This is a genomic window from Rhizobium sp. BT-226 (assembly GCF_025847085.2).
GTDB classification, from domain to species: domain Bacteria; phylum Pseudomonadota; class Alphaproteobacteria; order Rhizobiales; family Rhizobiaceae; genus Rhizobium; species Rhizobium sophorae.
In genome coordinates this window covers 1,960,996-2,008,201 of sequence record NZ_JAOYTI010000001.1, presented here as the reverse complement: position 1 = coordinate 2,008,201, position 47,206 = coordinate 1,960,996, and the positions used below count along the sequence as shown (strand labels likewise).

43 protein-coding genes, 1 tRNA gene and 3 pseudogenes (1 of these 47 cut by a window edge) are annotated in these 47,206 nt (G+C 58.7%); 24 read left to right on the top strand and 23 right to left on the bottom strand.

Translation table 11 applies throughout. The features are described from left to right. Positions 1-55: 55 nt before the first annotated feature. The 3 genes and pseudogenes from OIU37_RS10085 to OIU37_RS10075 all read left to right on the top strand — a co-directional run bounded on the left by OIU37_RS10085 (position 56) and on the right by OIU37_RS10075 (position 1,322). Positions 56-132 (top strand) — tRNA-Met (locus tag OIU37_RS10085). A gap of 261 nt (positions 133-393) precedes the next feature. Further along, positions 394-1,092 (top strand): annotated as a pseudogene (locus OIU37_RS10080) (IS6 family transposase). Positions 1,093-1,190: 98 nt separating this feature from the next. Next, positions 1,191-1,322 (top strand): hypothetical protein, encoded by a 132-nt coding sequence (locus OIU37_RS10075; protein ID WP_264257427.1) that lies wholly within the window; start codon positions 1,191-1,193, stop codon positions 1,320-1,322. A 66-nt stretch (positions 1,323-1,388) separates the two neighbouring features. Here OIU37_RS10075 and OIU37_RS10070 read toward each other — a convergent pair whose 3' ends face one another. Then, positions 1,389-2,279 (bottom strand): LysR family transcriptional regulator, encoded by an 891-nt coding sequence (locus tag OIU37_RS10070; protein ID WP_180694268.1) that lies wholly within the window; start codon positions 2,277-2,279, stop codon positions 1,389-1,391. A 102-nt stretch (positions 2,280-2,381) separates the two neighbouring features. Between OIU37_RS10070 and OIU37_RS10065 the strand changes: the two genes are divergently transcribed. The 3 genes from OIU37_RS10065 to OIU37_RS10055 all read left to right on the top strand — a co-directional run bounded on the left by OIU37_RS10065 (position 2,382) and on the right by OIU37_RS10055 (position 3,790). Then, entirely contained in the window at positions 2,382-2,720 is a 339-nt protein-coding gene (locus OIU37_RS10065; protein WP_264257425.1) for an aldo/keto reductase, read from the top strand. Between the two features lie 98 nt (positions 2,721-2,818). Then, positions 2,819-3,376 carry a nuclear transport factor 2 family protein gene (locus OIU37_RS10060; RefSeq protein WP_264257423.1) on the top strand — a complete coding sequence of 186 codons (558 nt, stop codon included), beginning with the start codon at positions 2,819-2,821 and terminating at the stop codon, positions 3,374-3,376. An 84-nt stretch (positions 3,377-3,460) separates the two neighbouring features. Further along, the gene (locus tag OIU37_RS10055) at positions 3,461-3,790 is read left to right on the top strand and encodes an Atu4866 domain-containing protein (protein WP_092586163.1); all 330 of its coding nucleotides are present in this window, start codon (positions 3,461-3,463) and stop codon (positions 3,788-3,790) included. Between the two features lie 103 nt (positions 3,791-3,893). On the opposite strand, the gene OIU37_RS10050 is transcribed toward OIU37_RS10055, so the two are convergent. Beyond that, a complete protein-coding gene (locus tag OIU37_RS10050; RefSeq protein ID WP_264257420.1) occupies positions 3,894-4,793 on the bottom strand; it encodes a LysR family transcriptional regulator in 900 nt (299 codons plus the stop codon). 93 nt (positions 4,794-4,886) lie between these two features. Here OIU37_RS10050 and OIU37_RS10045 point away from each other — a divergent pair, with 93 nt between their 5' ends. From OIU37_RS10045 to OIU37_RS10035, 3 genes and pseudogenes are all read left to right on the top strand, one after another. Then, positions 4,887-5,720: an SDR family oxidoreductase gene (locus OIU37_RS10045; protein WP_264257419.1), complete on the top strand. Its 834-nt coding sequence runs from the start codon at positions 4,887-4,889 to the stop codon at positions 5,718-5,720. A gap of 49 nt (positions 5,721-5,769) precedes the next feature. Next, a complete protein-coding gene (locus OIU37_RS10040; RefSeq protein WP_264257417.1) occupies positions 5,770-6,264 on the top strand; it encodes a lipocalin-like domain-containing protein in 495 nt (164 codons plus the stop codon). A 100-nt stretch (positions 6,265-6,364) separates the two neighbouring features. Further along, a pseudogene (locus OIU37_RS10035) lies at positions 6,365-6,781 on the top strand (MBL fold metallo-hydrolase); the annotation flags it as partial. 200 nt (positions 6,782-6,981) lie between these two features. On the opposite strand, the gene OIU37_RS10030 reads toward OIU37_RS10035, so the two are convergent. Further along, on the bottom strand, positions 6,982-7,893 hold the full coding sequence (locus OIU37_RS10030; RefSeq protein WP_264257414.1) for an NmrA/HSCARG family protein: 912 nt from the start codon (positions 7,891-7,893) through the stop codon (positions 6,982-6,984). Positions 7,894-8,017: 124 nt separating this feature from the next. On the opposite strand from OIU37_RS10030, the gene OIU37_RS10025 reads away from it, so the two are divergent. Beyond that, the gene (locus OIU37_RS10025) at positions 8,018-8,431 is read left to right on the top strand and encodes a helix-turn-helix domain-containing protein (protein ID WP_264257470.1); all 414 of its coding nucleotides are present in this window, start codon (positions 8,018-8,020) and stop codon (positions 8,429-8,431) included. Positions 8,432-8,450: 19 nt separating this feature from the next. On the opposite strand, the gene OIU37_RS10020 is transcribed toward OIU37_RS10025, so the two are convergent. After that, on the bottom strand, positions 8,451-9,392 hold the full coding sequence (locus tag OIU37_RS10020; RefSeq protein ID WP_264257412.1) for a LysR family transcriptional regulator: 942 nt from the start codon (positions 9,390-9,392) through the stop codon (positions 8,451-8,453). Between the two features lie 173 nt (positions 9,393-9,565). On the opposite strand from OIU37_RS10020, the gene OIU37_RS10015 reads away from it, so the two are divergent. From OIU37_RS10015 to OIU37_RS10005, 3 genes and pseudogenes are all read left to right on the top strand, one after another. Beyond that, a complete protein-coding gene (locus OIU37_RS10015; protein WP_264257409.1) occupies positions 9,566-10,558 on the top strand; it encodes an MBL fold metallo-hydrolase in 993 nt (330 codons plus the stop codon). 24 nt (positions 10,559-10,582) lie between these two features. Continuing rightward, positions 10,583-11,664 (top strand): annotated as a pseudogene (locus OIU37_RS10010) (aldo/keto reductase). 48 nt (positions 11,665-11,712) lie between these two features. Continuing rightward, positions 11,713-12,297: an intradiol ring-cleavage dioxygenase gene (locus tag OIU37_RS10005; RefSeq protein ID WP_264257408.1), complete on the top strand. Its 585-nt coding sequence runs from the start codon at positions 11,713-11,715 to the stop codon at positions 12,295-12,297. 187 nt (positions 12,298-12,484) lie between these two features. Here OIU37_RS10005 and OIU37_RS10000 read toward each other — a convergent pair whose 3' ends face one another. Continuing rightward, complete coding sequence (locus OIU37_RS10000) at positions 12,485-13,225, bottom strand: SDR family NAD(P)-dependent oxidoreductase (protein ID WP_264257406.1); 741 nt, start codon at positions 13,223-13,225, stop codon at positions 12,485-12,487. A 79-nt stretch (positions 13,226-13,304) separates the two neighbouring features. Between OIU37_RS10000 and OIU37_RS09995 the strand changes: the two genes are divergently transcribed. After that, positions 13,305-13,985, top strand: coding sequence for a TetR/AcrR family transcriptional regulator (locus OIU37_RS09995; protein ID WP_233426749.1), 681 nt, complete (start codon positions 13,305-13,307; stop codon positions 13,983-13,985). A 107-nt stretch (positions 13,986-14,092) separates the two neighbouring features. Here the strand turns inward: OIU37_RS09995 and OIU37_RS09990 are convergent, their stop codons facing one another. The 6 genes from OIU37_RS09990 to OIU37_RS09965 all read right to left on the bottom strand — a co-directional run bounded on the left by OIU37_RS09990 (position 14,093) and on the right by OIU37_RS09965 (position 19,835). Next, positions 14,093-14,731 (bottom strand): class I SAM-dependent methyltransferase, encoded by a 639-nt coding sequence (locus OIU37_RS09990; protein WP_264257402.1) that lies wholly within the window; start codon positions 14,729-14,731, stop codon positions 14,093-14,095. Beyond that, positions 14,728-15,366, bottom strand: coding sequence for a DedA family protein (locus OIU37_RS09985; RefSeq protein WP_264257399.1), 639 nt, complete (start codon positions 15,364-15,366; stop codon positions 14,728-14,730). The genes OIU37_RS09990 and OIU37_RS09985 overlap by 4 nt, the downstream gene beginning before the upstream one ends. A 3-nt stretch (positions 15,367-15,369) precedes the next feature. Next, positions 15,370-16,353, bottom strand: coding sequence for an oxidoreductase (locus OIU37_RS09980; RefSeq protein ID WP_264257397.1), 984 nt, complete (start codon positions 16,351-16,353; stop codon positions 15,370-15,372). A 141-nt stretch (positions 16,354-16,494) separates the two neighbouring features. Then, positions 16,495-17,544: an aldo/keto reductase gene (locus OIU37_RS09975; RefSeq protein WP_264257469.1), complete on the bottom strand. Its 1,050-nt coding sequence runs from the start codon at positions 17,542-17,544 to the stop codon at positions 16,495-16,497. Between the two features lie 71 nt (positions 17,545-17,615). Further along, a complete protein-coding gene (locus OIU37_RS09970; RefSeq protein ID WP_171605308.1) occupies positions 17,616-18,467 on the bottom strand; it encodes an SDR family oxidoreductase in 852 nt (283 codons plus the stop codon). A gap of 54 nt (positions 18,468-18,521) precedes the next feature. Next, a complete protein-coding gene (locus OIU37_RS09965; RefSeq protein ID WP_264257395.1) occupies positions 18,522-19,835 on the bottom strand; it encodes an MFS transporter in 1,314 nt (437 codons plus the stop codon). Positions 19,836-19,997: 162 nt separating this feature from the next. On the opposite strand from OIU37_RS09965, the gene OIU37_RS09960 reads away from it, so the two are divergent. Continuing rightward, positions 19,998-20,921 carry an AraC family transcriptional regulator gene (locus tag OIU37_RS09960; RefSeq protein ID WP_264257394.1) on the top strand — a complete coding sequence of 308 codons (924 nt, stop codon included), beginning with the start codon at positions 19,998-20,000 and terminating at the stop codon, positions 20,919-20,921. 776 nt (positions 20,922-21,697) lie between these two features. Here OIU37_RS09960 and OIU37_RS09955 read toward each other — a convergent pair. Both OIU37_RS09955 and OIU37_RS09950 read right to left on the bottom strand, forming a co-directional pair. Next, positions 21,698-22,696, bottom strand: a complete 999-nt coding sequence (locus tag OIU37_RS09955; RefSeq protein ID WP_171605310.1) for an ABC transporter permease — start codon at positions 22,694-22,696, stop codon at positions 21,698-21,700. Between the two features lie 40 nt (positions 22,697-22,736). Further along, a complete protein-coding gene (locus OIU37_RS09950; RefSeq protein ID WP_012758785.1) occupies positions 22,737-23,477 on the bottom strand; it encodes an ATP-binding cassette domain-containing protein in 741 nt (246 codons plus the stop codon). Between the two features lie 257 nt (positions 23,478-23,734). Here OIU37_RS09950 and OIU37_RS09945 point away from each other — a divergent pair, with 257 nt between their 5' ends. The 5 genes from OIU37_RS09945 (at position 23,735) to OIU37_RS09925 (ending at position 27,975) form a co-directional block, all read left to right on the top strand. Further along, on the top strand, positions 23,735-24,715 hold the full coding sequence (locus OIU37_RS09945) for an NAD(P)-dependent oxidoreductase (protein WP_168311747.1): 981 nt from the start codon (positions 23,735-23,737) through the stop codon (positions 24,713-24,715). A 48-nt stretch (positions 24,716-24,763) separates the two neighbouring features. Further along, entirely contained in the window at positions 24,764-25,750 is a 987-nt protein-coding gene (locus OIU37_RS09940; protein ID WP_017961839.1) for a substrate-binding domain-containing protein, read from the top strand. 194 nt (positions 25,751-25,944) lie between these two features. Beyond that, complete coding sequence (locus OIU37_RS09935) at positions 25,945-26,727, top strand: FadR/GntR family transcriptional regulator (protein ID WP_017961838.1); 783 nt, start codon at positions 25,945-25,947, stop codon at positions 26,725-26,727. A 133-nt stretch (positions 26,728-26,860) separates the two neighbouring features. Beyond that, positions 26,861-27,451, top strand: a complete 591-nt coding sequence (locus OIU37_RS09930; RefSeq protein ID WP_264257384.1) for an ankyrin repeat domain-containing protein — start codon at positions 26,861-26,863, stop codon at positions 27,449-27,451. Between the two features lie 17 nt (positions 27,452-27,468). After that, complete coding sequence (locus OIU37_RS09925) at positions 27,469-27,975, top strand: YHS domain-containing (seleno)protein (protein WP_276314928.1); 507 nt, start codon at positions 27,469-27,471, stop codon at positions 27,973-27,975. Positions 27,976-27,991: 16 nt separating this feature from the next. Here the strand turns inward: OIU37_RS09925 and OIU37_RS09920 are convergent, their stop codons facing one another. From OIU37_RS09920 to OIU37_RS09910, 3 genes are all read right to left on the bottom strand, one after another. Further along, positions 27,992-30,169 (bottom strand): adenylate/guanylate cyclase domain-containing protein, encoded by a 2,178-nt coding sequence (locus OIU37_RS09920; RefSeq protein WP_182210321.1) that lies wholly within the window; start codon positions 30,167-30,169, stop codon positions 27,992-27,994. Positions 30,170-30,365: 196 nt separating this feature from the next. Next, entirely contained in the window at positions 30,366-32,153 is a 1,788-nt protein-coding gene (locus tag OIU37_RS09915; protein WP_264257382.1) for an adenylate/guanylate cyclase domain-containing protein, read from the bottom strand. Positions 32,154-32,292: 139 nt separating this feature from the next. Then, entirely contained in the window at positions 32,293-34,611 is a 2,319-nt protein-coding gene (locus OIU37_RS09910) for a membrane-bound PQQ-dependent dehydrogenase, glucose/quinate/shikimate family (protein ID WP_264257380.1), read from the bottom strand. Positions 34,612-34,753: 142 nt separating this feature from the next. On the opposite strand from OIU37_RS09910, the gene OIU37_RS09905 reads away from it, so the two are divergent. Both OIU37_RS09905 and OIU37_RS09900 read left to right on the top strand, forming a co-directional pair. Beyond that, complete coding sequence (locus OIU37_RS09905; RefSeq protein ID WP_264257378.1) at positions 34,754-35,974, top strand: acyltransferase; 1,221 nt, start codon at positions 34,754-34,756, stop codon at positions 35,972-35,974. Between the two features lie 590 nt (positions 35,975-36,564). Beyond that, positions 36,565-36,861, top strand: a complete 297-nt coding sequence (locus OIU37_RS09900) for a hypothetical protein (protein ID WP_168311741.1) — start codon at positions 36,565-36,567, stop codon at positions 36,859-36,861. Between the two features lie 148 nt (positions 36,862-37,009). Here OIU37_RS09900 and OIU37_RS09895 read toward each other — a convergent pair whose 3' ends face one another. Continuing rightward, entirely contained in the window at positions 37,010-37,666 is a 657-nt protein-coding gene (locus OIU37_RS09895; RefSeq protein ID WP_180695412.1) for a sugar transferase, read from the bottom strand. Between the two features lie 452 nt (positions 37,667-38,118). Between OIU37_RS09895 and OIU37_RS09890 the strand changes: the two genes are divergently transcribed. After that, entirely contained in the window at positions 38,119-38,868 is a 750-nt protein-coding gene (locus OIU37_RS09890) for a Crp/Fnr family transcriptional regulator (protein ID WP_264257375.1), read from the top strand. 185 nt (positions 38,869-39,053) lie between these two features. Here the strand turns inward: OIU37_RS09890 and OIU37_RS09885 are convergent, their stop codons facing one another. Continuing rightward, entirely contained in the window at positions 39,054-40,076 is a 1,023-nt protein-coding gene (locus tag OIU37_RS09885; RefSeq protein WP_264257374.1) for a glycosyltransferase family 2 protein, read from the bottom strand. A 133-nt stretch (positions 40,077-40,209) separates the two neighbouring features. Beyond that, complete coding sequence (locus OIU37_RS09880; protein WP_264257372.1) at positions 40,210-41,121, bottom strand: glycosyltransferase; 912 nt, start codon at positions 41,119-41,121, stop codon at positions 40,210-40,212. A 307-nt stretch (positions 41,122-41,428) separates the two neighbouring features. Between OIU37_RS09880 and OIU37_RS09875 the strand changes: the two genes are divergently transcribed. Continuing rightward, entirely contained in the window at positions 41,429-41,728 is a 300-nt protein-coding gene (locus tag OIU37_RS09875) for a hypothetical protein (protein WP_240605274.1), read from the top strand. A 188-nt stretch (positions 41,729-41,916) separates the two neighbouring features. On the opposite strand, the gene OIU37_RS09870 is transcribed toward OIU37_RS09875, so the two are convergent. The 4 genes from OIU37_RS09870 to OIU37_RS09855 form a co-directional block, all read right to left on the bottom strand. After that, on the bottom strand, positions 41,917-43,383 hold the full coding sequence (locus tag OIU37_RS09870) for a hypothetical protein (RefSeq protein WP_264257370.1): 1,467 nt from the start codon (positions 43,381-43,383) through the stop codon (positions 41,917-41,919). A 117-nt stretch (positions 43,384-43,500) separates the two neighbouring features. Further along, a complete protein-coding gene (locus tag OIU37_RS09865) occupies positions 43,501-44,883 on the bottom strand; it encodes a polysaccharide biosynthesis/export family protein (protein ID WP_168311734.1) in 1,383 nt (460 codons plus the stop codon). A 6-nt stretch (positions 44,884-44,889) separates the two neighbouring features. Then, positions 44,890-45,912, bottom strand: coding sequence for a glycosyltransferase family 2 protein (locus OIU37_RS09860; protein ID WP_264257368.1), 1,023 nt, complete (start codon positions 45,910-45,912; stop codon positions 44,890-44,892). Further along, a protein-coding gene (locus OIU37_RS09855; protein ID WP_264257366.1) for a GNVR domain-containing protein crosses the window boundary here: on the bottom strand, positions 45,909-47,206 show its 3' portion. It continues 469 nt past the right edge of the window; only the last 1,298 of its 1,767 coding nucleotides appear in the window; the start codon falls outside the window, past its right edge; it ends in the stop codon at positions 45,909-45,911. Before OIU37_RS09855 ends, OIU37_RS09860 begins: the two co-directional genes overlap by 4 nt.

The window sequence follows — 47,206 nt, the reverse complement described above, 5'->3', positions numbered from 1 at the left end:
AAAGCGGCCTTTCGTGTTATAATACTGCAGCAAATCCCCAACGATTTGCACTTGGCGCGGGGTGGAGCAGCCCGGTAGCTCGTCAGGCTCATAACCTGAAGGCCGCAGGTTCAAATCCTGCCCCCGCAACCAAACAAACAGCCCGCCTCGCGCGGGCTTTTTGTTTGGTAACGGGTCGAGGATTTAACGCCTAATCAGGGGCCCGCAAGGAGGCAAAGCCGACGCAGCGGGACAGAAAACAACAAAGCCTGCCCCCGCAACCAACGATCCCTGCGATCCACAAAAGCCCCGTCCGCGGGGCTTTTTGCGTTTCTGCACGCCATCATTCGCAGAACTACGAAGCGGGTTGTCACATAAGCCAGATGTCAGTGGGTAGGGCATAGAACTGGTGGGATGAAGAATTCGTCCATCAGTTACAGGCGTCACCGTTTCCCGCAACAGATCATCGCCCATGCGGTCTGGCTGTATTTCAGATTTCCTTTGAGCCTGCGGTGGTGGAGGAGCTACAGCTGGAGCGCGGGATCATCGTCTTGTATAAAACGATCCGGCGAAGGGGCCGGAAATTCGGGCCGACTTACGCAAAGCAACTCGGTCGCCGGCAGCCTTCGCGCCAGGACGTCTGGCACCTCGATGGGGTTGTGGTTTCCATCCCGGCCGAAAGCACTGGCGGCGTGCCGTCGATCAAGACGGCTCGTTCTCGATGAAATCGTTCAAAGCCGGCGCGACACCAGGGCTGCAAGGCGATTGCTGCGCAGGCTGCTGAAGAAGCAGGGCATGCCACCCAAGCGGATCATCACCGGCAAACTCCGCTCCTATAGTGCGGCCAAACGTGACCTCATGCCAACGGTTGACCACCGGTCCCATAAGGCTCTCAACAATCGAGCGGAGAATTCTCATCTGCCGCTGCGAAAACGGGAGCACCAGATGCAGGGATTCCGATCAGCCGGAGGTCTGCAACGTTTCATAACGACCTTCTCCGCCATCCGAAATCTCTTCGTCGCAATGCATCGCAGCCGCTCTGCTCTCGCCACTCACATTCATCGTCTCCGCGCCATGGCGCGTTGGAAAATAGTGACGGGTGCCATTGCCTGATCTCAGGCAGCAGCGCGGTCGTTCGTTCTCCGCTCGATAATGTGACAACTCCCCTTACAGCCATACTCGCAAGGGGTTGCCGAAAGAACGAAACAGCCGTGCAACTCGCGACGGACGCGCTGGTGCGGATCGAGGGCGCGACTTTAATGACGGCCGTCTTCGACGAAAGCGACGCGATGGAGCGGGCAATCCAGGCGACCATCGGCGATGCGACCACAGCTTCAAGGTAGCCTCTCCCCTCGGATCCGCGTCGACCCGGCCAGGCGGGCACTGGACGGCTATCTGACGGTCGGATGCTATCGCCGCCGCCTAACATGGTCGACGAGCGCCCGAAGTTTTGGCGCCAGGTTGCGCCGGCTGGGGTAATAGAGAAAAAAGCCGGCAAAGGGAGGGCAGTACTCCTGAAGGAGAGGGATCAACTGACCGGATTCGAGATAGGGCTTGAAGGTGTCCTCCATCCCGAAGGTGATGCCGCCGCCGGCGCAGGCTGTGCGGATCATAAGCCACATGTCATTGGTGGTGATCTGGGGGTCGACAGCCACGTCGAACTCACGTCCATGCTGGCCGAATTCCCAGCGATAGGGCGCGCTGTGTGGCGCTGGACGCCAGCCGATACACCGATGAGCAGAAAGTTCCGAGGGATGCTCGGGCTTGCCGAAACGTTCAATGTAGGACGGCGCAGCGAAGGCGCCCTGACGCTGGTCGCCCGACACCGGAACGGCAATCATATCCTGATCGATGACTTCGCCCAAACGTACCCCCGCGTCATAGCCTTCCGCGACAATGTCGAATTCCTCGTCCGTGACGGTCACATCGATCTGAATGGCGGGAAAGGCGTCCGCGAAACGCGCCAGAAGCGGCCCTGAGATGAACTGTTCGGCGATGGATGACACCGCCAGCCTCAACAGTCCGCTCGGTGCGCTGTCGCGGTCCGCCGTCGCGTCGAGCGCCAGTCCGACTTCGGAAATAGCCGGCGCCACCCGCTGATACAGCCGTTCACCGGCCTCTGTGAGACTGACACTGCGCGTGGTGCGCTGTACGAGCGCTACACCCAGCCGATCCTCGAGACGGCGGATGGTCTGGCTGACGGCTGGCCTTGTGACGCCCAAATTCTCCGCGGCCACGCGAAAGCTCCGCGCTTCGGCGACTGCCAGGAAAACAGAGATGCCATTCAGATCGATCGCCATTGGTTAGAATTAGTTACCATCGTGGTCATCATTGGGCAAGTTGTTCGCTCTCCTTGGCGCGTCTATCTTGGATCTCACAACCAGGAGACAGCGATATGACGCTTGGGTGTCATAGTTTCGTCCGGGCATCTGAACGAACGTGCGATCGAAATTGCGGACGAGGTTCGAGCAGTCGCCGAGGAGACCAACTCCACACCATCGCGGGTGGCGCTTGCCTGGACGCTGACCAATCCGACCGTCGTCTCCCCCATCATCGGCGCCCGCACGCTCGCCCAGGCCGAGGACAATCTCGGAGCTCTGGATCTGGTGCTTACGCCGGAACAACTGGATCGTCTGAACCGGATCAGCGCACCGAGCCCCGTCTTTCCCGCTCTTTTCACACAACGTCCCCTCGTCCAGCAACTGATCTTCGGCGGCGCCGCGACCGAACGCCGCGACTGACCGTTCAAACGAGGTGACGCTTGTCGACGGAGCACGCAGCTTCATTGCCGGTCGGTGGCCCCCCAACAAGCTCTCAGCAACAGGAAAGGACCGATACCATGACCATTCTTCCGACACGCCGGTGGGTTGCCGGCGCAAGCCGAACAGCTCTTGTCACACTGGGATTGCTGTCGCTCGCCCTGCCGGGTGCAGCCTTTGCCACCACTGTGGCAAAGCAGATACAGGCTCCGGACAATGCCGCGATCGAACGGCAGAACCGGGCGATCGTTGAAGCCGCCTTCGAAAAATGGCGTGGGGGCAGCACCTACGTCTTCGCGGAACTTCTCGCTCCCGATGTCGTGTGGACGATCCATGGCTCCGGGCCGGTCGCCGGCACCTATCGCAACCAGAAGGATTTCATCGAACAGGCATCACGTCCTCTGACCAGCCGCCTCGCGACGCCAATCGTGCCGGAGGTTCACGGCATCTTTGCCGACGGAGACACGATCATCATCCGCTTCGACGGAACGGCGACCACGACCTCGGGCGCACCCTATCGCAACCAGTTCGTCTGGATATTCAAGATGAAGGATGGCCTCGTCGTTAATGCGGAAGCCTTCCTGGACCTCATTGCCTATCAGCAGGTCGTCGACAACAACGCCCCCCGTTCCCAATGACCGACGCCTGCGGCTTCGGCAGAACTGAATGTCTGCCGAACCGAGACCGCGCGCAGGAAGAGTAACGCTTAACGGAGCCCGACCATGCGACAGCCATTTGCAGCACTCATCACAGCGGCCACCCTTTCGATCCAACCCGCAGAAGCACAGGAGACCAACTTGCAGCCGAACCATCCCTACGTTGGCATGTGGGTCACCGACGACAACCGTGTTCGCCATGAACTTCTGCCGAGCGGTCGTTATGTCGAGGCCCGCGGTCAGCGTGAGCGAGCCTATGAGGGCCGCTACGAAGTCGATGGGACGCATATCGAGTACTGGGACGACACGGGCTTCACTGCCGACGGCGATTTCGTCGATGCCAACACATTGCACCATGGCGGCATGATCTTGCGTCGCAAGCCAGCGACGCCCTGACATACCAGGCGAGCATCCGCAATGCGAAACGGCTAAAAGCGATGGGTTCCGCAGGTCTACCTCATCCATCTGACGGGGTCGGATGCCATTCACCATCGCCCCGTCATCGTGTTCTGTCCACCTCTCGCAAGAGGTCGATGAAGGCCCGAAGCGGGAATGGGACGTGCCGGCTGCGCGGGTAATAGAGGGCCAGACCAGGTGTCGGCGGGCACCAGTCATCAAGCACGGTCACCAGCTGACCGGACCCCAGAAACGGCTGGGCGAAGTATTCCGGGACATAGGCGATACCGCGCCCGTCCGCCGCCGCCTGCACGAGAAGATCATTGTCATCGAGTGTGAGGTTGCCCGGCACATCGATCGCGACTTCGGCGCCGCGTTTGGAAAACTCCCAGCGATAGCGCTTTCCGCTCGGCAAACGTTGGCGGACGCAGCAATGCGCATAAAGATCGTCGGGCGTGTACGGTATTGCTTTCCCGACCAGATAGGAAGGCGCCACCACGGCGATGAAACGCACGTCGCCACCGAATTTTACCGCGACCATGTCTTTCGGGACGGTTTCCAGCAGGCGTATTCCGGCATCGAAACCCTGTTCCACGATATCGACGAGCCGACCTTCCGAAACCAGATCAAGCTCGACGTCGGGATAGAGATCCAGAAAGCGCGGGACGACCTCTGCGAGGAGGATGCGCGCGCCGCTCTTGTTTGCATTGATCCGCAGTGTGCCGCTCGGGGTGCCGCGCTCCTCCGACAAGGTATCGAGCGCTTGATCGAGTTCCTGGAGGACCGGATCGAGGCGCGCGAGCAGGCGGGCGCCGGCCTGGGTCAGCGATACGCTGCGTGTCGTCCGGTTGAAGAGCCGCACGTCCAGTTTTGTCTCCAGTCCGATGATTGCGTGGCTGAGAGCCGAGCGCGAAACGCCCATGATGTCGGCCGCTCTGCGGAAGCTCTGGTGACTGGCCACCGCCGCAAAGGCCGCGAGATCGTTCAAACTAGGGCGTGCCATTCGTGAAATGTCCTCACCATCTCATCTCAAATTGAAGACCTTATATCACCAATGTTGATGTTTTACATTCGCATGAACAAAACAGGAGTTCCCATGCCAAAGACTTGGTTCATCACCGGCGCTTCCTCGGGGCTTGGTCTCGAGATGACGCAACAGCTGCTCACCCAGGGACACAAGGTGGTCGCAACGATCCGCCGCCTTGGGGCGCTGGCGAAACTTGCGCAGGAATACGGCGATCGCCTCGATATCGTTCAACTCGATCTGGTCAAGCCGAAGAGTATAAGCTCGGCCGTCGAAGGCGCATTCGAGCGGCACGACCGGATCGACGTGATCGTCAGCAATGCCGGCTACGGCCTGTTCGGTGCTACGGAAGAGCTCACGAATGGAGAGATCGACCGGCAAATCGCCACCAACCTTACCGGATCCATCCATCTGATCCGTGCAGCACTGCCCCTTCTTCGAAAGCAAGGCGGGGGACGGATCGTCCAGGTCTCGTCCGAAGGAGGGCAGATCGCCTATCCGGGCTTCAGCCTCTATCACGCAACCAAGTGGGGCATCGAGGGCTTCGTCGAAGCCGTGGCACAGGAAGTGGCGCCTTTCGGTATCGACTTCATTATCGCCGAGCCGGGACCGACCGGCACGAATTTCGGAGCCAATCTCGTCCGTGCGACACCGATGGATGCCTACGATGAAACCCCTGCCGGGGCCGTTCGCCGGGCGATCACCGAGGGCAGCTTCGAGATCAAGGGAGATGCAGCGCGCACCGTAGCCGCAATCATATCAGCCGCCGAGAGCGAGACGCCGCCATTGCGGCTGGCGCTGGGTAGCACGGCCTATTCCTCTATCTCACAGGCACTTTCCGCACGCGTCGCTGCCCTTGAGGCGCAGCGTGGGGTGGCGAATTCCGCCGACCGGCAGGATCCGTGAACCGCAGCAGCGGCGGAAACACAGACCTCATGAACAGGAAGGAAAAAACATGTCCATTCGACCGGTTATATTGGCCCTTGCCCTCAGCATTTCGTCGTCTGCCTTCGCGCAGACTGCCGCAGAAAACCAAGTCGTAGGCACTTGGCGGATGATGTCGGCGACGATCGATCCCGGTGGACAAAATATCGCCGCCTATGGAGAGAAACCCAATGGTCTTCTCGTCTTCACTCCCGACATGCACTTCGTGGAAGTTCTCACCGACGCCGACATCCCGCGGTTTGCTTCTAACGCTCGCGGTGAGGGAACGGATGATGAAAATCGCATGGCCATGTCACGCAGTATCGGGTTTTTTGGAACCTACACCGTGGATGATAAGGGAGAATTCAGCGGAAACCGTGTCGAAGGGGCGACATTTCCGAACTGGGTTGGCAGCGTGCGCACACGTGATGATCTGAGGCTGGTCGTTGACGGCGACCGCATGACTGAACAGTTCCGTAGGCCGGAAGGCACTGAAATCAGGATCGAATGGCAGCGCGTCAAATGAGGCACCGGACGGCGGTCCTCAGCATAAGGTCTCGACCTTGCGAGCGTCCGCCCTTCGAGCATGACCAAAAACGAAGTTGAGCTATCCGGAGGAAAGAGCCATGCTCTTCAATCGTCGTTCCATGTTCAGGGCAGGAGCCGCAACTGCGCTGGCCCTTTCAACACCTCAGATCATGACACGCGCTACCTTTGCGGCCGCTCCACCGAAATCGGAAATCACCAACACCGGCTTTTACCGCTTCATGCTCGGTGAGTTCGAGATCACCGTCATTCTCGATGGCATGCGGACATTTAATGGACCACATCCGACCTTCGGCGCCGATCAGGATGCCGACGAAGTCGTGTCTGTGTTGAAAGCCAACTTTTTGCCGTCGGATCGGATGATCGGCCAATTCAACCCGGTGCTTGTGAACACGGGCACCGACCTCATCCTGTTCGACACCGGCAATGGGCCGGAGGGCAGGGAATTTGGAACCGGGCAACTGGCGAGCCGCATCGCGGCATCGGGTTATGCGTCGTCCGATGTGACAATCGTTGCGATTTCCCATCTTCATGCCGATCATACTAACGGGCTCATGGACGGTGATCATCCGGCGTTCAGCCAGGTACGATATGTCGTCGGCCAAGCTGAATGGGACTTCTGGACTTCAACTGACAGAGGGCAGCTGGGCCTACTCGCCGCAGCAGGAGGGAAAGATCCCTCCTGCCGTTTCACGCGTCATCGTAATCCGATACCTGACGGTTCGGCGCTGAGTGCGTTTTCGAACAACGTTTTTCCTGGACCGGAAAGCCACTGTTCCACCCTCAACATGGGTCCGAACTCACGTTCGAGGGCAGCAATGTCTGCGATCCCTGCAACCACGCCGTTATCGACGAGAGCAGTCAGCCGTTTCAGAAAGTTGTTCTCGCTCAGCAGTTCCTCGGAAAACCGCTGGTAGTGAATAGGGCGGCCTGCCGCACGTGAGAAGGCCTCTTGCAGATCCTTGCCTGTGATGTCCTGTCCCGACAGTTCTATCACCCGGCCGGCATGGAGGTCTGGCTGGCAAAGGATCTGCGCGTTGATGCGCCCGAGGTCATGGAGCGCTATCATCTGCATCGACTGGTCCGGCTGCATGAAATATGTGAAGACTCCGGTGTTCAAACCCATTCCGGGGAGCATCATCATCTCCATGAAGCTAGCGGGGCGGGTGATTGTCGTGGCGATTGGCAAGCTGCGAACGTAGTCCTCGATGCGAGACTTGGTGTCGAAATGACCCATCCCAGTATGGCCCTTCCCCGCCGCTCCGGTTGAGGAATAGACAAGATGAGCAACTCCGTTGGACAGTGCGCTATCTGCGATGGACTTGCCCTGATCCACTTCCTGTTCATCTGTCACTAATCCGGATGGGGAGCTGGTCTGCACGCTGAAAACGCCACGTATTCCGGTCATCGCGCGGTCGATCGATACGCGATCGAACAAGTCACCCGCCACCAGACTGACGCCGTCCGCCGCGAGTGACTTGGCCTTTTCGCTATAGGGGTCACGAACGAAGGCGCGAACCTCCCGGCCAGCTTCGCGCAGTGCCCGTGTCACCGCTCCCCCTTGCTGGCCTGTCGCTCCGAACACGAGAAATTCCGGCGTATTTGACATGTTGGTTCTCCTTGGTAACTTACGCAGTTACCATGTGGAACAATTGGAAAAAGCGCGCAAGACGGCACAATTTTGGTCCTCGGGCACACGAAGATAACCAATGGAAGTGAATGCAGGAGATGTAATGCCACGCGAGATAAATGGACGACCTGTGGTTGAAACTCCGCGGGGACCGGTTTTGACACCTTGCGCCCCGGGCAGCGTGCTGGCTCGCCTTGGCGACAAATGGACGATCCTTGTCATCTCGATGCTTTCACTTTCCCCCGATGTACCCATGCGGTTCGGCGCCCTTCGACGCGGCATTCCCGATATCTCGCAGCGTATGCTGACGCTTACTCTTCGCAATCTTGAGAGAGATGGGCTCGTCGCACGGCACTATTACACCGAACTGCCACCACGCGTTGAATATGAGCTGACCGATCGCGGAAAATCGATGCTGAAGCCGCTTGCGGGATTCACGGACTGGATCCGCGACACATGGCAAGACATCGAAGCGTCGCGTAGCGAGTTCGATGCGGCCGAACAACGCCGGATTTAGAAGAAGCTCCGATCTGCTTCTACGCAAGCTGCTGGTCAAATCGCTTTAGGTCGAGGGCATCCGTCGCCTTCCAGTGGTAGCTCCTCATGTAATCGAGAAACGCACGCATGGCTGCGCTCGGGAGGCGGCGGCTGGGGTAGTATAGAAACCAGTGCGGCAAGGTGGGGCTCCAGTCGCAGAGAAGCTCCACCAGCCGGCCGGTTTGGATATACGGCTTGGCGTAGTCATCGAAGACATGGGCGATTCCTCTGCCCGCCAGTGCAGCTTGCAGTTCGTTGTGTGCGGAACTCACCGTCAAGCGCCCAGTTGGAGTGACTTCGATCTCTTCGGCTCCCTCATCAAAGCGCCAGGTGACGAGCGTGCCACCAGGGAAACGGCGTCTTATACAGTCGTGACCAACAAGTTCGTGCGGTGTCTGCGGCTGCCCGCACCTCTTGATATAATCAGGCGAAGCTACGATTGCATAACGGAGCGCGGGTCCAAGCGGCAGCGCAATCATGTCCTGGGCCAGCTGCTTGCCGAACCTGACGCCGGCATCGAAACCCTGCTCCACGATATCGATGACGGCCGCATCGCTGATGATCTCGATCTTCACCTCGGGATAGGTATCCATGAAGTCGAACACCAGCGGGCAGAGAAAATGATCGACGGCCGGTGCCGGCGCGTTGATCCTGAGCGTTCCAGACGGGCTATCCCGCAACTCGTCGACCTCTGCGATGGCGAGCCTGATGTCGCTCAACGCAGGTGCCAAACGTTCGAGGAGGCGCTGGCCTGCCTCCGTCGGAAACACGCTCCTCGTCGTTCGATTGAGGAGCCGGATACCCAAAGTCTCTTCCAGGGCGTTCATCGTCTGGCTCAAGGCCGATGAAGAGACCCCTCGCTCGAGTGCTGCTGCGCGGAAACCGCCACAGCGCACGATGGCTACGAAGACATCGAAACTGTCCAGGCGAATAGGGTTCATTGAGAAGTATTTCTAACCAAGGTGATAAACTTAACGCAGGTTATCAGATCAATCGACCCATGTCATGGTGAGGGCAGAGTTTGACGCTGTGCTTGATCCGCTTCCTTTTCCGGTCACGTCGACCCGTGCGATCAAGCGAAGCGAAAACGTACCAAACGCAAAAGGGAAGACCGATGAATGCTTTCACCCTCAACAGACGCGCTGTCATGCTGTCCGCTGTCGCGGGCGCATCAAGCATGCTCATTCCGAGCCTGGGTGGCTCCGGCAGAGCCAACGCCCAGGCCGCGTCCCCGGTGGCCGGCAATGCCGGTCACTACCGCTTCCGCGTCGGCGAAATAAGTGCGACTGTCTTGAGCGATGGTGTGATTGGTGGCCCGCCCCGCGTCTATGCAAGCAACGCGCCGGAAGCCGAGCTTCAGGAGGTCCTGCGACAAGCATTTCTTCCGACCGACCATATGACGCTCAACCTCAACACGCTGCTAATCGAAACCGGTGGCCGGCGGATTCTGATCGAAGCCGGAGCCGGCAAGACCATGGGCCCGAATGGCGGGCGCATCTTCGATAACCTCGCGGCGATCGGTCTCGATCCCGCGGACATCGATGCGATCGTCATCTCCCACACCCATCCCGACCATGTCGGCAATCTGAGAACCGCAGACGGTGGCAAGGCCTTTCCCCGCGCCACGGTCTTCGTTCCGAAGGCCGACTGGGACTTTTTCGTCCGCACCGATCCGGATCTCTCCTACATGCCGGTGCCGGAGGAATTCCGTCTGCGCTTCGCCGCAAACATCAAGAACAGCCTCGAGCCGTTCGTGAACGATGTCGAACTTTATGAAGCCGGCGCCCAGATCGTGCCGGGTCTGACGACGATCGTCGCATCCGGTCACACGCCGGGCATGGCGACCTTCCTCGTCCATTCCGGGAACGACCAGTTGCTGCTGACGGCAGATCTTGCCTATCACCCCATTGTCAACGTCGATAGGCCCTGGCTTCCAGGCCCAGACCGCGACAAGGAGACGGCCCTATCCTCCCGCCGGCGCATTTTCGACAGGGCCGCCGCCGAGCGCATGCCCGTGCTTGGCTTCCACTATCCATTCCCCGGTCTTGGTCGGATGCTCAAGACCGATGGTGGCTACGCCTGGGTACCAGCCAATTGGCAGTTCTGACGGCAACGAAACAGGAGCGATCTCATGGACCAGTCAATGATCAACAGACGCGGCTTCCTCGGCACGATAAGTGCGGCGGCGACAGGGCTGGCACTTGCCACCAACGCTGCGGCGCAGGCCCAGAAAACGAATGTGGCGTCGCCAGCCACTGGATCAAGCCCGGACGTGCTGACCCGCACCTTGCCGCGTACCGGCGAAAGGGTCACAGCTCTGGGTCTCGGCACTTTCCTAACCTTCGACCTGAAGCCCGGGATCGCCGCGATGCTCTGCGCCAGGTCTTCGAACGTTACGTCGCCGCAGGCGGTCGCGTCGTCGACACGTCGCCACTCTACGGCTCGGCAGAAGTCAGTGTCGGCCAGTTCATGGGCGAATTTGAACGATCCGACGAGATGTTCCTCGCCAACAAGATCTGGTCGACAGGAGAGTATCTCGGAGACGAAAGCCACGCCGTTGAAAGCTTCCGGCAATCGCGCATGCGAACATGGCGTGAAACGATCAATCTCATGCAATGCCACAGCATCACCAATGCGCCGGTCGTCATTCCGCTAATGAAGGCATGGAAGAAAGAAGGCCTCATACGCCATGTCGGCGTGACCCACCACGAGTCGTCAGCGCAGGACCAGCTACTGGCGATCGTCCAACGCGACGACGTCGATTTTATCCAGACGAACTACTCGATCTTCAACCGGGATGCCGAGCGCCGCCTGCTTCCGGCGGCTGCCGACAAAGGCGTCGGCGTGCTCATCAACCTGCCGCTCGAAAAGGCGCGCCTGATGAAAATCGTCGAAGGACAGCCGCTTCCCGGTTTCGCCGAGGAGTTCGGCGCGACGAGCTGGGCGCAGTTCTTCCTGAAATGGGTCATGGCGCATCCGGCCGTCACAAGCGTGCTCTGCGGCACGTCCAACCCCGACCACATGAATGATAATGTCCAGGCGATGACAGGCCCGCTTCCGGACGAGCGCATGCGTGCCCGCATGGTCGCACATATGGAAACGATTCCCGGCTTCGGCTCCATCGGCACGATGCCGTGGTATCCCGGCAAAGAGAATATGTATTCCGGCCTGATCCGGGAGGCACAGGCAAACGCCGCGCAGCGCCTGCGGTAAGGTCGCCTTGCTCTAATTCGACACCACTTAAAAACCGGGAGACCGACTTTGCTTTCCACCAGACGCTCGCTTCTGGCGGCCTTTCTGACGCTGCCTCTCATCGACGTGGCGAGAATGAAGGCGTTTGCGCAGGCCGCTCCCGAACTCCCGCTTACTCTTGCATGTGACGATGGAGACGAACCGACCCTTGAACGGGAAGCCGGTCCATTCTTCAGGCCACACTCGCCGCTCAATCGGGATCTCTATCCGGATGCGCCCGGAGGCGAGCGAATTACCGTCGCCGGTTTCGTGCTCGACAATCGCTGCCGACCGCTTGGCGGCAGCCTCGTTGAAATCTGGCACGCCGATGCGAACGGTGACTACGACAGCGTGGGTTTCCGCCTGCGCGGACACCAGTTCACCGACACCCACGGACGCTGGTGGTTCAATACCATCGTGCCCGCGCTTTATCCCGGCCGCACGCGCCATTTCCATTTCAACGTCCAGGACCCAGGTGGGAGGGTCCTCACCACCCAACTCTATTTTCCCGGAGAGCCCAGAAACGCCGGAGACGGGCTGTTTCACGAGGCGCTACTCCTCGACATGAAGCAAACCGGTGACGGAAAGTTCGGACGGTTTGATTTTGTGATCTGACCAAGGAAGGCCGCGGGAGAGGGGAGGGTTTAATCGCCCTACGACTTTCTCAACTTGCGTTGACGTGCATTCCGCCCATTTGCGCAGTTGACAGATACAAATCGCTCTCAACGCATCTTACGGCCGCTATTGAAAATCGGCTGCGGGACGCCGTAAAGCACGACGTCCGGACAACGCGAAGGGCAAATCAGGCGTTGAAGCCGGCGTCCACACTGAGAACCGCACCGGTAATCAGACTTGCAGCCGGACCCGCCAGAAACGCCACCGCGCTGGCGACTTCACGGGGCTCGCCAAATCGGCCGAGCGATGTGAGGCTGCGCTGATAATCAGCATTCTCGCCATTGGCCGGGTTCATGTCCGTGTCCGTTGAACCGGGAAGAACAAGATTGACGGTGATGCCCTGAGGCCCGAGTTCGCGCGAAAGGCCCCGCGTGAACGACAGAAGCGCCGACTTCGACATGGCATAAGCCGTCACACCCGGGAAAGGCACACGCTCCGCCAGGGAGGAGCCGATAGAGATGATCCGGCTCCCCGATGAGAGATGCGGGATCGCGGCCTGTGAGAACAGGACGGGCGCACGAACGTTCACATCAAGCATGGCCTGCAGGTCGGCGAGTGCCAGATCCGCGGTCATGCCGGCGGTTCCGATGCCTGCGCTGTTGATTAGAATATCAAGCCCTCCAAGTGTGTCGACCGTCTGGCTGACGGCGCGACGGATGGCATCCGGGTCGGCGCTGTCGGCCTGAATGGCAAGCCCACGCCGGCCGTTTTCCTCGATAGTGTGAACGACCGCTGCAGCCCTGTCTGCGGAGCGCTGATAGGTGAACGCGACATCCGCGCCATTCTCAGCCAGCGCAATTGCGATCGCGGCGCCTATTCCCCTCGAGCCGCCATTCACCAAGGCACGTTTTCCCAGCAATTCCATCATTGTTACCTATATGCAGTGATCGATGCATAAATAGGTAGAGTCATTGCAAATTGCCGTCAACTGATTTATGCAGTGCTCGATGCAAAATTACGTTTTGACCTCTCCAGAGCATTCAGAGCCGACCCACCGCTCACGCGGCCGACCGCGGGAATTCGACCGCCAGGCTGCGCTTGCCGCCGCGACAAGACTGTTCTGGATCAAGGGTTATGAGGCTGCCTCCATCGCAGATCTAACGGAAGCGATGGGGATCGGCACGAAGAGCCTCTATGCAGCCTTCGGCTCAAAGGACGCACTCTATGCGGAGGCCCTACGATACTACTACACGACCTACGAGGGGTTGGTCTGGACGCGCTTCAGGGCTGCTTCGACCGCGAGAGACGCAGCGCTGGTATTTCTTCAGGATTCCGCCATCGCCATGACCGGTGGAGATTGCGATCTGCCCCACGGGTGCATGGCAACGCTCGCCGCTGTAGGCAGCGAAGGACACTCCGAACTGGGCGAACTCATGCGAGTGACTCGTGCAGGCGGTTTCGATCTCCTCAAAGCGCGCTTCGACCGAGCGAAGAACGACGGTGATCTAAAGGCCACGGCAGATACGACCAAACTGGCTAGGTTCGTGCAGACAGTCCAAAGCGGCATGGCAATCCGCGCCCGCGATGGAGCGGACCGCGCCGAACTGCACGCTGTGGCGGAAATTGCGCTTTCCGGCTGGGACAATATCACCGGCAACATCGATCACAGGATGCAGGGCAAGGCTTGAACTCTTTGGCCGAGTGCTGAAGGAACGCGTCGGGCTGTGATGGAATGTCCGGTGCCTGCCGGATTCAGCCGGAACAAGAATAGCCATGCAGGTCGAGCTGCTGCTGGCTAGGATGGATTTTTCTGACCATCGAACAACAGATCCTGATGCGCCGGTTCCAATGCCCTGCGCGGTCTTCGTCGACTGATGCGATAGACGGCTGCAGGTGGAATATTGGCGAGGGTGCAGCCGATATACCTTGCCTTCAGGCCCAGTCGGTCGAGCAAAGGTCTGGCGATCGGGCATCGTGGACCGTAAGTGAATTGATAGAATACTCCATCATGGCGAAGGTGCGAAAATGCGCCCTCCAGGATGGCATGCACTTTCCGCATCGGCATTGACAAAAGAGGAAGGCCACTCACGACAGCGCCTACAGGCGCCGATCCTTGAAGCGGCAACTTTCTCAATTTGGCAGCATCCATCTCGATGATTCTTGCAGTTGGAAAACGAAGACTAAGCTGCGTCGCGAAGTCCGCGCCATATTCGATCAGCACGAGGTTTTCTTCAGCTACACCTCGATGCAGCAAGGCCTTTGTGAAAACGCCTGTCCCCGGACCTAATTCAATGACGGTGCCCGTCTTGGCGGAGATCTCGGCTGTCATGAGAGAAGACAGCGCACGCCCCGACGGTATAACGGACGCGACACGAAGGGGAGCGGAAAGCCACGCCCGAAAAAACAAAAACGCATCAGCAGTCCTATTCGTCATCGCTTGCTGGCTCCCGGGTTCAGGCGCATCGAATGTCGTCGCTGAAGCCGCCACACCATGGCTGTGGGTACTTCCGTGACAACAAGCAGGACCAGTATTTTCAGGGCGAGCGCGGACGAATTGATGCCAGGAATGACCAGCACAGCCAGGTAGCCGGCGGAGATGAACAAGCCGTTCCAGAGAACGATGCCGACTGCCATGCCGGATACAAACCGCAGCGTATTCGTGCCTAAAAGCCCGGCCGCTATAGGCGAGATCAACCGCACGGTGGGAATGAGTTGCGACAGGATCGTAAGCGCTCCTTCCCGGGCACGCAGGGAGGACAATATCCAGTCGATGCGTGACTGCGATAGACCCACCCATCTGCCGACCGAGTAGAGAAGCGTTACGGACCCTTTTCTTCCGACGGCGCGTACAAGAAGATAGAGACCGAAGGCCCCCATAAAACTCCCGACCGTCGTCGCGATGACAGCGGTGTGGGGGGACCAGACGGCGCCATCGGCCGCGATACCTATGGCAACGAGAACCCCATAAGAGGGCAGGGCAGGCAAGAAACGTTCCGCCAGCCCGATCGCAAACAGACCGAATATGCCGTAGACCGCAATCCAGTCGACAAGGTTTCCAAAGGGGTCCATATCTCACCCCTCCCGTCTGATCGTTGTCGCGTCCAGACCGGAGAGCTCGGGAGGAGGAACTTGTGCATCGAACGATATCCCTGTCAGCCTTTCCGAAATCTCCCACAGCTTATGCGCCACATGCTTCTCTAGCGCCTGTCGCGGGATCTGCGCTTCTGTCGGGTGTCCACGGGTTTCGCCCAGTTTATCGGGGCCGTAATAGCTGCCGCCACGAGCTTTTGGAGATGTAGCCGCGAACAAGGTCGGCAGCGCGCCTTGCGAAACCGGCTGGAACAGAAACCACATGAACGACCTGAGGAGGCCTTGAGCGCTGCGGCGACCGGGGCCGTTGTGAAGCAGATCTGTGCGCGATATTCCCGGGTGTGCTGCGATACTGGTAATACCCCAGCCCGCTTCTTCGCTCCGTCGTTGCAGTTCGAAAGCAAACATCAGACATGCCAGCTTCGACTGACCGTAGACAGGCATGGGCTGATAGCCCCGCTCCGCTTGCAGATCGTCGAAGTTGATCGCGACGTTTGCGCCTCGCACAGCAATGCTGGAAAGCGTCACGACGCGCGGGTCTTGTGCCCCCATGAGCAACGGCAGGAGGTAGCCCGTCAGAGCAAAATGGCCGAGGTAATTGGTGCCGAACTGCAGTTCGAAACCGTCTTTGGTCGTCTGGCGCGTTGGTGGCGTCATCACGCCGGCGTTGTTGATGAGAATGTCGATATGATCGCGCGTTTCTTTCAGTCTTATGGCCAGAGCTTCGATCGACGCGAGGTCACCGAGGTCGACAATCTCCAGTGCGACCGATGCTTGGGGTACCTTCTCCTTGATGCGCCGAATAGCGTCGGCACCTTTTGTCGGATTGCGCCCTGCGATAATCACGTCGCCTCCTGCTCGGGCCAGCGCCAGCGCGTCTTCGAAGCCCAAGCCGCCGGTTCCGGTGATCAGGATCGTCCGGCTCTTCTGAGAGGGCATGTCGTCAAGTGTCCACGGTTGTGACATCGTCAAATCCTTCTGTTCTGCTGGTGCAAGAGTCGTCCGCCGAAGACGCATTGTTCGAGGCACGTCTTCGGCGGACAGATGGTCGCCGTGGGGTGAGGCGACCCTTCACGGATCCGGAGCGGGGCGGTTCCGGGTCCGAGCCTATTCGATGGCGTCGATCGGTTTGCTCAGGGGTGGCCTTGCCGCGACCTCGCGCGTTCGCTGCATCCAGGCAGGGTATTCGGGAGCGATCTTACTGACAGCTTCCAATTCAGCGACCTCATCCGCACTGAGCGTGACTTCCGAAGCTCCGACACTGTCATCGAGCTGAGCGATCGTCTTCGCACCGACGATGACGCTTGTGACGTGCGGCTGGTGCAGCAGCCACGCCAGCGCAATCCTTGCAACGCTGACACCCTTGTCGGCGCCGATGCGTTCCATCACATCGATCACGTCATAAGCTCGATCCATGGCGACCGGCGGAAAATCGAAAGTTGTCCGCCGGCTACCTTCCTCACCCTGCTTGTCGCGGCCGAACTTGCCGCTAAGCAGCCCGCCTGCAAGCGGGCTCCAAACCAGAAGACCGAGTCTTTCGGCCCTGATGAGCGGAACGATTTCCCGCTCGATATCGCGACCTGCGAGCGTGTAGTAGTTTTGCGAGGTGGCGATCTTCGCGATCTGAAGGCGCTCGCTGTGGCCCAGCGCCCGCGCCATCTGCCAGGCCGACCAGTTCGACACGCCGATATAACGAACCAGACCCTGCTGGACCAGCGCATCCAACGCAGCAAGGCTTTCCTCGATCGGAGTTATGTTATCGACGTTATGAAGCTGGTAGAGATCGATGTGATCGACCTGTAGTCGCCTTAGACTGGCCTTGACGCTATCCAAGATGTGGCCCCGGGAATTGCCGGCGTCGTTTGGCCCTTGGCCCATGGGCCCGCAGACCTTGGTTGCGATAACCACGTCCTCTCGTCGGACACCCAGGTTTTTGAGTGATCTACCGATCATCTCTTCCGATACGCCATTTGAATAGATGTCGGCGGTATCGATAAAGTTGATCCCGTGCTCAAGTGCGCGGGCGATCAGAGCCTGAGCGTCGTCTTGCTGGACGTTACCCATATTAGCCCAGGTCCCCTTGCCGCCGAACGTCATAGTGCCCAGGCACAGCTCCGAGACAAAAAGGCCCGTGTTTCCTAATGTGATGTATTTCATGACGAGCGTGTCCTGAGAGAGGGTCCGGTTGCGAACCCGCTGCGGCGCATGTACGCCGCAGCGGGCATCCATCAGGCGATTCCGCCATTCGCGAAGACGTTTTGACCATCGATCCACGCCCCGTCCTGCGAGCAGAGAAGGCCTATGACATTTGCGATATCCTCTGGCTGGCCCAGCCGACGAAGCGGGGTTGCTTCCGGTATGCCGCGAAGCGCCTCTTCCCCGTGCTGACGCAAGAGTTGGGTATCGACGGCGCCTGGCGATATCGCATTGACCGAAATGTTGCGACCGCCCAACTCCTTGGCAAGAACGCTGGAGTAGATCTCCTGCGCCGCCTTGGTTGCGGCGTAGGCTGCCGTGCCGGGAGGACTCATTTTGATGATACTTGAGCTCAGGCTGATGATCCGGCCACCATCGCGGACGCGTCGTGACGCCTCGCGCAGCACGTTAAAGCTCCCTTTGATATTGGTGGCCATCATCCGGTCAAAGGCCTCGTCGGTCATCTGACTGAAAGCACCGACGTTCATGATGCCGGCATTATTGACGACGATATCGACGCCACCGAAGGCTTCGTCATTGGCGTCGAAAAGAGCTTTGACCGCAGCCGGATCCGCCACATCTGCCTGGCGAACGATGGCACGGCCGCCAGCGGTCTCGATATCGCGAACGACCTGCTCGGCCAACTCGCGATTGGTAAGGTAGTTCACAGTCACGGCGAAACCGTCCCGCGCCAGACGCCGGGCGGTGGCTGCACCAATGCCGCGGGAAGAGCCGGTAACGATCGCGCCACGCTTGTCACTTGGTTGGGCGATAGCGCCAGTATCGGACGATTGGGCCGATGCGATGCCGCTCATGGCGATAGCGGATGGCACGGCTGCCGCGAGGGCGAGGAATGTGCGCCGGGAATTGTCTGTGTTGGACATTGGAACATCTCCTAAGAAGTTTCGAATGGTTCAGCCTGCAACGGCGGTTTGCGGTCAGGGTTGGCGAAGCAAGGCGCCAACTCTTTGGTTTGCAATGAGGAGAGTGATGCCTGCCAGGACGGTCGAGAAAGGCACGATCAACAAGCCGAGGCCGAGGCCGTTTGAAATATCGGCTGCGCTGGCAGCATCGCTGACAACGCCAACGATCAGAGGGCCAAGTGCGGGGCCGAGGAGGCCGCTTCCGATCATGACGAGGCTGGTCGCCTGTGCCTGACGTCCAGGACCGGCGATCAGATGCGCGGCTCCGAAGCCCCAGGGCAACATGAATGAAAATGACAGCATTCCGGGCACGAAGAGCGCAATGGACATCCAGCCGGTCGGTGCAAACAGCGCCGCAGTTGTCGTTACACTGGCGATCAGGAACAGAATTGCCGGCGGGCCGAGCACCTTGCCGGAGCCTGAGCGAACAGCAAAATCAAACCAGCGTCCACCGCCCAATGTACCGATGATCCCCATCAACCCTTGCAACATGCCGAAGGAAACGCCGACCTCTGTCGCGGTAAACCCGTAGCTGCGGATCAGAAACGGTATGGAGAAGGCATAGAAAGGCGCCCCTGCGAAGCCCAGGAAAATGGTACCCGTGAACAACCAGCGGAACGCCGGAGACGATAACAGGTCAAGGCTGGTTCGCAGAAAGGGTTCGCCGCGAGAGGCTGTTGTTGGAAGAGGAGGAGTGGCGCCGGAAACAAGGATGGTCAACAACCCGATCAAGATGCCGATGGCTCCAGCACCGATCAAAACGACGCGCCAGCCGAAGACATCCGCAATCGCGCCGCCTGCCGCAAATCCTACCATCGTGCCTAATGGGATGCCCATTGCGAACAGACCGATTGCAAGACCGCGCCGCTCGAGGCCAATTTTGCGGACGATGAGAGCATGGCCAGCCGGGACGGCGCCAGCCTCTCCGAATGCGACACCGAAGCGTGTGAAGGCCAGGAACATGAAACTGGCTGCAAAACCACCGAGTGTGGTCATGACACTCCAGACCAGGACGCAGGACACCAGTACGAACCGGGGTGATCCCCGATCTGCTGCACGGGCAAGCGGTAATGAGAGAAGGGCGTAACAGACCGCAAAAGCGAGGCCCGTGAGTAGGCCCATCTGGGTGTCGGTCAGCGACAGGTCTGCTTTGATTTTTTCCGCGAGGATGAAGGGAAGTATCCGATCGATCTGCGAGAACGCGTTAATCAGGAGAAGCACGATGCATATGGCGGCCATTCGCAGGCCCTTTGCGTATTCCCGGCTGGAGGCAGCGGGCGGCGCTCGTGTCTCTGAAGGGTCTATTGACCGGGCGACAATTTCTGTCATCTTGGGGTCACTCCTCGCTTGGTTGCACCCTTAAGCTAGATGGAGTGTCCAATGACCAGAATGCCCGAACCTTCAAGAAACTTGCCTATTCCTGCAGGAGAGGCGATGATGCCGGCGAGGAGCCACGTCTTGCCGTGGCCCCTGAAGCAACCGGAGCCCCGCTTGAATACGCCATTGCTCTCTGCCGTCACCGCCTACATCGAAGACCAAGGTGGCGGGCAAGGCCTGTTCCCGACGGCCATAGAAGGCTTCAATATCGTCCGCTCGTTTCAATCGATGATGCCCATGCGAAACATCTATCGGCCATCGCTATGCGTCGTGCTGGAAGGGGCGAAAGAGTTGCAGTTTGGCGATGAACATCTCAACTACCGCAGCATGGAGTGCTTGGTCGTCAGTGTCGGCGTCCCGGCGACCGGAAGGATCGTGGAGGCCAGTGCTGCAACGCCTTATGTCGGCGTCATGGTCGATTTCGACGTGGCAACCGTGCGGGAGGTCCTCGAACAATTGGATATACCGCCAGCGCAGTCGGACACGACCGGTCCTTGCGCTTTTATCGCCGAAGTGGATCAACCACTAGCCGATTGCATTCTCCGCCTGGTTCGACTTCTGGCAACTCCGAAGGCGATTCCGATCCTGGCGCCTTCGATCGTGCGCGAGATTTGCTATTGGCTGTTGAGCGGCCCGCATGGCGGCGAGATCTGCAAACTTGCCTGTCCGGAGTCAAACATCGAACGTGTGGTAAGGGCCGTATCCCTGTTGCACACCAACTTCGCGGAAACTTTGCGCGTCGATCAGTTGGCCGATGTTGCGCGGATGAGCCCGTCTTCGTTTCACCAGCACTTCAAGGCACTGACCTCGATGACGCCGCTCCAATTCCAGAAGCAACTACGGCTGTTGGAGGCGCGCCGCCTCATGGTCACGAAAGCCGCCAATGTTGCCGAAGCTGCGTACAAGGTCGGGTATGAGAGCGCGTCGCAATTCAGCCGAGAGTATTCAAGAACTTTTGGAATCGCGCCTAAACAGGATGCTCTAAACCAACAGCGCCTCCACAGTGAATATGCGAGCCGCACCATTCGATCCGCGTGATCTCAACAGGAAGCGGTTGCGGCTAAGGTGCAAACGGGTCGAGCTGAGCCGACACCTCTGGTTCCTAGGCCCAATCTGCCCAGACAGGCAAGAGCCATATCTAACTGGCGCAGGATGAAAACGAGATCGTAGGTCGATGTATCTGGCGAAGACATTCAGGACGTTCTGATAAAAGCGTTGTTGCCCGAAGCTGCGTCGGACACTTCCGAAGCTTGGTTCTTGCGCATCGGTCAAAACGCGTCGATCGACTTTATAACGCGGCGTTCGAGAGGCCTCTGTGATCCGATGCAGGGATGACAAGTGGCATGTGGAAAGCGATCTCGGTCATGCCTTAGCCGCCCAAAATGATGGGCCTGCACCGTTGATTTGGCTTTCGCCCCGGAGATTTTCCTCTCGCACACACGGACCCGTTCCATAAATATGCTTACGCCGCAGCTGTGTGTAAGGGCTATTTAGTAATGCGACAGTTGGGCCAGTTAGAGATGCGACAGTCTCGCCTCTCGACGTTCTGGTCAACGCCGACGTCGCTCGCTGAGCTGCCGTCCCCGGTTCCAGCGGGCGATGGTCTCCGGCACGGCGTCCGTCTTTCGGGGGGCTGGCTTGGCTATCGAGCGCAACACCCACCTTGGCGGCATAATCGAGTGCGGCTGGATTGATTGAACGCGGCCGCTCTTGGCCGGGCGCAAACCGCAGAGCGTTTAGTAGGACACGCTTCGGGACAATCTAACAAATCCGGTCGCTCACTCGACCAGCGTGCTCTGAAGAACCGGATTCGCCTACTCGCCCTGTCGCAAGTTGCGAAGGCGGTCGAATAGGACGGCTAGCACGATTGCCCCGCCGATAAAGCATCCTTGCCAGAATGCGTTGATGCCGAGCAGGCCAAGACTGTTGCGGATGATTTCGATAAGTGCAGCGCCGACCAAGGCTCCAAAGGCGGTGCCGACGCCGCCGGCCAGATTGGCGCCGCCGATAACTGCGGCGGCAATAACCTGAAGTTCCATCCCGGCACCGATGTTTGTGGTGACAGCGCCGAGCCAGCCGGTTTGAATGATGCCGGCAACCCCCGCCGACAGGGCAGAAATCATATAGACGATGACCTTGATCCTCGGCACGGGAACGCCCGTCAGTGTCGCGGCGTGTTCATTGCCGCCAATGGCAAAGACATAGCGGCCGAACTTGGTCCAGCGCAGCACGAAACCGGTAATGAGTGCCAGTATGACCATGTAAAGCACTGGATTGGCGATGCCGAAAACCCAGGCGCCGCCACCCAGCGCCAGTAGTTTGTCGTGATCGGGTCCGAACTGGAAAACGACAGTGTTGTTGGACGCAACCATCGCAAGGCTGCGCGCAATCGACAACATGCCGAGCGTGACGACGAAAGGCGGGAAGCCGAGATAGGCAATCAATACGCCGTTAAAAGCGCCGACCAAAAGAGCAGTACCGATTGAAGCGGCGATGCCGACTTCAATGCTGTATCCTGCGTGCATGACCACCGCCAGCACCATGCTGCAGAGGCAAAGCACGGAGCCGACGGACAAATCGATGCCGCCGGTGATGATGACCAGCGTCATGCCGAGCGCGATAATGGCGACGAAGGTGACGTTGCGGGTGATGTTGTAGATGTTCTTCGCGGTCGCAAAAGAGTCTGTCGCCGTCGACAGAAAAATGCAGGCGAGAATGACCGCAATCAGAACCCAGAATGTCTGGCCGCCCATGATCGTCGCAAGCCAGCTCCGTTGCTTCTGTCCGATCGTCTGGTCAAGTGTGATCGCCATCGTCGACCTTCTTCTTTCCTGTTGCAATGGACAGCATCGATCACACCTGTTCGATGGCGCCGGTGATAAGCCCCGTCACTTCCTCCGGCGAACTTGCCGCAATCTGCTTGTCGGCTACTTTTCTGCCGCGCCGCATCACGATCACGCGGTCGGCGACCGAGAAGACGTCGGGCATGCGGTGGCTGATCAGGACAACGACAATGCCCCGGTCACGCAATTGGCGGATCAGATTGAGAACCTCAGCCACCTGGCGCACGGAAATGGCTGCGGTCGGCTCGTCCATCAATACGATTTTCGCTTCCGAGAGCATCGTGCGGCCGATCGCGACCGCTTGGCGCTGGCCACCTGACATTTGCTTGACGAGATCGCGCGCCCGCGTCTCGGATTTGAGCTCGCGAAATATCTCGCCGGCGCGTTTGTACATGGCCTTGTGGTCGAGGATGCGAAGAGGCCATACGCCGCGGCGCAATTCTCGTCCGAGGAACACGTTCGCTGCCGCCGTCAGATTGTTGCAGAGCGCCAAATCCTGGTGAACGATCTCGATGCCATGCTGGCGTGCTTCCTTCGGCCGATGAAGCACGAGGTCAGCGCCGTCGAGCCGCATGGTTCCATGGCTCGGTCGAAAGTTGCCGGCAATCATCTTTACCAGGGTGGATTTGCCAGCCCCGTTGTCGCCCATGAGGCCGACAACCTGCCCCGCTTCGAGCGAGAACGAAACATCGTTGACTGCCTGGATGGCACCGAAATGTTTGGAAATATTGCTGAGCTCAAGAACCGCCACCAGCCTTCTCGCCTCCCAAAACCTGCGGGCTATCCATCGCACCGAACCCTGCTTGTCTTGAAGGCAAGGCTCCGGCGAGTTCGCTTCCAGTATCCTCCCAGGAAAAGCGATCGGGAGCATTTACGCAAAACCCTGCGACAGCGTCAACTCATTGTCCCGGCAATTGACCTTATTGTCGCAAAAATCTGTTTTGTCAGACAAATATCATTTGACGAGAGTGGCGCGCAGATATTAGCTATTGATGGGGGAGAAACGGTATGCTGATCCTTGTGACCGGAGCGACGGGCAAGGTCGGGCGGCGCTTCATTGCTGGGCTGCTTGACGATCCGAGATTTTCCAAAGCCCGTATTCGTGCGCTTTGTCATAATCGTTTGTACGAGGCGACCGACCGTGTCGATGTCTTCCGAGGCTCGATCGCCGATCGCGATGTTGTGGCAGCGGCGCTGGTTGACGTTACCCATGTTGTGCATCTCGCCACATGCAAGGAAACGCCTGAAGACATCATGGATGTCACGGTCAAAGGTCTCTTTTGGCTGCTCGAGGAGTTCCGTACGAGCGTTACGGCACGCCAGTTCATCCTGATCGGTGGTGATGCGGGTGTTGGACATTTCCACTATCGCCACGACGGCCCGATCACCGAGAACGCCCGCCATTGTGCCTATCCGGGAAGCTATGCGCTATCCAAAGTCTTGGAAGAGGTCATGCTGGAGCAGTTTGGCATTCAGTATGGCCTCAATGGCTGTTGTCTGCGCGCGCCCTGGATCATGGAAAAGGACGATTTCAAGTATTCGCTGTCTTTTGGAGACGACGTCTTTGGTGGCCCGGACTGGAAGACATTCGTTCCGGAAGACGCGGCACGGCGCTATGCGGCGATGAGTACGGTGCCGCTGCTCTTGGATGCCGACGGACGTGCACTGAAGCGCAATTTCGTCCATGTCGACGATCTTGTATCGGCAATATTGGCAGCGATCGACAATCCCCGGGCGGAGCGGCAGCTCTTCAATATCTGCATGGATCGCCCCGTCGACTATGCTGAAGTCGCCGCCTATCTCCTGCGCACGCGCAATCTCGGCTCTGTCGACATACCGAGCCGCTTCCATTCCAATTGGATGGACAACAGCAAGGCGAAGTACCTGCTGGATTGGCAGCCAAACTACGATCTCGAAATGCTTATCGACTCGGCCTGGCAATACGAGCGTTCGAAGGAGGAGCCTCGCATCGTCTGGTATCCGGGTTGATTTCGTGTGGCGGGCACGCGGTGTCCGTCTGTTTCAAGGGAGGAAACTATGAGGAAGGCACTACTACTTACAGCCGCAGTTTTAGCACTGACCGCCGGGCAGGCCCTGGCCAAGAAGCAACTCGTCATCGTCGTCAAAGGCCTCGACAATCCGTTCTTCGAAGCAATCAATCAAGGTTGCCAGAAATGGAACAAGGAGAACCCCACTTCTGAATACGAATGCTTCTACACCGGTCCGGCATCGACATCCGATGAAGCCGGCGAAGCGCAGATCGTTCAGGATATGTTGGGCAAGGCGGACACGGCTGCGATCGCAATCTCGCCGTCAAATGCAAAGCTCATTGCCCAGACCTTGAAGACGGCCAATCCGACGGTTCCGGTGATGACGCTCGATGCCGATCTTGCCGCCGAGGATGCAGCGTTGCGCAAGACTTATCTCGGCACCGACAACTATCTGATGGGCGCCCGCATCGGCGAATATATCAAGAAGGGCAAGCCGAAGGGCGGCAAGATCTGCACGATCGAAGGCAATCCGGGAGCAGACAATATTCTACGCCGCGCACAAGGGATGCGCGACACGCTTACTGGTCAGAAAGGCTTGACCGAGCTGAAAGGCGAGGGTGGCTGGACCGAGGTCGCCGGCTGCCCGGTGTTCACCAATGACGATGGTGCGAAGGGTGTTCAGGCAATGACCGATATTCTCGCGGCCAATCCCGACTTGGACGCATTCGGTATTATGGGTGGCTGGCCATTGTTCGGCGCGCCGCAACCTTATCGCGACCTGTTCAAGCCGATGGCCGACAAGATCGCCAGCAACGATTTCGTCATTGGTGCCGCCGACACGATCGGCGACGAGGTCGCCATTGCGAAGGAAGGACTGGTCACGGCGCTCGTCGGCCAGCGACCGTTCGAGATGGGCTACAAGGCACCGTCGGTAATGATGGATCTGATTGCCGGCAAGCCGGTTGAAGATCCGGTTTTCACCGGGCTCGATGAGTGCACGAAGGATACAGTCGACACCTGCATTCAAAAGTAGCTTCACGGTTTGGCGCACCCGGTTCAAGGGTGCGCCGACTGTCCTCACGAGACGGATCGAGAGATCCGCTGGGCTTGACGCGCCCTGAATTCCGCGCTTTGTGCCAGCGTCAATCGCAGGCGACTTCCTCGTTATTACGATTGTTGTGATCATACGTGCAGACAGTCGAAAGAATGCTGAGGCAGTAGAAATAAATGCCTGACAAAAAATCGGGAAAGCCAACGGCTGCGCTCGAGGTGGTGATGGTTGACCGCTCGGCCACCACAAGGCGCCCAAATTCTCCCCGCATGACTGGGGCGAGTGTTCATGTGTCTTTAGCAGGCGAGATCGGTCTGCGAATCGTGCGCGGCGACTATCCGCCGGGCACGATCCTGCCAAATGAAGCAAAATGGTCGGAAGTCTTTGAGGTCAGCCGATCGGCGGTGCGCGAAGCGATCAAGATGTTGATGGCCAAGGGCCTGCTTTCTTCCCGCCCGAAAATCGGCAGCTGGGTCGAACCCAAGGAACGTTGGAACCTGCTGGATCGAGATGTCTTGGGCTGGTATGCGGCATCTCCTGATCGCGAATCCTTTCTGAGGGCCGTGCAAGAACTCAGGCATATGATCGAGCCGGAAGCGACCGCGCTTGCTGCGGAACGCCGAACTGACGAGCAAATGAACGCGATCAACCAGGCCCTGCATGACATGGATCAGGCGACATCGCTCCAGCAGCGAACAGAAGCCGATGCGCGATTTCATATCGCGATCTTACGCGCCTCGGGAAATGATCTGCTGGTGCCGCTCGGCGTCTTGATCGAATCGGCGCTGAACCACCTCTTCGCCCATGTGACGCGGGAGGAAGACAATTTGCGGTACGCGCTGAAACTTCATGAAAATATTGAGAAAAGCATTCGACTGCAGCGACCGACCATGGCGCGCAACGCAGTCCGCAAGGCGTTGGCAAATACCGACGAAATCATCGCCCGGTGGTCACGATAGATTTTTGCATCCTGTCCGACTGTCGGGTTGACGATAGCTTGATGCAGGGGAATTCAACCTCCTACAGTCCTCGATGCCTACCCAAAACCCGCGGCTTGTGCTACTGTCCTTGGCAACCTTCGGGGGCTGAGCCATGCGTGGGCTGCTTGCATCGGTGGCGTTGATTTTCACAGGGACGGTGGCCGCTGCGGGGAGCCCTTTGTTCGATGCCGTTGCCACTGGAAACACCGCCGTCGTCGAGCAGGTTCTGGCTACCGGTGCCGATGTCGACAGCCGGGTACGCGATCAGGCAACACCTCTTATCAACGCCGCGCTCGGAGCCCAGCTTGCCATAGCCGAATTGCTGATCGGCAAAGGCGCCGACGTCATGGCTCGGAACTCGGGCGGCTTTACGCCGCTTCATGCGGCAGCCTTTTCCGGCAGCGTGCCGATCAGCAAGCTGCTGCTCCACCATGGCGCAACGCTCGACGACGCGGCCAATAAAGCGGGTGTAACGCCGCTGATGGTAGCCGGTGAGGAAAACCACGTCGCTCTCGCCACGTTTCTTCTGGCTGAGGGGGCTGACGTCGGTCATGCCGAGGTTCACGGCTACACGCCAATCACGCGAGCGATCTGGAAGGGCAACACGGACATCGTGCGGCTTTTCAAGCGGCATGGCGCGCCTTGCCCTCCGGCCAGCCGCATCGGGGAGAAAGAATACGCGACGTGCATGGAAATCCAATGATTGAACAGGAGGCACGGATGTATGCAGGGACCAGAAGCGGTGCGCGAGGAATTGGTCGCTCTATGGCGGTGTTCCTTCTGGCTTTGGCCGCTGTCGGTGGATCGCGGGCTTTCGCCGACGACTCGGTAAACACGGGGTACTTCGGCGGCGTGGCAATCATGGGATACGACCCCGTTGCTTATTTCACCGAAGGCAAAGCTGTGAAAGGCTCCGAGGAATTCTCCCACGAATGGCTGGGGACACCGTGGCTTTTCGCCAATGCCAAACACCGCGAAATGTTCATCAGCGAGCCGATCAAATATGCGCCTCAGTATGGCGGCTACTGCGCGGGCGAGGTGGCTCTCGGATCGGTGACGATCAACGTCGACCCAGAGGCATTCAAGATCATCGACGGCAAGCTTTACCTGATCTACGACAAGGGATCGGCGGAGGGGTTTGCCGCTCACGTGGCCGAAGCAGTGCCGAAAGCCGATAGAAACTGGCCGAAGGTCGCAGCCGATCTCGAGCGGGATCAGTATCACTGACGCAAGTGGAGCGCGGCTATTTGACGGGCGAAAAATAGAAGACCTTGGTGGAGTTCACATAAGCATAGCTGGTTTCAGCGGGCAAGTTTTCAGGTCTGTAGACCGGTCCGCAATCGGCTCGTCCAAATGCGTTTTCGCTCTGCTCGCAGAGCATGTCCCCATTGACGAAAACCGTTCCGGTGATCATCTGCGTCGCCGAGCGGAAGGCTGCCTTGCCGTCGCGTTCGATTTGCATGAGTGCAGGGCTTCCTGAGGGCTCGGTCTTGCCCCGGAGGAGCTTGCCCATGACGGCGCTTGCGATTTCGTCACCGTGCAGCCGATCCTGCTCATTGCCCCTGAAACCGAACGGCCATTCCGGCAGGCCGGCCTCGCGCAGAGCATCGAGGATAAACGCCAAATCCTGCTCGTTGCGGAAATGGGCATTGCTGATACGCCAGGCCGCCAGGGAATCGCGCCCAGCTAGAAAGCGAAGTCCTTCGGCGACAGTCGCACGAGCAGCATCGAGGCGACCGGCACGGGCATAGGCCATAGCGAGTGGGGTAACGAAATCGCCATTTCCCGGAGAACCATCGCGCGCGCGTTCGAAGTTGTCGATGGCCTTCGTGTAGTCGCGCTGCAAATAAAACACCAGGCCAGCCGTGTATCGATTGATGGCTGAGAGGTTCGGATCGTGCCTGATCGCCGCCTCGACGGCCGCGCCGGCCTCGGCATGATTGCCGGAGAACAGTTGAACGTATGCCAATGCCATATGAGCTTCGGCATCGGCAGACCCAAGCGACACCGCCTGCTGCGCCGAGGCAACCGCCTGCTCGTAGCGGCGGTCCACGACTTGCATGACGGCAAGAACGGCGTATGGCGATGAAAGAGCCGGGTCGAGCGCCAGCGCGCGACTAGCCTTCTCGTAGGCCCTTTTTCGCGCCAGCGCGCTCTGGAGAACGTCGTCGTAAGCGCTTCGCCAGACATAGGCGGTCGCGTGCGCATCGGCGGCGAAGGCCTCTGCAAAACCGGGGTCGAGCGCCTCCGCCTTGTCAAAGAGCGCCAGTGCCTCGAGCAGCCGGGAACGGCGGCCGGTACGCGTCGCCTGCTCGGCACGAAGGTAGTAGTCGTATGCCTCGAGATTGGCGGTCGGCGGACGGGTAATCCGTTCCGTCTCAGATTGAGTGAGTTTCAGGCCGAGCGCTTCGGCGATCTGCCGACTGAGCTCATCCTGCACAGCCATGACATCCGCCGCGGCGCGGTTAAATCGGTTTGCCCACAGGTGGTCGCCGGTTGCGGCATCGCTCAGTTGCGCATTGACGCGGATTTGATCGCCGATCCGTTGTACGCTGCCCTCAACGACAAAACGCACGCCGAGATCGCGTCCGATGTCGGCCAAAACGAGAGGCTTGCCTTTGTAGGCAAACACCGAATTATGGCCGATGACGTCAAGGTCCGAAAGCATGGTCAGATCGGCAATCAGGCTGTCTGTAATGCCATCGGTGAAATAATCCTGGCCGGCGTCGCTGCTCAAATTGGCAAAAGGAATCACCGCGACAGATGGACGTTGCGGCACAAACGACCATGGCCATGGCCATGTGACGACAATCGCAGTGGTCGCGATCAACAGCGCTGCAAGCGTGGCCAGAATGATCGACCGGCGGCGCGGCCGACGAGAGGCGACGACCTTGCCTGCCTCAGAGGGATCTAACAGAACACGATAGACGCGAACCGGATCGGCTATGTTCTTCAGTTGCTGCTCACCGAGAGCCGAGAAGCCGACCTCAGCCTTGTGTACGGTGTGATCGAATGCGGTGCCGGATATGCAAATTCCACCGGGTGGGGCAAGGCTCTCCAGCCGCGCGGCTATGTTGACGCCGTCTCCGTGAATGTCCTCCCCTTCGACGATGACATCGCCGAGATTGACGCCGATGCGGAAAAGCATCCGCTGCTCGGGCCGCAGGGCCGCATTGCGTTCCGCCTTTTGTTGCTGGATTTTGACGGCGCAGCGCAAAGCATCCACCACGCTATGGAACTCAACCAGAATCCCGTCGCCCATAGTCTTGATCAGGCGGCCGTGATGCGTGGCGATTTTCGGTTCGAAGAGCTCGTGGAGGTCGGTGTGGAAGCGGATACGCGTTCCCTCTTCGTCGATCTCGCTCATGCGGCTGTAACCGACCACATCCGCAATCAGGACTGCTGCAAGACGGCGCTCCATACCAGCTCTTTCCCGGTGTCCGATCCGCTAACCGATATCTTACAGCAGGTGCCGTGCCGTTGCCATTACAGTTGCCCAAGGTCGCATCATGTTCGCCGGCCACATTCCCCCGTGGAGAAGGCGTGATCTGAGAGGCTTCTCGCGCGTCCGCCCATAAAATGAGCTGTTTGCCGTATCGGCTCGACGGCAGGTTCCCTCAGCAAGGGCCAAGATCCGCCGTTGTAAGTCCTGCCTTACGTAGCCCTTCCACACGGCGGTTAAAGTCCTCGGGGTTTCGGAATGGAAGAACCCGCCGGCGGCGCTCGACAGAAAAATCAGGATTGATCCGAAGTGCCTTCTTCCAGGCCTGCCGGCTCTCCTCCGGCCGGCCGAGGTGCCCATAACATGAGGCAAGCAGGGCGTAGGCGGTCTCCGACTGGGAGTTTTGTTGGAGCCGCTGCTCGATCGCGACAATCGCTTGTTCGTACTCGCCAAGAGAAAAGTGCGCATCGGCGCGAAATTGGAAGAGAATTTCAGGATGGTGCGGGTCGAGCCGCATCGATGCATCGAGTGTTTCCAGGGCGCCGGCGGGATCGCCGGAGAATATCTGGATATGGGCCAGCAGTATCAGGAGATCTGCGGAGTTGGGGGAAAGTGCGAGGCCCTGCTGCACTTCTGCCCGCGCCCGGTCCAGTTCCCGGTTCCACATGCAAGCCATGCCCAGTGCGAAGCGGCCGTTGGGCTGTTCCTCGGCCATTTCCACGGCCTGCTGCGCGAGATCCATGCCGATTCGCAGCGAGCCTTCCGGATCGGTGCTCCAGGCGTTGACGTAGTCGAGCACATGGGTGAAGGAAATGAGTGCCTGGGCGGCCGCATATTGCGGATCGATGGCGAGGGCGTCGGTCGCCAGGCTGCGGGCGGCCATATTTCCGGCTCGGGTATGGGCCGACGCCTGCTCGCGGCCACGCAATAGCAACTCGTAAGCGTCGACATTGAGTGCGCGCCCTTGGGCTAATCGATCCTGGTCGCCATGCGTGAGGTTCAGCCTGAGCGCGGCCACGATCTCCTGCGTGAGCTCATCCTGAACCGCGAAAATGTCGGTGAGGTCGCGATCAAACCGGCTGGCCCAGATATGCCCGCCATTGCTCGCGTCGATCAATTGGGCGGTGACACGCACGCGGTTGCCAGCCTTGCGCACGCTGCCTTCTAGGACATAGCGGACGCCGAGCGCCTTGGCCATTTCAGGTACGGAGGCTGTGACATTCTTGTAGACGAAGGATGAGTTGCGGGCGATCACGTGCAATTCGGACAGCTTCGAGAGATCGGTGATGATGTCCTCGCTGATACCGTCGGAGAAATACTCCTGTTCGGCATCGCCGCTCATGTTGTTGAACGCCAGTACGGCGATGGACGGCTTGTCGGGAATGGCCGGAACTGACGGCATTTTGATTGCGGGCCGCGCCTGTCGTGCCGGGTTCGGCGGCGGAGTTCCGACCTGAAGCGAATAGACCTGCATCGGTTCAGCGATATTCTTGAGCTGGATCTTGCCGAGATCGGTCACGGCAAGATCCAGTCTCGCTCTCACCTGGCGGTAGGCATCTTCGGAAAGACAAATGGCGCCGGGCTTGGCAATTCCCTCCAACCGCGCGGCGATATTGACGCCGTCGCCCATCAAATCGCCGTCGTTCTCCTCGACCACATCTCCCAGATGGATCCCGACCCGGAACTCGATGCGATGCTCGGGCGGCACGCCGATATTGCGCTCGACCATGGCAGTCTGCACTTCGATCGCACAGCGCACGGCGTCCACGACGCTGCGAAACTCGATGAGGCTTCCGTCACCGGTACGCTTGACCACACGGCCATTGTGCACGGCGATGGTCGGATCGACCAGGTCGCTGCGGAGCGTTCTCAGCCGCGCCAGGATGCGATCCTCGTCCGCACCGGCGAGGCGGCTGTAGCCGACCACATCTGCGACCAGGATCGCCGCCAGTTTTCGCGTCACGCTCGTAAGTCCCAATTCCTCGTCGGATCAAAATAACACAGTGTGACCGGCAGCGCCGCCAAATCCGATGCCTCCGCTGAGAAGCGGTCCGTGGCCGTGGGCTTGAAGATGGTCGGTGAAGCTTATGCGATATCCGCGGCTAAGTTCCGTCTTTCAGCGAGAAGGCAAGGACGTAGTCGCCGATATCCTTCGAATAGGGTGCGCCGCCAACCGATATCAAGACATATTGCTTGCCTGTTTTCGGTGAGACGTAGGTCATCGGTGTCGCGCTCGAGCCGACCGGCAGGGGATATCTCCAGAGCTCGGCACCGTTCTCGGCGTCATAGGCACGAATATAATAATCCTGGAAGCCGGCGAAGAAGACGACGCCGCCGGCGGTTGCAGCCGTGCCGGCGTAGCTCGGCAGGCCCATCGGCATAGGCAGCTTGGTTTTGATCTTGAATGGCCCGAGCTCTTCGGCCGTGCCGGCCGGAACCTGCCATGCGATCTTGCGCGTCTTCAGATCCACTGCAGTGACGGTGCCGAAGGGCGGTTGCGTGCAGGGAACGCGGAGCCTCGATGTCCACATCTCGGTGGCCATGGCGTAAGGCGTGCCGCGCTGTGGGGCGGAGGGGCCGTGCGCGGTCGTAGTGAGGGCAAAGTCGACATACTCCTCGCGCGGGATGAGTGCGAAGAGGCTGGGGACGCGGATGTCATTCATGAAGACCCTGTTGTTGGGCAGATCGACCGATACGCTTCCCCAATTGAGACCACCCAGATTTCCCGGCTGCTGGATCGCATATTGCGTGCCGATCGGGGTGAAATCGCCGTCATAGCGCATCTTGCGAAAGGCGATGCGGCAGGCCAGCTGATCGAACATCGTCAGGCCCCAGGCCGTCTGCTCCGTCACGCGGTCCGCACCGATTGTCGGCATGCCGACGGAATAGGGCTGCGTGGGGGAGAGTTTCTCTTCCGGCGCGCCGCCATGCTGCGGCACCGGCTTCTCCTGAACCTCGGCAAGCGGTGCGCCGGTCTGACGGTTGAGCAGGAAAAGCTGCCCGCGTTTGGTGGTCTGCAGCAGAGCAGGCACGGTGGCGCCATTGCCGTCAGGCAGGTCGATCAGGACCGGTTGGGCCGGCAGATCATAGTCCCAGATATCGTGATGCACGGTCTGGAATTTCCATTTCTCCCGACCGGTCGTCACATCGAGTGCTACCAATGTCGCATTGTATTGATCGGCGAAAGCAGGGCGATTGACGCCGTAATAATCCGGCGTGGTATTGCCGAGCGGTGCATAGATCAGGCCAAGCTTGTCGTCGAATGCGGCCGTCGTCCACATGTTGGGCGTGGCCCGCGTATAAGTCTGGCCTTCCGGCGGGAGTTTGGTGATCTCCGGATTGCCGAGATCCCATGCCCATTCGAGCTCGCCGGTGACGACGTTGAACGCACGAATAACGCCAGAGGGTTCGCCGACCTCCTGATTGTCCGTCACCCAGCCTCCGACGACGATCAGGTTGCGGGCAATCAGCGGCGCCGATGTCTGGAAATAATAGCCCGTCTTGACTTCGCCCATGCCCTGGGAAAGCTGCACGGTGCCATTGTCCCCGAAGTCCTTGCAGGGCGCGCCGGTCTTGCTGTCGATCTCCAGGAGACGGGCGTCGATCGTCGTCTGCACCAGGCGCTCATTGCAGAGACCATCGGCGGACTGGGCTTCCGTCGGCACCTTGTAGTAACCGAGGCCGCGGCAGCGTTGCCAATAAGGCGCCGTCGCCTTCGGATCGAAAGTCCAGCGGGGTTTGCCGGTATCTGCATCGAGCGCTGCGATCACATCTGTCGGCGTGCAGGTGTAGATCGTATCGCCGATCTGCAGAGGCGTGTTCTGATCGGCGCCATCACTCTTTCCGGTGCGATATGTCCAGGCGAGATCGAGCTTGGAAACATTGCCGCGGTTGATCTGATCGAATGGGGAATAACGATCTCCTGCCGTGGTGCGGCCATAGGATGTCCAGTCGGAGGGAGAGTTGTCGCCCTTGGCGGCTTGATAGGCGGTGATGTCGGCGGAGGGGTGGATGATCCCATGCGGCACGAAGCTGAGACCGAAGCCCGCGACAAAGATGAGAGCGGTCACCAAGGCGCCGCCATAAAAGAGCTTCCGGTTGGCGGCCGGGGAAAGCGATGGTGCAAAGAGAAGGGCAAAGCCCGCCAGCGCGATGGGGGACATCAAGCGGGCAAACAGCGCCCAGAAATTGAGACCCGACTCCCATAGCGCCCAGGGAAGGGTAAAAACGGCGACAAGCAGAACGATGAGCCCGCCTAACGTCTTCCGGCGCCACAGCAGAAGCGCCGCAACCAGATAGGCAAGCCCGACGATCGCGTAATAGGGCGATCCGCCGAGGCTGAGCAGCCAGGCACCGCCTCCGATCAGCCCCAATCCGATAAGGGCGAGAACAACACAGAACAGGGTAGCCAGAAATTTCATAGTCTCCTCATCCAATCCGCCGCCCGATCACCTGGATTTCAACTCCGACCGTCGCATGGCCCTCGGGAAGCACAGGGCCATGGGTTGATGGTCAGAGACGCGTCTTCGGGAGAGGGCTGCTCTCTCGTTCAATTTTTACCTGATGTACCTGTGGTCACTGACACGCGGCCCCGACCCGGCAATGATGCCGCCGCCGCTCTGCGGCAACGGCTTGCCATTCCAAATCGAGTCAATACTTCTGAAAGGGGCACAGATGGTTCTCGGCGAAAAGCTTAATCTAGCGAACGGGCGACCGACAGGATTCGACTATATGCGATTACTGTTAGCCTTTTCAGTGCTTTGGATACATACGGCCCGCGTCACCTATGGCGACGACCTGTTTCTCTGGGAATCGCTATTCCGTCCTTTTATCAAATCAGTGCTGCCCATGTTCTTTGTCCTGAGCGGGTTCCTGGTGGCTGGCAGTCTTGAACGATCGAAGACATTGATCTCCTTTCTCGGTAATCGATTTATCCGGATCTACCCCGCTCTCGCGGTAGAGGTATTGTTGGCTGCCTTTATACTCGGAGCGATCTACACTGAGTATGACCTGCGTGACTATTTCACCGATCCTCAGTTCTTTACCTATCTGATGAATGTCACAGGGCACATTCACTTCAATCTCCCCGGGGTATTCCTGGATAATCCTGACGCCGCAATGGTGAACGGGCAGCTCTGGACGGTGCCCTTCGAGCTTGAGTGCTATGCTGTGATCGCCGTTCTCTTCCTGCTCGGCGTGGTCAGGCGGCGGGTGATTGCCCTTATCGCCACGCCGGCTTTGATCATAGCCTTCGGTATCGCAAGATATTGGAAACATGAAAGCAATTGGGCAACTATGCCGACGACCGCGTCGGGCAATCTGCTCATTTGTGCTTTTCTTGTGGGGGTGACCTTCTATCTCTACAAGGACAAGGTTCTGTGGGATATCCGAATTTTCCTCGCCTCTGTGGCCGTGATATTGTGGGCATACTGGTTCACCTCCTTTGGGGACTTCATTGCCATTCCGGCCATGGGGTATGTCACGGTCTTCCTTGGTCTCACCTCGCCCCGCAAGCTCGGCGTCCTGCGTGGGGCCGACTACTCCTACGGCGTCTTCCTCTATGGCTATCCGATCCAACAGGCGTTCGTAGCGCTCGGCCCCTGGGCGCATAATTGGTGGTTGAACGGCATCGTCTGCAGCATTGTTGCCGCTTGCTTTGCCGCCTTCTCGTGGAGATTCATCGAAAAGCCGGCGTTGAAATTGAGGAAACAAGTCACCTGGCTGGAAAACCTCGGTCTCCAACTCGGCGCAAAACGGCAACTAGCCGGCGCGGTTTCGAAATAGGTTTGTCGATATCGGCCTCGGGCTGGCAATTCCATCGCAGGTGCTCAACCGGCAAGGACATCAGCAGGGTTCGCCGTAGCGGCGGGCCCTGTTTCGTTGTCGGCTGACCGATCTCAGATAGATATCCGGGTCCATCGCAGGGGCTGAATTTTCCGAAGGCCCGTGAGCAACCCTGATGCGGTCGATGTCACGCTTGCCGGACGAGCGTAAGCCCGATCGTTGCCGGCGCACATGCGCTCGAGCGTAAGCCTATGGCCAAAATCATCTTTTCAGGAACAACAAATAAACGTTCAGTTCTGCGAGAGAACGCCGTAGCTGCATTGCTCGCTCCTGTATAAGCCTCCGACACCTAGATCTTTCTTGGTCGCAATATCCAAGGATTTCTTGGGTTTAATCGGTAGAACGGCCCCGCTGGATGAATAGTCGAATATTCTCCGGCATTGTTCCGTCGACTTGCTGGGCTGGCATTAGCAATATTTTAACCGCAATAGGTAAAATACTTTGATCGGACTTCGTTTCGACTTTGGGTTTTGTCATGTCATCGAGGGCTGACGGTGGCTTGAAGGAGGTGTGAAGAGAGGATCAGAATAATGCTGAAGAGCACGCTCGTCGTGGTTGCCGTCTCTATCGCCGCCGGAGCGACCATTCGCGCCTCGGCCTTTGCAATTTTCGCATTTCTGGTGGTCACGGCCTTGGGCGGCGTGATCCTGCTGAAGGGTTCCTCCTTGACGGAGGCGGTCGTTTCTTGCATCGAAGTGCTTGTATTGATGGAGATATGCTATCTGGCGGGTCTATTCGCCTTCTCCTTGTGGCATATTCAAAAGCGCCGGAAAAAGAACTCCATTACTGAGCGCTCCCATGTCACGGGCAAGCGTCCTCATGGGTAGTGACATGGCCGAGGCGGCAGGATGCTCGGCTGCGCTGTGTCAGGGTGTCTAAAGCGCGCGATATTTTGGATTCGCTTGCCGCGTCTTAGCCTTTGATTTTGCGCATGTCTTTATCTCAAAACCGCTACCCAGTTTTGCGCGACATGCTTTAGGAGTCGACTTTGGGCAGCAACGCGTGCCTGGAAAGCAGCGCCGAGAGCGTTTTTGCCATGATCACGAAATCCAGCGTGAGCGTCCATTTGGACAAATATTCGACGTCGAGGGAAATTCCATTCCGATAGCTCACGTCGTTGTGCCCGCTGGTTTGCCAATGGCCCGTCAGGCCGGGACGGACGGCCATGTAGGCATAGGCATGTTCACCGTAACGCGGCAGCTCTTCTTTGGTAATGGCGCGAGGGCCGACGAGACTCATTTGACCCAGCAACACGTTGATCAATTGCGGAAGCTTGTCGAGGCTCGATCGCCTCAAAATATTGCCGACGACGGTGACGTGCGCGTCGGTCGTTGCGTCGGATCCCGTCGTCCGAAACTTGAGGCAACCAAACTCTTTTCCCTTGTAACCGATCCTGCGATGGGAATTGAAAACAGGGCCCCAATCACTTAGCGTGACGATGACTGCCGCCGACAGGAGGAGCGGCGACAGAAGGAATAAGAAACTTGCCGCAATGATGATGTCCAATGCGCGCTTCAGAAATCTGCTGATCAGACGGGGTTGTGACGAATTGAATGGACGCCTTCCCTGATAGGTCATGGCGAAATCCCGCCAAGGTTTGGTTTGGTTCATGCCCTGATTTTTCCCCGCCACCCGTGTCTCCGTTAGACGAATTCTAGAAATCACAGCCAAAGCTTGTTTTAATGCAAGTTGGATGTCTGTGACCGAGGTCATAATTATGAATTAATTCTTTATGACCTTAAGAAATTCTTAAGAATATTTAAAATATTACTTTTGTTTTTGACTATATGTCAGAAATGTTAATTTGTTTTATTTTAAAACGTAATGTTATTATTGTGCTTGTCGGGGGTATTCTACAGATAGGCATTTGTCATAAATTGTATAAAAATCGTCAAGCAGCCTCAAAGCGTTGTTTGCGATAGAATTCAATATGAATTTTATGATATATAAACGTGAGGGATCTTCATAATTACGTATAGTTTCAACACGAAAGTTTTATTTTATTATTGTTTGACTTTCTAATTTAACCTATTACGAATGTCGCTCAAGACAATATATCAATTAGTCTGCGTGGAGTTACGCGTATGGACGGGGCGATTAGAACCAGAGACAATAGGACTAAAGGAAACGCCGAGCGAATAAGCGAAGCGGTTACTTGCGGGACTGTAGGTATTGTTTACGACGGCCGGGCGACTTTGGATCACGAGTTCCCGTTTTTCCGCTCGAGTGTTCGAAAGTTTCGCCGCGGTGAGGTTATTGCCGGCGCCGGCGTCGTCCTCGACATGTTCGCCCGCGTACAGCGCGGAATGGTGAGCGCAAGCACCCCGCTTGCCGATGGACGAGAGTTCATCGTGGAAATCGTTCCGAAAGGCGGCTTGATCGGCGAATTGGAGGTGCTGCGCAAGCAGTCCCTCAGCCTGGAATATCGGGCCTCGTCGGACTGCGAATTGCATTACTTCGACGGTCGGTTGCTGCGGGACTTATGTGCGAACGATCCGCAATTTCAGGTGAAGATCCTGTCGAAGGCGCTTGCTCGTGTTTCCGAACTCGAACTGCGGATCATTTCCAATGCCGGATCGAGCCTAAGGCAGAGACTGGCCCGGACGCTGCTGCGTCTTTCTGCCCTGTATAGAATGGACGCGCAGAATAGCGGCGACGAGCTGATCATCTCGCAGCATGAGCTGGCCGCGACGCTTCCGGCGTCGCGTGAAAAGGTCAACCAGTGCCTGCGGCGTTTGCGCGAGAACAAGGTGGTCGACGGGACACAGGGCAAAATCCGCATTCTCAATCGGAAGGCGCTGGAGGCTTATGCCGAGGGGACGGGTCTCGCCTGAGGCTTCGCCGCGATAAAAAACAGAACGGCAGCAAGCCTCAACAGAACCCGCCGCCGGCGGGTTTTGTGTTTGATGACAGTGGAAGTTGATAGTCAGACGAAGCAGGCTGAAAGATCAGGTTGGCGTGTTAGCGCTTGGCTTGACGCACGTCGTCCCAAAATCGCTGCGCATTTGGCGCAACATACTTAGACTTCGCTCTCGGAAGCATTCCTCCAGTATTTCCAGCCTTCACCCTGTATGAGCCCATGATCGGACAGGTCCTTCCAGCTTCTGTAGGTGCCCGTATCGTCATAGACGAAGTCGTCCATGTCTCTGCCCGAGGAGTATACGGTATATTCCTCCGTATGTTGCGACCGGTGTGCCGCATCGGCAACCTTATGCACGAAGGTCGATAGGAACTTGAAATGCAGAAGGGCGCCGGATACGCCGAGCGCTCCGCGCATGTCGCCCAAATTCAGAGAGAGCGGCCAGACCTGGTGCGATGATTTAAGAAACAGGCGCTCTCCCGCCACATAGACCAGCGGTATCTTGTTGAGCGCGGGGCCATCCCAGAGCCGGTCGCGGAAATAGACGCGCCCGCGAACGCCGCCCTTGATCCATGTCGTCCTGTTGCGTTTGTCGAAATGCGCGACATAGCCGGACCGGTCGAAAAGATTGCAGACTTCGAGCGGGTTGCGGCCGGGTTCGCATATGTTTTCGAGAACCGGATGCGGGCTGTACATGTCGATCATGACGGAGCGGAGGGAATGACCGCCCATGGAATCGATGTAGGCGGTCAATTGATCGATCGGCCGGGTATCGCAGTGCGGATAGACCAGAAACTCATCCGCATCGACATAGAGGACCCACTTCTCCCGGCAGTGCCGATTGATGACTTCGTTGATCCAGTCGTTTCCGAACCTCGCCGCCTTGTAGGAACCATGAGCCGAAAGAAGGGAGACATCGTCGAAGCTGGACAGCAACTCGGCCGTGCCGTCGGTCGAGCCGTTGTCGATACAGATGAAGTGCTCGAAGCCGAGATCGCGATAATACTGAAGGAAGAAGGCCAACCGGTGGCCCTCGTCACGGATGACGCAGATGACGACGTGGCGCGCCTGCTTGAGCCCGTTGCGCAGCAGGTCATAGCGAACCTGCCGAGCCTTGAGCGACCGGCGCAGGCGGGCTTTCACGTAATGCGAGATACTGGCGGCGGAAGCCCTATAACTCATACTCTGTCCCGAAGATTATTCATTCCTGGAATGAATGGATGAATACTTTGCGCTTCCGTCTGCAAATCCACGGCTCGACCGGCGACGCTGAGTTCAGTCACGCGGACATTCAAGTCGGACCAACAATACATCATCATACGGCGTAGTCGCCAACCAGCAAGCTCTGGACCCTAGGATTGGGTCCTTCTTTCTCGATTGCGTGTTCGATGCGCGCCCGTATCGACCGGTATTTATACAGCATCTTCCGATCGAGGCTTATTCCGCGATACAGCGAGTTATAAATCGGATGTGCTTTGCGCAGGTCGACGTATACTTGGCTTTCCTTATCGGTCCACGGAAAGAAGGTTCCATGCCATGGCTTCGGATGCGCCATATAATGGACGATCGACAAGGAGGAGATGTTTACCAGATGAAGGAATTGTTTGGGAAAGTTCCAGCGGTTCGATACCAGGATGAGCGATGAACCACAGACATAATTCAGTGCGCCCTGATCATGTTTGCCCTCGCAGGCCTCGGGATTTCTAGCAAAGAGCTCGAGCGCCTCCTGCCCGATCCAGCCATTTCGATGGAATTTCAGGACGCCTGCGTTGAAATAGTGGCTGTCCTTTCCGGTGTCGAGGAAGTCATGGATCGCCGTGTAGTCGCGGGCCGCGAAAAACCTGCCCTCGGGCACAGCGGCACTTTCGAACGCACCGAGATCGCTGACGATCTGGGTATCCCCATCGAGGTAGATGATCTGGGTATAGTTGGAAGGCAGGATCTCGCAAAGGACCAGCTTGGCCATCGTGCTGACGCTGATGCGTCCTTGGAAATGCGAACTGTCGAGCTTGCCGAGCGAGTCCTGCAGCGCTTCGGTCGCATCGGTCAATATGACCCCACTCCTTGCAAGCAGGGCTTTCAGCTCTTCGAAATTGTCGAGATGTTCCGACATCAGAACGCAGACGTCGGTCGCATGGCTTGCGAATTTGCGAGCCTGAAGCGCCGAGAGAATGGTCGGAAATGAATACTCGACATCCGTGACGTAGACGATGCACTGGTTGTTCATGTCATCACCTTTCCGAGTGTGCGCAATACAAATGAATCGGTGTTGTCTTTGCGAGGCGAGGGAACAGTTGTGAATTGAGCCGACGGGTCTGTCATATGAAGGCCCTGTTCGGTATATATAGCCAGCACCCAGTTCGGTGGTGTTGAATCGGTGTCTGGCTGCTGGTGGCTTTTGTATGTTTCATTGTTGAGATCTTGACCATGAAGAGTGCCTTGCCTGTCAAAAGGCTATGTTTCGACATGTTGTTTCGCGGTACGGCGATTGGTGCCGGGACCCTTGTCGGAATGCCGACGGAAGAGGGATTGTCATGTTGATCACCACACTCGGGGCAGCCGTGATTTCGATCGCTGCCGGGGCTTCCATCCGCGCCTGGGCTTTCGCAATTTTTGCAATCCTGGTGGCAATCGGCTTCGGCGGCGTGGCTTTCGCCGGCGGGTCTTCCGTGATCGCGGCCGTGCTCTCCGGTATCGCCATCCTCGTGCTCATGGAAATCGGCTATCTGGCAGGCGTGTTCCTGTCGGGGCTTTTGCGGCGCAGTGCCAGGCTGCGCGAAAACAATTCCGTTGCAGATAGCGTCGCGACCACCAGGGAGCGCCCGCAAGGCTGATGTCGACATAAAACCCGCAGCATAGTCTTCTGCGGCTGGCCTCGCAGGACGGAGTTTATCCGATGGACTGCTTTTACAGGCGATCCTTGAAAGATGCGGTGCGGTCGGCCGGCTTCGGCCCAATGCGCGCACGCCGATGGCTCGACGAGATTGCCATCCCGCGCCGGGGCGGAGTTCCAAGGCGGGCGTCATCGTGTTGAAAACATCGGCGCTCTCATCAGAGATGTCGATGTCTCCAGCGGGGTTCGATTAGCAAGCGATCGGGTCGCGCGCCGGGGGGAGGTATTGGTAGCCAGGCAGCCGGCCGCCAGACCTGCCGTGGTGCTGAACAGCAAGCCGAGATCTGTGCCGCTCCCCGATATCGCCGCCGAGGCGACCTGCGCGATGGATGCCATAACCGCAGCGGTTCCGATCGCGTGCGTTTCCCGATCGCCTGACATGTGCCGGCCGGAGGCCCTCGCAAGGCTGTACAGGAACGTGGCGAAGAGAAGAGTGCCGGTCAATCCGACATTGGAGAGCAACGCAGCGATAAAACTCGAGGCCCGAACCGTGCCGAGCCCGGCGCCGAAGGTGGCGGTATCGACGAATGCGATCAATGCCAGTGTATTCCAGGCGGTGCGCTCTTCACCGGATTGCGATTGGAGCTTGTCCGACAAGGTGGTGCTCATCAGACCGGCGAGGGAATTCCACGCATCGGGGACAAGGCTGAGTGCGACGATGGCGCAGGGAATCAAAAACAGCGTGATCACCAGGAAAGTCACATGCGGGGTCGTGGCGGGGCCGCTGATCAGTCGTTTCAGGCAAAACAGAACGAACATGCAGACAACGAAAATGCCGGCGATATAGGCGGTTGTCGATGTGCAGAGAACGATCGTCGGGCCGATGAAAAGCGTTGCAAGTCCTGCCATACGGCTTTGGACGCGCTCCAACCAGAGCAGAAGCGTGAAGGAAAAATAGGCTAATGCAACCGCGCCATAAGTGCTTGCTTCGGGGAACGGCCCGACGATGCGTTTGAAGCCGCTGATCGTCTCGGCCGTATGCATCGTATAGTTCGCGTTTCTGATGACATCGAGCAGGTAGGACTGGTCGGTTAGGAATGTTCCGATGTCAATCAACGCCAGGGCAAAACATGCGATCGAGGCGACGATTAACTGCAGTGCGATGAAACGGGCATAGCCGAGCCTGGCAAGCCCCGAGACGACGGCAAAACAGGCGAGGTCGCCGAGCAGATAGACAGACTGGCTGAGATTGGACGAACCCGGCGATAGGGGAGCCGCCACCGTCGACATCATGCCCGTGGTGTCTCGCGCAGAGGAGTAGACGAGGGTCGCGCCTGCAAAGATGCGCGGCAAAAAGAAAGATGATGCCACGGAAAACAGGATGTAGGCGGCAAACCAGAAACCGGGACCCGGATAGGCGATGCTGGCGAGCGTCGCCTGTGTTTGAGCCGGGCGCAGCAGGGCGGCTACCACGAGAAAAAGCACGAGAAGATGGCTTGGCTGGATGCTGCTGCCGCCGAGCGCGGGCAATTGGAGAGCCGCTGCCGCTCCGAGCAGCGTCGACAGGCAAAGTGTCGTGATCGCAAAACGCGCCCCGTTGACCATGCTAAGCAGGCCAAGCAGCAGAACGATGAAGCCGATCGGTTCTATCGACATGCTTCAGATCCCGATCCTGACGGAGAGCGGCGGAGGCATCGGGTTTGCCGAAAGCGCCTTCCGGCGCAATGCCCGAGGCGAAAGCCGCCAGCTTTCGTTAATGGTCACGACCGCCCCCTAATTCGATCCCGTCTGGGATATCCAGCCGGGAGCCGTCTGATTGTCGCCTGCTACATCCGACAGCGGAACTGCCGAGCTTTGCTGCAGTGGCGCGGACTGCTGCAGCGGAGGCGACGTCGTCTGGAGGTCCGTGTTGATGCCGATCTCTACGACATCATGCGGCCGCAAGGCGGTCGTCTCGTCCGCCTCGATGTTGCGATAAGTGCCATCGTCGTTGCGACGCACGATCCTGTAGTTCTTTTGCGCTCTGCCAAGACCCGGCATGTCCGTATTCATCTGGGCGAGTTGAGCGCTGTAGCCAGCCTGTTCGCCCAGGAGCTGGGCCACCTGAATGTCGATCGCCGCCCTGCCGATCGCGAGATTGACCTGGTTGAGTAGCTCCTGGTTTTCGCTGTTCTGCCGGTTGACGATATTGATCTTCGAGCGATCGGCTTCGCTGAGCCCCTGGCGAGCCGTGGTCAGGGCGACCTCGAGATCGATTAGGGTGCCTTGTGCATCCGCAACGCCGCGGTCGACCGTGACCTGCCGGCTATTGCTGACCAGGCCCTTGCTCACCAGGCTGTTGACATTATCCAGTTCCTTCTGCGCAAGGTCGATCTGCCGCTTTTGCGAATTGATCTTGGCCTCGAGTGATTGGACCTGCTGGCCGTAGAGACGGGCGAGGTCGCTCGCCGCTTCGATCTGGCTTTCGATATCGACGCGTCGCAACCGCATCAGGTTTAATTCCTGCGCCTTCAGCTTGTCCACATCGGGTGTTCCGGCGAGTTCGGCGGGGATATCGAAACTCTGTTCGCCGGCGATCTCGGCGCGCAACCGCGCCTGGCGCATCAGAAGATCGCGCCGGTTGAGAATGGCTGTTCGGTAGGCGCCGGCAGCCTGGATCCGGTCGCGCTCGAAGACGGTATTCTCCTCGCGCTCTCGAAGGAAGCCGCCGGCGATGCTGACGGCTTTCATGACCGTCATATCGGCTTCAAAAGCATAGCGCCCGGGGGTCTGCACGGTCCCGGTTACGAAGATCGGCGCATGCTGGGCAATTTCCACGGCGATGAACGGCTTTCCCGGCAGTTCGGCCTTTTCGGACAGCGCAGTGGCGATCGCATCGGAAACCTGCTCCGTCGTCTTGCCGATCGCTTGCACTTGACCGGCGATCGGAATCGCCAGATTACCCGCATCGTCGACTGTATATGTTCCGCCGAGGGCTTCCCAGCTGGCATACCGGGAATCCGATGATCGCCATTCGACGACACGCAGTCTCACCTGATCTTCCGGCACGAGGGTATAGTTTTCCGCATGGGCGACGCTCCAGCCGGTCACGCCGGAAAATACCAGCAAGGCAAGGGCGATGGAGATGAGGCGACCGGACAAGGATGTGCACTGCATTGTCTGCTATCTCCGTTTCGTTGCGATCGACGGCGAAGGCATCTCGCGCGGCGCGGGATTGCCAAATTCCAGGATGCGGGACGGAGAGACGCGGCCGACAAGAAGATCGGATAGCGCCAGCAAATTGCCGTTCAAGCGTCCCCATCGGTCGATCAAGCGGTCATTGAATAATAGGCCCCGCGTATTCGCCAGGATGTTGCGGCCGATCTGTGCGACAGCACGGCCCTTCGACATCGTGCCCTTCCGGATCAGGTAGACAGGATTGGCAACTTGCGAATAGCCGAGTCTTCGGCCGGGCTGGCGCCCGGATCTGACGCCGAGATGCACGCCGCGAGCGCCTTCGACACGCACGGACCTGCCGTAACGGGCGATGGCCCGGCTGAAATCGACGTCTTCGAGCCAGCCGTAGAGCGGCAGCTGTTCATCGAAGGCCAGCGCGTGCTCGACAACGGGTGATAGGCGAACCGCCATGTTGCATCCGTAGGCGTTATAAACCTCCGCCACCTGCCCGGCTCTTTCGCCCGCAGTTTCAAGAACCTGCAGGGCCTTTGGCATGCTAAGGCCGCCATCGAGGATGCCGTCGGCCAGGACTTCGCCAGTGGCGATCGCCACGTCGGGGTTTGCCGCAAAGACAGCCGCCATCCGCGACAGGAAGGTCGCTGCGGGAATGAAGTCGTCGTCCAGGAAGATCAGAATATCCGTATCGGCGGCGGCTGCCTGGATGATTCTGTTGCGCTGGGAGGTCAGGCCACGGCTGCCGACGATGACTTCCACATCGAGGCGGTCGGCGAGGCCGGCGGCGTCGTCGATCACGGGCACGCAGACGATCAGCCGCTCGGCCTGGTCCGGCAGGGCGGTGAGATAATCGACGGTCTCCCGCAGTATCGAGGGGCGGCCTGCCGAAGCAATTCCCACAGCCATTCGCAATGGGCGGCGCGCGGGGCCCTCCATGGCTTCAGCGCCGCAATGAACAGGCGCTGGTCCGGTCGGGCTGTCCTGCCTGGTTGCTTCTGCCGAAAGTGAAGTCATGACTCTATTCTTTTCGGTGCATAGTTGATGATCGCGCCGAGGATCTCGGCGCCGACATTCCGCAGGGTCTCGATGACGTGCATGGTATCGTCGATCGAGGTGTGCCCGTGCGACGTGACCACGAGGACACCGTCCAGTTCCGGCGCGATCGCATTGGCATCCGGCGAAGCGGAGAATGCGGAAATGTCGACGAATATGGCGTCGAACTCCTTTTTCAGGTCGGCGAAGCTCAACTGCGTGCGGCGGGAGCTGAGGCGAATGGCCGGCGTCACCGTTTCGACTTTGCCGAGGGGTAGGAATTTCAGCGTCGGGGTGAGGGGCAATGCCGCCGTCTGGATCAGTTCGCCATTGTCGAGAACATCGACGAGGCCTGTGGAACTATGGGGCGCAATCGATTTGCTGAGCGACGATTTCTGCGCAGCCGCATCGATCAGCAGCGTCTGCGCTCCTGATATCGACGAGAGCACCGCAAGTTCGCATGCTATGGTCGATGCCCCGCTGCCAGGATTGACGGCGACGATTCCAATGACGACCCGACGTTTGCGCCGAAGACCAACGACCGTCGCGCTCAGCTCCGCCATGCCTGGAATAACAGGATAGGCGGCTGCGGTGCTGCTGCTGCCGGTACCGGCGGCGAGGAAACGCGCAGAGTGACCATTGCGGGTCCTCGATGTCGCCAGCAAAGTGACAAAGGGTAGCCCACCGGCTTCCGCGATCTGATGGGGCCGGACGATCCGGCGATCGCCGGCGTGCCGTATCATGGCGAGTGCGAAGCCGACCCCAAGACCAACCGCCGCCGCAAAGGCGATGATGAGCGTGCTGCGTGGCCTGGCTTTCGAAAGAGGCAGGGTGGCCCGAGAGACGATCGTAGCGTCCGACACCGGGTAGGTGATGCGCTGCTTGGCTTCGGTCAGCTGATTCAAGGTATTTTCATAAAGGGTGCGGCGGGCGTCAGTCGCGCTCTGCAGCTCCGCAAGCTTGAACTGATCGCGCGGATTGCTCGTGAAGCCGGCCAGGGCCCTGGCAGCTTCGGCCAGTCCGCGCTGCTGCTCGCTTACGAATCTGGTCAGCCATTCGCTGTATTGCCGGGACGCATTGGCCTTCATCGCGATATTCTTCTGGATATACTGCCTGGCCAGCGTGTCGGCAATATCGACGGCCTGCTGCGGGGTCGACGCCGCAGCCGATATCTCGATGATCGTCGAACTCCCGACCCGGCGTACTCCCATCATGTTCAGCAGCGTGGCGACCGCCCGGTCATGGATACGCCCGTCCTCGATCTGCTGTCGCGGCT

Excerpts from the sequence above, each read along its gene's own strand:
- OIU37_RS09865 (WP_168311734.1), bottom strand. The coding sequence starts at position 44,883 with ATGCAGTGCACATCCTTGTCCGGTCGCCTCATCTCCATCGCCCTTGCC.
- OIU37_RS09935 (WP_017961838.1), top strand. The coding sequence starts at position 25,945 with ATGCCTGACAAAAAATCGGGAAAGCCAACGGCTGCGCTCGAGGTGGTG.
- OIU37_RS09970 (WP_171605308.1), bottom strand. The coding sequence starts at position 18,467 with ATGTCCAACACAGACAATTCCCGGCGCACATTCCTCGCCCTCGCGGCA.
- OIU37_RS09875 (WP_240605274.1), top strand. The coding sequence starts at position 41,429 with ATGTTGATCACCACACTCGGGGCAGCCGTGATTTCGATCGCTGCCGGG.
- OIU37_RS09965 (WP_264257395.1), bottom strand. The coding sequence starts at position 19,835 with ATGACAGAAATTGTCGCCCGGTCAATAGACCCTTCAGAGACACGAGCG.
- OIU37_RS10025 (WP_264257470.1), top strand. The coding sequence starts at position 8,018 with ATGCCACGCGAGATAAATGGACGACCTGTGGTTGAAACTCCGCGGGGA.
- OIU37_RS10045 (WP_264257419.1), top strand. The coding sequence starts at position 4,887 with ATGCCAAAGACTTGGTTCATCACCGGCGCTTCCTCGGGGCTTGGTCTC.
- OIU37_RS09890 (WP_264257375.1), top strand. The coding sequence starts at position 38,119 with ATGGACGGGGCGATTAGAACCAGAGACAATAGGACTAAAGGAAACGCC.
- OIU37_RS10020 (WP_264257412.1), bottom strand. The coding sequence starts at position 9,392 with ATGAACCCTATTCGCCTGGACAGTTTCGATGTCTTCGTAGCCATCGTG.
- OIU37_RS09995 (WP_233426749.1), top strand. The coding sequence starts at position 13,305 with ATGCAAAATTACGTTTTGACCTCTCCAGAGCATTCAGAGCCGACCCAC.
- OIU37_RS09905 (WP_264257378.1), top strand. The coding sequence starts at position 34,754 with ATGTACCTGTGGTCACTGACACGCGGCCCCGACCCGGCAATGATGCCG.
- OIU37_RS09990 (WP_264257402.1), bottom strand. The coding sequence starts at position 14,731 with ATGACGAATAGGACTGCTGATGCGTTTTTGTTTTTTCGGGCGTGGCTT.
- OIU37_RS09930 (WP_264257384.1), top strand. The coding sequence starts at position 26,861 with ATGCGTGGGCTGCTTGCATCGGTGGCGTTGATTTTCACAGGGACGGTG.
- OIU37_RS10055 (WP_092586163.1), top strand. The coding sequence starts at position 3,461 with ATGCGACAGCCATTTGCAGCACTCATCACAGCGGCCACCCTTTCGATC.
- OIU37_RS09920 (WP_182210321.1), bottom strand. The coding sequence starts at position 30,169 with ATGGAGCGCCGTCTTGCAGCAGTCCTGATTGCGGATGTGGTCGGTTAC.
- OIU37_RS10070 (WP_180694268.1), bottom strand. The coding sequence starts at position 2,279 with ATGGCGATCGATCTGAATGGCATCTCTGTTTTCCTGGCAGTCGCCGAA.
- OIU37_RS10030 (WP_264257414.1), bottom strand. The coding sequence starts at position 7,893 with ATGTCAAATACGCCGGAATTTCTCGTGTTCGGAGCGACAGGCCAGCAA.
- OIU37_RS09975 (WP_264257469.1), bottom strand. The coding sequence starts at position 17,544 with ATGAAATACATCACATTAGGAAACACGGGCCTTTTTGTCTCGGAGCTG.
- OIU37_RS10050 (WP_264257420.1), bottom strand. The coding sequence starts at position 4,793 with ATGGCACGCCCTAGTTTGAACGATCTCGCGGCCTTTGCGGCGGTGGCC.
- OIU37_RS09945 (WP_168311747.1), top strand. The coding sequence starts at position 23,735 with ATGCTGATCCTTGTGACCGGAGCGACGGGCAAGGTCGGGCGGCGCTTC.
- OIU37_RS09885 (WP_264257374.1), bottom strand. The coding sequence starts at position 40,076 with ATGAGTTATAGGGCTTCCGCCGCCAGTATCTCGCATTACGTGAAAGCC.
- OIU37_RS09880 (WP_264257372.1), bottom strand. The coding sequence starts at position 41,121 with ATGAACAACCAGTGCATCGTCTACGTCACGGATGTCGAGTATTCATTT.
- OIU37_RS10060 (WP_264257423.1), top strand. The coding sequence starts at position 2,819 with ATGACCATTCTTCCGACACGCCGGTGGGTTGCCGGCGCAAGCCGAACA.
- OIU37_RS09870 (WP_264257370.1), bottom strand. The coding sequence starts at position 43,383 with ATGTCGATAGAACCGATCGGCTTCATCGTTCTGCTGCTTGGCCTGCTT.
- OIU37_RS10040 (WP_264257417.1), top strand. The coding sequence starts at position 5,770 with ATGTCCATTCGACCGGTTATATTGGCCCTTGCCCTCAGCATTTCGTCG.
- OIU37_RS09985 (WP_264257399.1), bottom strand. The coding sequence starts at position 15,366 with ATGGACCCCTTTGGAAACCTTGTCGACTGGATTGCGGTCTACGGCATA.
- OIU37_RS09860 (WP_264257368.1), bottom strand. The coding sequence starts at position 45,912 with ATGACTTCACTTTCGGCAGAAGCAACCAGGCAGGACAGCCCGACCGGA.
- OIU37_RS09925 (WP_276314928.1), top strand. The coding sequence starts at position 27,469 with ATGTATGCAGGGACCAGAAGCGGTGCGCGAGGAATTGGTCGCTCTATG.
- OIU37_RS10015 (WP_264257409.1), top strand. The coding sequence starts at position 9,566 with ATGAATGCTTTCACCCTCAACAGACGCGCTGTCATGCTGTCCGCTGTC.
- OIU37_RS09955 (WP_171605310.1), bottom strand. The coding sequence starts at position 22,696 with ATGGCGATCACACTTGACCAGACGATCGGACAGAAGCAACGGAGCTGG.
- OIU37_RS09980 (WP_264257397.1), bottom strand. The coding sequence starts at position 16,353 with ATGTCACAACCGTGGACACTTGACGACATGCCCTCTCAGAAGAGCCGG.
- OIU37_RS09940 (WP_017961839.1), top strand. The coding sequence starts at position 24,764 with ATGAGGAAGGCACTACTACTTACAGCCGCAGTTTTAGCACTGACCGCC.
- OIU37_RS10000 (WP_264257406.1), bottom strand. The coding sequence starts at position 13,225 with ATGATGGAATTGCTGGGAAAACGTGCCTTGGTGAATGGCGGCTCGAGG.
- OIU37_RS09900 (WP_168311741.1), top strand. The coding sequence starts at position 36,565 with ATGCTGAAGAGCACGCTCGTCGTGGTTGCCGTCTCTATCGCCGCCGGA.
- OIU37_RS09910 (WP_264257380.1), bottom strand. The coding sequence starts at position 34,611 with ATGAAATTTCTGGCTACCCTGTTCTGTGTTGTTCTCGCCCTTATCGGA.